This is a genomic window from Hyphobacterium vulgare, assembly GCF_042643335.1.
In the GTDB taxonomy this organism is placed as follows: domain Bacteria; phylum Pseudomonadota; class Alphaproteobacteria; order Caulobacterales; family Maricaulaceae; genus Hyphobacterium; species Hyphobacterium vulgare.
In genome coordinates this window covers 20,377-74,710 of sequence record NZ_JBHRSV010000016.1, presented here as the reverse complement: position 1 = coordinate 74,710, position 54,334 = coordinate 20,377, and the positions used below count along the sequence as shown (strand labels likewise).

Annotated in this window: 56 protein-coding genes (1 of these 56 cut by a window edge); 28 read left to right on the top strand and 28 right to left on the bottom strand. The window is 65.8% G+C overall.

All coding sequences use genetic code 11. From position 1 onward, the window contains the following. The 5 genes from ACFOOR_RS08490 to ACFOOR_RS08470 form a co-directional block, all read right to left on the bottom strand. On the bottom strand, positions 1 to 372 hold the beginning of the coding sequence (locus tag ACFOOR_RS08490) for a ParA family protein (RefSeq protein WP_343164461.1). Its footprint begins 471 nt before the window's first position; 372 of the gene's 843 nt are visible here — the first part of the coding sequence; it begins with the start codon at positions 370 to 372; its stop codon lies beyond the left edge, outside the window. Next, entirely contained in the window at positions 365 to 985 is a 621-nt protein-coding gene (gene rsmG / locus ACFOOR_RS08485) for a 16S rRNA (guanine(527)-N(7))-methyltransferase RsmG (protein WP_343164460.1), read from the bottom strand. The genes ACFOOR_RS08490 and rsmG overlap by 8 nt, the downstream gene beginning before the upstream one ends. Positions 986 to 989: 4 nt before the next feature. Then, entirely contained in the window at positions 990 to 2,858 is a 1,869-nt protein-coding gene (mnmG, locus tag ACFOOR_RS08480) for a tRNA uridine-5-carboxymethylaminomethyl(34) synthesis enzyme MnmG (RefSeq protein ID WP_343164459.1), read from the bottom strand. Positions 2,859 to 2,969: 111 nt separating this feature from the next. Then, a complete protein-coding gene (gene mnmE, locus ACFOOR_RS08475) occupies positions 2,970 to 4,289 on the bottom strand; it encodes a tRNA uridine-5-carboxymethylaminomethyl(34) synthesis GTPase MnmE (RefSeq protein WP_343164458.1) in 1,320 nt (439 codons plus the stop codon). 14 nt (positions 4,290 to 4,303) lie between these two features. Next, on the bottom strand, positions 4,304 to 4,552 hold the full coding sequence (locus ACFOOR_RS08470) for a DUF6489 family protein (RefSeq protein WP_343164457.1): 249 nt from the start codon (positions 4,550 to 4,552) through the stop codon (positions 4,304 to 4,306). A gap of 67 nt (positions 4,553 to 4,619) precedes the next feature. Here ACFOOR_RS08470 and ACFOOR_RS08465 point away from each other — a divergent pair, with 67 nt between their 5' ends. From ACFOOR_RS08465 to ACFOOR_RS08455, 3 genes are read left to right on the top strand one after another with little or no spacing between them, the layout of a single operon-like run. After that, positions 4,620 to 5,321 (top strand): dienelactone hydrolase family protein, encoded by a 702-nt coding sequence (locus tag ACFOOR_RS08465; RefSeq protein ID WP_343164456.1) that lies wholly within the window; start codon positions 4,620 to 4,622, stop codon positions 5,319 to 5,321. Between the two features lie 4 nt (positions 5,322 to 5,325). Then, entirely contained in the window at positions 5,326 to 6,240 is a 915-nt protein-coding gene (locus ACFOOR_RS08460) for a glycerophosphodiester phosphodiesterase family protein (RefSeq protein ID WP_343164455.1), read from the top strand. After that, the gene (locus ACFOOR_RS08455; protein WP_343164454.1) at positions 6,237 to 6,866 is read left to right on the top strand and encodes a hypothetical protein; all 630 of its coding nucleotides are present in this window, start codon (positions 6,237 to 6,239) and stop codon (positions 6,864 to 6,866) included. The genes ACFOOR_RS08460 and ACFOOR_RS08455 overlap by 4 nt, the downstream gene beginning before the upstream one ends. Before the next feature lie 265 nt (positions 6,867 to 7,131). Here the strand turns inward: ACFOOR_RS08455 and ACFOOR_RS08450 are convergent, their stop codons facing one another. The 5 genes from ACFOOR_RS08450 to hemE all read right to left on the bottom strand — a co-directional run bounded on the left by ACFOOR_RS08450 (position 7,132) and on the right by hemE (position 11,941). Then, a complete protein-coding gene (locus ACFOOR_RS08450) occupies positions 7,132 to 7,752 on the bottom strand; it encodes a glutathione S-transferase family protein (protein ID WP_343164453.1) in 621 nt (206 codons plus the stop codon). An 83-nt stretch (positions 7,753 to 7,835) separates the two neighbouring features. After that, a complete protein-coding gene (gene rho / locus ACFOOR_RS08445) occupies positions 7,836 to 9,158 on the bottom strand; it encodes a transcription termination factor Rho (protein ID WP_343164452.1) in 1,323 nt (440 codons plus the stop codon). Between the two features lie 248 nt (positions 9,159 to 9,406). Further along, positions 9,407 to 9,862 carry a protoporphyrinogen oxidase HemJ gene (gene hemJ / locus ACFOOR_RS08440; protein ID WP_343164451.1) on the bottom strand — a complete coding sequence of 152 codons (456 nt, stop codon included), beginning with the start codon at positions 9,860 to 9,862 and terminating at the stop codon, positions 9,407 to 9,409. Next, positions 9,862 to 10,896: a ferrochelatase gene (hemH, locus tag ACFOOR_RS08435; RefSeq protein WP_343164450.1), complete on the bottom strand. Its 1,035-nt coding sequence runs from the start codon at positions 10,894 to 10,896 to the stop codon at positions 9,862 to 9,864. Before hemH ends, hemJ begins: the two co-directional genes overlap by 1 nt. Positions 10,897 to 10,906: 10 nt before the next feature. Continuing rightward, positions 10,907 to 11,941, bottom strand: coding sequence for a uroporphyrinogen decarboxylase (gene hemE / locus ACFOOR_RS08430; protein WP_343164449.1), 1,035 nt, complete (start codon positions 11,939 to 11,941; stop codon positions 10,907 to 10,909). 450 nt (positions 11,942 to 12,391) lie between these two features. Between hemE and ACFOOR_RS08425 the strand changes: the two genes are divergently transcribed. From ACFOOR_RS08425 to dnaQ, 5 genes are read left to right on the top strand one after another with little or no spacing between them, the layout of a single operon-like run. Then, positions 12,392 to 13,237: a pyruvate, water dikinase regulatory protein gene (locus ACFOOR_RS08425; RefSeq protein WP_343164448.1), complete on the top strand. Its 846-nt coding sequence runs from the start codon at positions 12,392 to 12,394 to the stop codon at positions 13,235 to 13,237. Next, positions 13,234 to 13,824, top strand: a complete 591-nt coding sequence (locus tag ACFOOR_RS08420) for a Maf family protein (protein WP_343164447.1) — start codon at positions 13,234 to 13,236, stop codon at positions 13,822 to 13,824. Before ACFOOR_RS08425 ends, ACFOOR_RS08420 begins: the two co-directional genes overlap by 4 nt. Beyond that, positions 13,821 to 14,666, top strand: a complete 846-nt coding sequence (locus tag ACFOOR_RS08415; RefSeq protein WP_343164446.1) for a shikimate dehydrogenase family protein — start codon at positions 13,821 to 13,823, stop codon at positions 14,664 to 14,666. Before ACFOOR_RS08420 ends, ACFOOR_RS08415 begins: the two co-directional genes overlap by 4 nt. Beyond that, the gene (gene coaE, locus ACFOOR_RS08410; RefSeq protein ID WP_343164445.1) at positions 14,663 to 15,271 is read left to right on the top strand and encodes a dephospho-CoA kinase; all 609 of its coding nucleotides are present in this window, start codon (positions 14,663 to 14,665) and stop codon (positions 15,269 to 15,271) included. The genes ACFOOR_RS08415 and coaE overlap by 4 nt, the downstream gene beginning before the upstream one ends. Before the next feature lie 3 nt (positions 15,272 to 15,274). Further along, positions 15,275 to 15,961, top strand: coding sequence for a DNA polymerase III subunit epsilon (gene dnaQ, locus ACFOOR_RS08405; protein ID WP_343164444.1), 687 nt, complete (start codon positions 15,275 to 15,277; stop codon positions 15,959 to 15,961). A 9-nt stretch (positions 15,962 to 15,970) separates the two neighbouring features. On the opposite strand, the gene secB is transcribed toward dnaQ, so the two are convergent. Further along, positions 15,971 to 16,489 (bottom strand): protein-export chaperone SecB, encoded by a 519-nt coding sequence (gene secB, locus ACFOOR_RS08400; RefSeq protein ID WP_343164443.1) that lies wholly within the window; start codon positions 16,487 to 16,489, stop codon positions 15,971 to 15,973. A 174-nt stretch (positions 16,490 to 16,663) separates the two neighbouring features. Here secB and ACFOOR_RS08395 point away from each other — a divergent pair, with 174 nt between their 5' ends. Genes ACFOOR_RS08395 through ACFOOR_RS08385 form a run of 3 tightly spaced genes read left to right on the top strand, consistent with a single transcriptional unit; the run spans position 16,664 to position 19,045 of the window. Beyond that, positions 16,664 to 17,287: a Tim44/TimA family putative adaptor protein gene (locus ACFOOR_RS08395; protein ID WP_343164442.1), complete on the top strand. Its 624-nt coding sequence runs from the start codon at positions 16,664 to 16,666 to the stop codon at positions 17,285 to 17,287. Then, on the top strand, positions 17,271 to 18,488 hold the full coding sequence (gene mltA, locus ACFOOR_RS08390) for a murein transglycosylase A (RefSeq protein ID WP_343164441.1): 1,218 nt from the start codon (positions 17,271 to 17,273) through the stop codon (positions 18,486 to 18,488). The genes ACFOOR_RS08395 and mltA overlap by 17 nt, the downstream gene beginning before the upstream one ends. After that, the gene (locus tag ACFOOR_RS08385; protein WP_343164440.1) at positions 18,485 to 19,045 is read left to right on the top strand and encodes a Smr/MutS family protein; all 561 of its coding nucleotides are present in this window, start codon (positions 18,485 to 18,487) and stop codon (positions 19,043 to 19,045) included. Before mltA ends, ACFOOR_RS08385 begins: the two co-directional genes overlap by 4 nt. 112 nt (positions 19,046 to 19,157) lie before the next feature. On the opposite strand, the gene hslU is transcribed toward ACFOOR_RS08385, so the two are convergent. Further along, positions 19,158 to 20,465: an ATP-dependent protease ATPase subunit HslU gene (gene hslU / locus ACFOOR_RS08380; RefSeq protein WP_343164439.1), complete on the bottom strand. Its 1,308-nt coding sequence runs from the start codon at positions 20,463 to 20,465 to the stop codon at positions 19,158 to 19,160. Positions 20,466 to 20,554: 89 nt separating this feature from the next. Between hslU and ACFOOR_RS08375 the strand changes: the two genes are divergently transcribed. Next, entirely contained in the window at positions 20,555 to 20,995 is a 441-nt protein-coding gene (locus ACFOOR_RS08375; RefSeq protein WP_343164438.1) for a VOC family protein, read from the top strand. On the opposite strand, the gene hslV is transcribed toward ACFOOR_RS08375, so the two are convergent. The 3 genes from hslV to ACFOOR_RS08360 form a co-directional block, all read right to left on the bottom strand. Beyond that, positions 20,992 to 21,546, bottom strand: a complete 555-nt coding sequence (gene hslV / locus ACFOOR_RS08370; protein ID WP_343164437.1) for an ATP-dependent protease subunit HslV — start codon at positions 21,544 to 21,546, stop codon at positions 20,992 to 20,994. The two genes, ACFOOR_RS08375 and hslV, sit on opposite strands and share 4 nt — an antisense overlap. Before the next feature lie 284 nt (positions 21,547 to 21,830). After that, positions 21,831 to 23,921 (bottom strand): putative bifunctional diguanylate cyclase/phosphodiesterase, encoded by a 2,091-nt coding sequence (locus ACFOOR_RS08365; RefSeq protein WP_343164436.1) that lies wholly within the window; start codon positions 23,919 to 23,921, stop codon positions 21,831 to 21,833. 259 nt (positions 23,922 to 24,180) lie between these two features. Next, the gene (locus ACFOOR_RS08360) at positions 24,181 to 25,182 is read right to left on the bottom strand and encodes an adenosine kinase (protein WP_343164435.1); all 1,002 of its coding nucleotides are present in this window, start codon (positions 25,180 to 25,182) and stop codon (positions 24,181 to 24,183) included. A gap of 175 nt (positions 25,183 to 25,357) precedes the next feature. Between ACFOOR_RS08360 and ACFOOR_RS08355 the strand changes: the two genes are divergently transcribed. The 3 genes from ACFOOR_RS08355 to ACFOOR_RS08345 all read left to right on the top strand — a co-directional run bounded on the left by ACFOOR_RS08355 (position 25,358) and on the right by ACFOOR_RS08345 (position 27,789). Next, the gene (locus tag ACFOOR_RS08355) at positions 25,358 to 26,245 is read left to right on the top strand and encodes an ATP-grasp domain-containing protein (RefSeq protein ID WP_343164434.1); all 888 of its coding nucleotides are present in this window, start codon (positions 25,358 to 25,360) and stop codon (positions 26,243 to 26,245) included. Between the two features lie 103 nt (positions 26,246 to 26,348). Continuing rightward, positions 26,349 to 27,257: a class I SAM-dependent methyltransferase gene (locus ACFOOR_RS08350; protein ID WP_343164433.1), complete on the top strand. Its 909-nt coding sequence runs from the start codon at positions 26,349 to 26,351 to the stop codon at positions 27,255 to 27,257. 46 nt (positions 27,258 to 27,303) lie between these two features. After that, positions 27,304 to 27,789 (top strand): DUF6438 domain-containing protein, encoded by a 486-nt coding sequence (locus tag ACFOOR_RS08345; protein ID WP_343164432.1) that lies wholly within the window; start codon positions 27,304 to 27,306, stop codon positions 27,787 to 27,789. 16 nt (positions 27,790 to 27,805) lie between these two features. Here ACFOOR_RS08345 and nth read toward each other — a convergent pair whose 3' ends face one another. Continuing rightward, positions 27,806 to 28,468 (bottom strand): endonuclease III, encoded by a 663-nt coding sequence (nth, locus tag ACFOOR_RS08340; RefSeq protein WP_343164431.1) that lies wholly within the window; start codon positions 28,466 to 28,468, stop codon positions 27,806 to 27,808. Positions 28,469 to 28,530: 62 nt separating this feature from the next. Continuing rightward, positions 28,531 to 29,157, bottom strand: coding sequence for a LysE family translocator (locus ACFOOR_RS08335; RefSeq protein WP_343164430.1), 627 nt, complete (start codon positions 29,155 to 29,157; stop codon positions 28,531 to 28,533). An 85-nt stretch (positions 29,158 to 29,242) separates the two neighbouring features. Between ACFOOR_RS08335 and ACFOOR_RS08330 the strand changes: the two genes are divergently transcribed. The 4 genes from ACFOOR_RS08330 (at position 29,243) to ACFOOR_RS08315 (ending at position 31,844) form a co-directional block, all read left to right on the top strand. After that, positions 29,243 to 29,797, top strand: a complete 555-nt coding sequence (locus tag ACFOOR_RS08330) for a DUF2244 domain-containing protein (RefSeq protein WP_343164429.1) — start codon at positions 29,243 to 29,245, stop codon at positions 29,795 to 29,797. After that, a complete protein-coding gene (locus tag ACFOOR_RS08325) occupies positions 29,794 to 30,645 on the top strand; it encodes a bifunctional helix-turn-helix domain-containing protein/methylated-DNA--[protein]-cysteine S-methyltransferase (protein ID WP_343164428.1) in 852 nt (283 codons plus the stop codon). The genes ACFOOR_RS08330 and ACFOOR_RS08325 overlap by 4 nt, the downstream gene beginning before the upstream one ends. Positions 30,646 to 30,816: 171 nt before the next feature. Next, the gene (locus ACFOOR_RS08320) at positions 30,817 to 31,350 is read left to right on the top strand and encodes a hypothetical protein (RefSeq protein WP_343164427.1); all 534 of its coding nucleotides are present in this window, start codon (positions 30,817 to 30,819) and stop codon (positions 31,348 to 31,350) included. 29 nt (positions 31,351 to 31,379) lie between these two features. Then, complete coding sequence (locus tag ACFOOR_RS08315; RefSeq protein WP_343164426.1) at positions 31,380 to 31,844, top strand: VOC family protein; 465 nt, start codon at positions 31,380 to 31,382, stop codon at positions 31,842 to 31,844. Here the strand turns inward: ACFOOR_RS08315 and ACFOOR_RS08310 are convergent, their stop codons facing one another. The 3 genes from ACFOOR_RS08310 to ACFOOR_RS08300 form a co-directional block, all read right to left on the bottom strand. After that, positions 31,845 to 32,474, bottom strand: a complete 630-nt coding sequence (locus ACFOOR_RS08310) for a helix-turn-helix transcriptional regulator (RefSeq protein WP_343164425.1) — start codon at positions 32,472 to 32,474, stop codon at positions 31,845 to 31,847. Positions 32,475 to 32,562: 88 nt separating this feature from the next. Then, on the bottom strand, positions 32,563 to 33,372 hold the full coding sequence (dapB, locus tag ACFOOR_RS08305) for a 4-hydroxy-tetrahydrodipicolinate reductase (protein ID WP_343164424.1): 810 nt from the start codon (positions 33,370 to 33,372) through the stop codon (positions 32,563 to 32,565). A 96-nt stretch (positions 33,373 to 33,468) separates the two neighbouring features. Then, entirely contained in the window at positions 33,469 to 36,177 is a 2,709-nt protein-coding gene (locus ACFOOR_RS08300) for a DUF2339 domain-containing protein (RefSeq protein WP_343164423.1), read from the bottom strand. Between the two features lie 238 nt (positions 36,178 to 36,415). Here ACFOOR_RS08300 and ACFOOR_RS08295 point away from each other — a divergent pair, with 238 nt between their 5' ends. After that, entirely contained in the window at positions 36,416 to 37,006 is a 591-nt protein-coding gene (locus ACFOOR_RS08295) for a TetR/AcrR family transcriptional regulator (protein ID WP_343164422.1), read from the top strand. A gap of 73 nt (positions 37,007 to 37,079) precedes the next feature. Here ACFOOR_RS08295 and dnaJ read toward each other — a convergent pair whose 3' ends face one another. Together dnaJ and dnaK are read right to left on the bottom strand one after the other, a co-directional pair. Further along, positions 37,080 to 38,264 carry a molecular chaperone DnaJ gene (gene dnaJ / locus ACFOOR_RS08290; RefSeq protein WP_343164421.1) on the bottom strand — a complete coding sequence of 395 codons (1,185 nt, stop codon included), beginning with the start codon at positions 38,262 to 38,264 and terminating at the stop codon, positions 37,080 to 37,082. Positions 38,265 to 38,332: 68 nt separating this feature from the next. After that, entirely contained in the window at positions 38,333 to 40,249 is a 1,917-nt protein-coding gene (gene dnaK / locus ACFOOR_RS08285) for a molecular chaperone DnaK (RefSeq protein ID WP_343164629.1), read from the bottom strand. Between the two features lie 261 nt (positions 40,250 to 40,510). Between dnaK and ACFOOR_RS08280 the strand changes: the two genes are divergently transcribed. From ACFOOR_RS08280 to ACFOOR_RS08250, 7 genes are all read left to right on the top strand, one after another. Beyond that, positions 40,511 to 41,146, top strand: coding sequence for an alpha-ketoglutarate-dependent dioxygenase AlkB (locus tag ACFOOR_RS08280; RefSeq protein WP_343164420.1), 636 nt, complete (start codon positions 40,511 to 40,513; stop codon positions 41,144 to 41,146). A 116-nt stretch (positions 41,147 to 41,262) separates the two neighbouring features. Continuing rightward, the gene (locus ACFOOR_RS08275) at positions 41,263 to 41,613 is read left to right on the top strand and encodes a glycine zipper domain-containing protein (protein WP_343164419.1); all 351 of its coding nucleotides are present in this window, start codon (positions 41,263 to 41,265) and stop codon (positions 41,611 to 41,613) included. 97 nt (positions 41,614 to 41,710) lie between these two features. After that, a complete protein-coding gene (locus ACFOOR_RS08270) occupies positions 41,711 to 42,811 on the top strand; it encodes a DUF5700 domain-containing putative Zn-dependent protease (protein WP_343164418.1) in 1,101 nt (366 codons plus the stop codon). A 48-nt stretch (positions 42,812 to 42,859) separates the two neighbouring features. Next, positions 42,860 to 43,420, top strand: a complete 561-nt coding sequence (locus ACFOOR_RS08265; RefSeq protein ID WP_343164417.1) for an SH3 domain-containing protein — start codon at positions 42,860 to 42,862, stop codon at positions 43,418 to 43,420. Between the two features lie 71 nt (positions 43,421 to 43,491). Beyond that, a complete protein-coding gene (gene fabA, locus ACFOOR_RS08260) occupies positions 43,492 to 44,028 on the top strand; it encodes a bifunctional 3-hydroxydecanoyl-ACP dehydratase/trans-2-decenoyl-ACP isomerase (protein WP_236956544.1) in 537 nt (178 codons plus the stop codon). A 36-nt stretch (positions 44,029 to 44,064) separates the two neighbouring features. Beyond that, positions 44,065 to 45,279, top strand: a complete 1,215-nt coding sequence (gene fabB / locus ACFOOR_RS08255; RefSeq protein WP_343164416.1) for a beta-ketoacyl-ACP synthase I — start codon at positions 44,065 to 44,067, stop codon at positions 45,277 to 45,279. Positions 45,280 to 45,299: 20 nt separating this feature from the next. Beyond that, entirely contained in the window at positions 45,300 to 46,121 is an 822-nt protein-coding gene (locus tag ACFOOR_RS08250) for an enoyl-ACP reductase FabI (protein ID WP_343164415.1), read from the top strand. Between the two features lie 5 nt (positions 46,122 to 46,126). On the opposite strand, the gene ACFOOR_RS08245 is transcribed toward ACFOOR_RS08250, so the two are convergent. After that, a complete protein-coding gene (locus tag ACFOOR_RS08245; RefSeq protein ID WP_343164414.1) occupies positions 46,127 to 47,023 on the bottom strand; it encodes a hypothetical protein in 897 nt (298 codons plus the stop codon). Positions 47,024 to 47,220: 197 nt separating this feature from the next. Between ACFOOR_RS08245 and ACFOOR_RS08240 the strand changes: the two genes are divergently transcribed. Next, complete coding sequence (locus tag ACFOOR_RS08240; protein ID WP_343164413.1) at positions 47,221 to 47,703, top strand: hypothetical protein; 483 nt, start codon at positions 47,221 to 47,223, stop codon at positions 47,701 to 47,703. A gap of 57 nt (positions 47,704 to 47,760) precedes the next feature. Here the strand turns inward: ACFOOR_RS08240 and ACFOOR_RS08235 are convergent, their stop codons facing one another. The 5 genes from ACFOOR_RS08235 to rbfA all read right to left on the bottom strand — a co-directional run bounded on the left by ACFOOR_RS08235 (position 47,761) and on the right by rbfA (position 54,249). Next, positions 47,761 to 50,214 (bottom strand): S9 family peptidase, encoded by a 2,454-nt coding sequence (locus tag ACFOOR_RS08235; protein ID WP_343164412.1) that lies wholly within the window; start codon positions 50,212 to 50,214, stop codon positions 47,761 to 47,763. 165 nt (positions 50,215 to 50,379) lie between these two features. Then, positions 50,380 to 52,515, bottom strand: coding sequence for a polyribonucleotide nucleotidyltransferase (pnp, locus tag ACFOOR_RS08230; RefSeq protein WP_343164411.1), 2,136 nt, complete (start codon positions 52,513 to 52,515; stop codon positions 50,380 to 50,382). 53 nt (positions 52,516 to 52,568) lie between these two features. Beyond that, positions 52,569 to 52,838 carry a 30S ribosomal protein S15 gene (rpsO, locus tag ACFOOR_RS08225; protein ID WP_343164410.1) on the bottom strand — a complete coding sequence of 90 codons (270 nt, stop codon included), beginning with the start codon at positions 52,836 to 52,838 and terminating at the stop codon, positions 52,569 to 52,571. A gap of 26 nt (positions 52,839 to 52,864) precedes the next feature. Beyond that, positions 52,865 to 53,830, bottom strand: coding sequence for a tRNA pseudouridine(55) synthase TruB (truB, locus tag ACFOOR_RS08220; protein WP_343164409.1), 966 nt, complete (start codon positions 53,828 to 53,830; stop codon positions 52,865 to 52,867). After that, complete coding sequence (gene rbfA, locus ACFOOR_RS08215; RefSeq protein ID WP_343164408.1) at positions 53,830 to 54,249, bottom strand: 30S ribosome-binding factor RbfA; 420 nt, start codon at positions 54,247 to 54,249, stop codon at positions 53,830 to 53,832. Before rbfA ends, truB begins: the two co-directional genes overlap by 1 nt. Positions 54,250 to 54,334: the final 85 nt, after the last annotated feature.

The following is a 54,334-nucleotide window of genomic DNA, read 5'->3' as shown; positions in this document are numbered from 1 at the left end:
GCGGAACCGCTCGATGGCATGGCGCAGCCGGTAGGAGCGGCGCGGCGCGTTGGCGAGTTCGAGCTCCGCGCCCGACAGATCGGGATCGGAGGGGGCAAGGCTGAGGCCGGGAATCGTGGTCGCCGTCAGCGCCTCGCTCAGAGGCCGTTCTCCGACGAGAACGTCATAGGTCGTCGACACGCGCTGCGCCGGCGGCACGCCCAGTCCTGTGGACGCGTTGCCCTGAGGGTCGAGGTCGAGCAGCACGACCTTCTGTCCGATCGCGGCGAGGGCGGTGCCGAGATTGATCGCGGTCGTGGTCTTGCCGACGCCGCCCTTCTGGTTGGCGACGGCGATGACTTTCGGAGAGGACGTCCGCATCGTTTCAGGCATGGGCCAACTCCGTGATCTCGAGGATCGTACCGCCACCCCCGGTCAGGCTGTCGTGCAACCGGGATTTGAACCGCCACGCCTTGCGCGCCTCGGCGATTTCATCCTGATGCTTCGCCCCCTTCAGGAACAGTCCCTTTCCGCCCTTTTTCAACAGCGGATGCGCGTATGCGAGAAGTTTCGGCAGCGCCGCCATCGCCCGGGCGGTCACGACATCGAAGCCGGGGCCGGGATCGAGGCTTTCCGCCCGCACCGGCGCGACCCGCGCCGGTGCGCCGGTGGCCTTGACCACTTCGGTCAGAAAGGCGGCCTTCTTGCCGATCGATTCGACCAGGACGACTTCGCCGCCACTCCCCTCCTGCATGGCGAAGGCGACGGCGAGGCCGGGAAAGCCCGCGCCCGATCCGAGATCCGCCCAGCGCCCCGTGGCGGGAAGAATCTGTGTCACCTGCCAGGAGTCGAGCGCGTGACGATGCCAGAAGTCGTTCAGCGTCGCGCGGCCCACCAGATTGGTGTGGCGGCTCCAGTCGGCCAGGAGTTGGCGCCAGGTCTCGTAACGCTCCAGTGTTTCACGTGAAACACCCGTCCGTGCGGCGAAGGCCTCGCGCGTCAGCATGCGCTCAGCCAGCCTTGCGCCGGGCGGACTTGATGTGGGCGAGCAAGGCCGTAAGCGCGCCTGGCGTGACCCCCTCGATGCGGCTGGCCGCCCCCAGGGTCGGCGGACGCGCCGCGACCAGTTTCTCGCGCACCTCGTTGGACAGGCCTCCGATGGCACCATAGTCGAGATCGGGCGGCAGGCGGATGCCCTCGTCCCGACGGAAGGCGAGAATGTCGGCCTCCTGCCGGTCAAGATAGCTGGCGTAGAGCGCCTCGATGGCAATCTGCTCACTGACATCCGGAGTCACGGAGGAGAGCTCCCCGGGCCACACACGCTCGATGTCGGCCCACTCGATCCCGGGATAGGAGAGAAGATCCAGCATCGACCGGCGCCGCCCATCGGCATTGACCCTGATCCCGCTCTTCTGCGCCTCCGGAGGAGTCAGGGTGAGTCGGGACGCCAGATCACGTACAGAGTCCAGAAGAGTCATCTTCCGCGCGAACACAGCAGATCGTACCGAACCGCAGGCTCCCAGCGACATGGCGAGAGGAGTCAGCCGCTGATCCGCATTATCCGCGCGCAGGGTGAGGCGGTATTCAGCGCGGCTGGTGAACATGCGATAGGGCTCACTGACACCTCGAGTCACGAGGTCGTCGATGAGGACGCCGATATAGCCTTCGGACCGGCTGACGGTGACCGGATCGGTGCGCCCACCGGCGCGCTGCGCCGCATTGAGGCCCGCCATCAGACCCTGCGCCGCGGCTTCCTCATATCCGGTTGTGCCGTTGATCTGCCCGGCGAGCCAGAGGCCCGGAACGGCCCGGACTTCCAGGCCCGGCGTCAATTCCCGCGGATCGACATAGTCGTATTCGATCGCATAGCCGTAACGCACCACCTCGACGTTTTCGAGCCCGGCCAGGGTGCGCAAAAAGGCGTCCTGGACCTCGGCGGGCAGGGAGGTGGAAATGCCGTTGGGATAGACGACGGGATCATCGAGCCCTTCGGGCTCCAGGAAGACCTGGTGAGAGTCCTTGTCCGCGAAACGATGGATCTTGTCCTCGATCGACGGGCAGTAACGCGGCCCGCGGCCGGATATCGCACCGCCATAGACAGCCGAACGATGGATGTTGTCCGCGATGATGGCGTGGGTCCGCGCATTGGTATGGGTGATGCCGCAGGCGATCTGCGGCACGGTGATCGTTTCCGTCAGGAAGGAGAAGGGGTAGGGCGTTTCGTCCGCGGGCTGCATGTCGAGCCCCGACCAGTCGATCGTGCGGCCGTCGAGGCGGGCCGGCGTGCCGGTCTTGAGCCGGCCCATTCTCAGCCCGGCGGCGTACAGCCGGTCCGACAGGCCGATCGCCGGGGCTTCACCGACGCGGCCAGCCGGGATGCGCTCCTCGCCGCGGTGAATCATGCCCTTGAGGAAGGTGCCGGTCGTCAGCACGACGGCACCGCAGCGCCATTCGCGCCCGTCGCCGGACAACACTCCGGCGACGCGGCCGCTGGCATCGAGAACCAGGTCCTCGATGGCGGCTTCCTCGATCGTCAGATTTTGCGTTGCCGCGAGCTCCGCCTGCATCGCCTGACGATAGAGCTTGCGGTCGCTTTGGGTCCGCGGTCCGCGTACGGCCGGGCCCTTGGAGCGGTTGAGCAGGCGGAACTGGATCCCCGACGTGTCGGCGATCCGGCCCATGATGCCGTCCATGGCGTCGATCTCGCGCACGAGGTGGCCCTTGCCCAGCCCGCCGATCGCGGGGTTGCAGGACATCTCGCCAATCGTCGCCGCCTTGTGGGTCAGGAGCAGGGTGCGGGCACCGGCGCGCGCCGACGCCGCCGCGGCCTCACAGCCGGCGTGTCCGCCTCCGATCACGATGACATCCCACTGCGTCATGGTTTGGGCCTCGGCCGCTCCGGGAATGGCATCAACCGGGCGGGAGGCGCTGCATAAGGGTTTCGCGCGCGCGAGTCGAGGCCCGTGCCGCGTGATGTTTCACGTGAAACATCACTTGCCGATGCAGAACTGGCTGAATACCAGGTCGAGCACATCCTCGACATCGATCCGTCCGGTCAGGCTCTCCATCGCCCTGACGGCGAGGCGGACATCCTCACCAGCCAGCTCCGGAGCCCGCGTCAGCATGTGCCGGCCGCGCGCCAGTGCGTCACGCCCCTCGGTCACGGCGCGCCGGTGCCGGACACGGGACAGGGCGGGCGTCTCCCGCGCCGAAAGCCGGGTGCGGACCTCGGCCTCGATCCAGGCTTCCACTGCCTCCAGGCCATCTCCGGTCCTTGCGGACATGGCGAGGACCGGGCAGGGGAATTCGCGGTCTCGGGGTGCCGCCAGGTCGATCTTGTTCAACAGGGCGAGGTCGCCTTCGCGCAATGGAAGGCGACATTCCTGATTCCTGCTGACATCGCCGGCATCGATAACCCCGATGCGGATATCGGCCTCCTCGGCGCGGGCCAGCGCCCTCCTGATTCCTTCTGACTCGATGGTCTCGGCCGTTTCGCGCAAACCCGCCGTGTCAGCGAGAGTCACGGGAAAGCCCGCCACGACCAGGCGCACTTCGACGATATCCCGCGTGGTGCCGGGAATGTCGGTCACGATGGCCGCCTCGCGCCGGGCGAGCCGGTTGAGCAGCGACGACTTGCCCGCATTGGGGGCGCCGATGATGGCGATCGACAGGCCTTCGCGAACGCGTTCGCCGCGGCGCGCATCATCGAGGTGGGCGTCCATCTCCGAAATCAGCGCCTCGATCGGCAGTCCGGCCGTCGCGGCGAGCGCGTCCGGCACGTCCGACTCATCGGGGAAGTCGATCTCGCCCTCGATCGCGGCGAGAATGGCGATCAGGCGTTCACGCCAGTTCTCATAGAGGTCCTTCAGGGCGCCGGACATCTGGGCAAGGGCCTGGAGGCGCTGGCCCTCCGTCTCGGCATCGATCAGGTCGGCCAGGCCCTCGGCCTCGGTCAGATCCATCTTGCCGTGCTCGAAAGCACGGCGGGTGAATTCGCCTGGTTCGGCCGGACGGCCGCCCAGCGCGGTGAAGGCCGCGATCATTGCCTCGATGATGGCCGGGCCGCCATGGACGTGGAATTCGGCCACATCCTCGCCGGTGAAGCTGTCCGGCCCGGGAAACCACAGGACCAGGGCGCGGTCGATTGCATGGCCGGCATGGCGCAGCGTGCGCAACGCGGCGGCGCGCGGCGCGGGACGCGCACCGGCCAGCGCGTCGAGCGTTGGCCCGGCGTCCGGGCCGCTGACACGCAACACGGCCACGCCAGAGCGTCCCGGCGGGGTTGAAAGGGCGAAAACCGTTTCTGTCACAATAGCTTAATGGGTCAGGACTTGCCCGTACCCCCGCTGCCGCCCGACGCCTGGCGCATCAGGGCCATGAACTGGTCCTGCATCTGACCGCCATAGCTCATCCAGCTTTTCATCAGCGCTTCGGGCTCGAGCGCCGACATGTTCTCGCCCATGCGCTTCGACATTTCCGCAACGAGCTGGTCGTTGAGCGGCGTGACGTCCGGCAGGCCGAAGAAGGCGCGGGCCTCCACCGGCGTGCATTCGATATCGATCTTGACCTGCATGCTTGCCTTCCCTGAACCTCGCCCGACCTTAGGACGGGGCGACGCGGGTGAACAGAGGAGCCAGAGTATGGGCCACATGATCGAAATCGAAACTCCCGACGGTGCATTCGGCACCTACCGGGCCGAGCCGATGCATGAAGACCGGCGGCCGGCTGTCATCGTGCTGCAGGAAATCTTCGGGGTGAATGCGGTGATGCGCGGGGTGTGCGACGATCTCGCGGCAAAGGGATTTCTCGCTGTCTGCCCCGACCTGTTCTGGCGACTCGAACCCGGCGTCGACCTGACCGACAGGTCGGAGGCCGAGTGGCAGAACGCGTTCGACCTGATGAACCGGTTCGACCCCGATACCGGCGTGATCGACATTCAGCGGACGATCGACCATGTGCGCGGTGACACGCGCTGCAACGGCCATGTCGGGGCGGTCGGCTATTGTCTCGGGGGCCTGCTCGCCTTCCTGACCGCCTGCCGGACCGATGCCGAAGCGAGCGTGGGCTATTACGGCGTGAACATTGCGAGTTTCGCCGGCGAGGCGAAGACGATCCGCGGTCAGCTGATGCTGCACATTGCCGGCAAGGACCAGTATGTTGACGCCGCAGCGCAGGCGAAGGTGCACAGCGCGCTCGACCCCCTGCCGAATGTGACGCTGCACGATTATCCCGAGCGCGACCATGCTTTCGCCCGGATCGGCGGCGAGCATTATGACGAGGCCGATGCCTCGACCGCCAATGCCCGGACGCTGCATTTCCTGTCCGCCAACCTTCAGGCCTGACCCGATGACACATTTCGCCCGACCGGCCGCGATCACCCTGTGCCTGCTTCTCGCGGCTTGCGGCGGGGACGGCAGCGGGGACGGCACGCAACCGGCCGCCGGTGCATCTGCCGGCGCGCCGGCGCGCAACCAGACCGAAGTCGCCCGCCTGCTCGATTGCGCGCGGGTCGAAGGCGTGACCCTGATTTCCGCGCATCGCGGCGGGCCGGGGCCGGGCCGGCCGGAAAACTCGCTCGCGGCGATCCGCCATGCCGCCCAGGCCGGGGCCGCCTTTGCCGAGATCGACCTCGCCCGGACCGCCGAAGGAGCAATCGTGCTGATGCATGACGACACGCTCGAACGGACGACGACGGGGACCGGGACAGTGGCAGACACCTATCTCGGCGATCTTCGGCGTTACCGCCTCGTCGATCCGGACGGCAACGAGACCGGCGAGATCGTCCCGACGCTCGACGAGGCGTTCGCACTGGCGCTCGAGGCCGGAATTTTCCTGCAACTCGACCTCAAGGATGTCGCGCCGGAAGACGCGGCCCGCATCGCCAGCGATGTCGGCCAGGCCGGACGAAGCCTGATCATTGCCTATACGGTCGAGGATGGCCGCGCGGCTCGAAACGCCGTCGCCGGGATCGGCCTGTCGCTCGGGGTCGAGGATCCGGCGACACTCGAAGCCACGGGGATCGGCACGGACGGATTATTCGCCTGGCTGGGCGGGGGCGTACCGTCTGCGGCCCTCGATGACCGCTTCGCGGATATCGGTGTGGAAACCGGCGCGCACGCCTTCCGCGAGGAAGAAACGGGGCAGACCGACTATGCCGCCTGGCGCGCCGCCGGCGTCGAAGTGCTGGCGGTCGATGATGTCATCGCGGCTACCGGAGCACTCGGCGCGGTCCGGACGCATTGCCCGGAAATCTTCGAATGATCGGCGCGGCGCTCTTCCTCGCGGTGACGCCGCTGCCCGATGTGGGCGAATTGCTCGATTGCGCCCGGGACAACCGGGTGACGCTGGTGGCGTCTGCCGATCCGGTCGAGGGGGCCGCGTTCAAATCCGTCCGGTTTCTGGATGCCTACGGCTTTCTCGCCGAACTCGTCGCTGCGCAATCCGGCGACTATCTGCTGATCGTCTGGCCCGACGGCAGCGATCTCTCCGCCCTCGCCCGGCAGGTGGACTCGACCGGGATGGCCCGCCGTGTCCTGATCGCGGCCGCGAGTGAAGCCGAGGCCATGACCGTCCGGGAAACGGCACCCGAGGCCGGCCTCCTGATGACCGCAATCACCGATCATTACGAGGTGTTGTCGAGCGAGCTGAACCAGAACGCCATGGCCGCCTGGTTCGAGTACTTCCCCGACGCGCACATGGAATATTTCCTCGGCGGTCAGTGGATCGAGACGGTCATTCCGGACTTTCCGTTCGCGGAGACGATGTCGGCAGAAGATTTCGCGCTCGTCCGCCAGCAGCATATCGAGATCCTGATCACCGATCAGCCGGAAGCGGCGGTCGCTGTTCTGGGCCGGGCCGGAGATCATTGTCCGGCGGGGGGCGAATGAACCTTTCTTTCCCTTCTCCCTTTTTGAAGGGGAGAAGGTGCCCGAAGGGCGGATGAGGGGTTCTGCTGCGTGATTTGACGAAGAGTCCGCCCCCTCACCCGGCGCTTCGCGCCACCCCATCTCGCCGCGAAAGGCTCCACTGGAGCCTTTCGTCCTTCGGCTCGAAACCCCCAAATGGGGGCGAGGGGAAGTCTCCCGCTGCTCTGACCCGGTTTCGGATTCCCGCTTACGCGGGAACCCCATGCTGGTGGATTGAAGGCAGGAGCTAGTCCGCGCTCGCCTTCTTCCAGGCCTCGCGTTCGGTGGCGCGGGCGAAATAGGCCTTCACCGTGTCCGGCGCGGTGTCGAATTCCTTGATGAGCTTCAACAAAAGCAGCATGTAGACGACCGAGATGTCGGCGGCGGTGAAGCGCCCGGCGGCGAGCCAATCGCGATCCATCAGTCCGTATTCATCAATATATTTCAATAGTTTGGCGACTTCATGCCTGGCCCATTTCGCCAGCGCCGGATTGCGCTGGTCTTCCGGCAGCAGGAAGGTATGCGCGAGCAGGAGCGAGACCGGCATCGTCATGCCGCCCTCGCCGAAATGCAGAAATTGCAGATAGCGGCCGTAATCGGCTTCGTCCGGCTTCACCTCGATATCGGTCGGGCCATAGCGGCCGATCAGATACTGGATGATGGCGTTGGACTCGCTGATCGCGACGCCGTCGTCGGTCAGGGCCGGGAGTTTCTGGAGCGGATTGATCCGGGTGAATTCCTCGCCGCCGGGCGGGCGCTTCGTAAAATCGACGCGTTCGAGCCGGTAGGGCAAGCCCATCTCCTCCAACGCCCAGCGGACGCGGACCGAACGGGTGCGGGGGGCATGGTAGAGGACGAGATCGGACATGGCGCGCTCCGGCAAAAGAAAAGGCCGTCCGGACGCTAGCGTGTCCGGACGGCCTGATCGAGTGCCGAAATCGAATATCCCGATTACGTATTCATCGAGTCGAAGAAATCCGAATTCGTCTTGGTCTCGCGCAGCTTGCCGAGCAGGAATTCGATCGCGTCCTGGGCACCCATCGGGTTGAGGATGCGCCTGAGGACATAGGTCTTCTGCAGGTCGACCTTGTCGACAAGCAGCTCTTCCTTCCGGGTGCCGGACTTGATGATGTCGATGGCCGGGAAGACGCGCTTGTCGGCGACCTTGCGGTCGAGGATGAGCTCGGAATTGCCCGTGCCCTTGAACTCTTCGAAGATCACTTCGTCCATGCGCGAACCGGTATCGATCAGCGCGGTCGCGACGATGGTCAGCGAGCCGCCATTCTCGATATTCCGCGCCGCGCCGAAGAAGCGCTTCGGGCGTTGCAGGGCGTTGGCGTCGACACCGCCGGTCAGCACCTTGCCCGAGGACGGGACAACGGTGTTGTAGGCACGGCCGAGGCGGGTGATGGAGTCCAGAAGGATGACGACATCGCGGCCGTGTTCGACCAGGCGCTTGGCCTTCTCGATCACCATTTCCGCGACCTGGACGTGGCGCGTCGCCGGTTCGTCGAAGGTCGAGGAGATGACCTCACCCCTCACGGAGCGCTGCATGTCGGTCACTTCTTCGGGGCGCTCGTCGATCAGCAGCACGATCAGATAGCAATCCGGGTGGTTGGTCTCGATCGCGTGGGCGATGTTCTGCAACAGGACGGTCTTGCCGGTCCGCGGCGGGGCGACGATCAGCCCGCGCTGGCCCTTGCCGAGCGGAGCGACAATGTCGATCACGCGGCCGGAACGATCCTTCACCGTCGGATCGGGCAGCTCCATGTTGAAGCGCTGTTCCGGGTAGAGCGGCGTCAGATTGTCGAAATGGACCTTGTGACGCGCCTGTTCGGGATCGGTGAAGTTGATCGAGGAGATCTTGAGGAGCGCGAAATAGCGCTCGCCATCGCGGGGCGAACGGATCTCGCCCTCGACCGTGTCGCCGGTCCTGAGACCGAATTTCTTGATCTGGGCGGGGGAGACGTAGATGTCGTCCGGTCCGGCGAGATAGTTGGCTTCCGGCGAGCGCAGGAAGCCGAAACCGTCCTGCAGCACTTCCAGCGTGCCGCCGCCGTGGATTTCCACCTCGTGCTCGGCGAGCGCCTTGAGGATGGCAAACATCATCCCCTGCTTGCGCATGGTGGAGGCGTTCTCGATCTCGAGGGATTCGGCGAGGGAGAGCAGCTCGGTCGGCTTTTTCTCCTTCAGCTCCTGCAGCGTCATGCGCTGGACGCCCTTGAGGGATTCCGGGAGTTCGATCGGGGTATCGTCTTCGTAGTCGTCGGACATGGGAGGTCTTCGTCTGGGAAGGTGAACGGGGAGGCGGCGGCAGACACCGCGGGCAGGGCGTCACGACAGCGGCCGCGAACGGGCCGGTACGGTCGGGACGAAGCTTCGGTCTTATCGGGACAACGCGCCAGATCCTCTGGCGTTTCGTCCGGGAAGAAGGGAAACCTGCGCGGTGGACACCGCCGGTGTTACCGCGACGAGTCGCACGAGATGCCCGGCCCGTCAAGCGATACACTGCCGCACGCGCGTCAGAAGGGTTTCACCACCGCCAGGACGACGATCACGATCACGGCAAGGGCCGGGATCTCGTTCATGATGCGCCAGAATTTCTCGGTGCGGGGGCGTTCGCCCTTCGCGAACTTCTTCTGTGCGCCGGCATAGAAGCCGTGGACGCCCGACAGCGCGAGGACGAGGAGGAGTTTCACGTGAAACCAGCCTGACGTCCAAAGCGCGGTGTTGGCAGCAATCATCAGCGCGGCCAGAAGCCAGACCGCGACCATCGCCGGATTGATGATGATCTTCAGAAGGTTGTGCTCCTGAATGAGAAGCGCTGATTCAAGCTCGCCGCCCGGCTGGGCCTGGTGGTGATAGACGAAGAGGCGCGGTAGGTAGAGCATGCCCGCCATCCAGAAGATCACCGCGATGATGTGAAGCGCCTTCACGACCGAATAGACGGTCGATCCGGGCAGCATGAAATCGAGCATCAGGTAATCTCCGCGCGGCAGGGGCATTGGCCGAATCCGGCCGGGCAGAGGCGCTGACCGCCCGGGGGTTTCAACCCGGTGTCGCCTTGCAGCGCGGTTTTGACAAGTCCGGCGAGGCCGGACACGAAGTCCGGCGCAGTGCCCGCGGCCGGCACGCGGGTATAGCCCGCCGCGCCATGGCGATGGGCCAGTTCGGCATATTCGATGTCGAGCTCGACCAGGGTCTCGATATGTTCGGAGACGAAGGCGACCGGCGCGAGAAGGATGTGTTTTCCTTCACTGGCCGCAGCCTCGATCGTTTCGTCGGTCGACGGGGTGATCCATTTCAGCGGGCCGACGCGCGACTGGTAGCAGACCTGCCAGTCGGCGAACTCGGGCAGGCGGGCGGCAATGGCGGCGCAGCTGCGCTCCACCTGCCACTGATAGGGGTCGCCGTCCTTCACGATCTTTTCCGGCAGGCCATGGGCGGAAAAAAGCAGACGGACATTTTCGGGCTTGCCGGCCTTTTCCCAGCTTTCGCGGATCAGCTTCGCATAGGCCGCGATGAAGCCCGTCTCCTCGGGATAGCAGCAAATCGTGCGGGCCGGACCGCCCCCAGCCTTCGTCCACGCGGTGAGAGACGATCCCGTCGTCGTGGTCGAGAATTGCGGATAGAGCGGCAAAAGCACCGTCTCGCCCGGTGCAAAGGCCTTCACCGCCGCGACGGCTTCCTCCACGAAGGGATGCCAGTAGCGCATGGCGATGAAACAGCGAATCTCGTCGCCGGGAAGGGCGGCTTTCAGGGCTGATGTCAGCGCATCGCTCTGCTTCCGGGTTTCCGGGTAAAGCGGCGAGCCTCCGCCCATCAGCGCGTAATTCGCCCGGGCCGATTTCGCCCGTGTTGTGGAGATGAACCAGGCCAGCGCTTCGCGGATCGGTCCCGGCGCGCCGATGATGGCCGGATCCCGGAAGAGATTGCGCAGGAAGGGTTTTACATCCTCCTGTCCGTCCGGCCCGCCGAGATTGAACAGGACGATGGCAATGCGCCGGCCCATCTTGTGCTCCCTACTGCCTGATGGCCGCCATCAGGCGTTCGACATGGGCGACCGGCACTTCGGGCGTGATGCCGTGACCGAGATTGAAGATGTGCGGCCGCGATTGCCATGCCGAGATAATCCGCCTCGTCTCATTGTCCAGCGCGGGGCCTCCGGCCAGCAATGTCGCGGGATCAAGCTGGCCCTGGACCGCCATGCCGGCGGGCAGGACCGCATCGGCCCAGGCCGGATCGACGCCCTGGTCGAGCGCGACGGCGGTGACGCCGGTTTCGCGGGCATAACGCGGCAACATGGAGCCGCAGCTGCGGGCAAAACCGATGACCGGAACGGTCACGCCTTCGGCCCGCAACCCGTCGATGATCGCCCGGGTCGGACGCAGCACGGCACGTTCGAACAGCGGGGTGCTCATCCCCTCGGCCCAGGAATCGAAGAGCTTGAGGACTTCCGCGCCGGACTGCGCCTGCATGACGAGGTAGCGCACGGTCGCTTCGACCAGACGGTCCATCAGCGCGTCGAAGCGTTCCGGATGGGTCCAGGCCAGCGCGCGCGCCTTCATCCGGTCCTTCGATCCGCCACCCTCGATCATGTAGGTCGCGACCGTCCAGGGCGATCCGGCAAAGCCGATCAGCGTGGTTTCGGCCGGAAGCTGGCGCGACAGACGCGACACGGTCTCGCCGACCGGTCCGAGAATGCCTTCGACATCGCCGACCGTCATCGCGTCGATCTCTTCGGGGCGAAGCGGATCGAGTTGCGGACCTTCGCCGGCGACAAAGCGGACATCGCGGCCCAGCGCCATCGGCACGAGCAGGATGTCGGCAAACAGGATGGCGGCATCGAAGCCGAAACGGCGGATCGGTTGCAGCGTCACCTCGACGGCAAGATCCGGCGACAGGCAGAAATCGATGAAATTCCGCGCCCGGGACCGGACCTGACGGTATTCGTCGAGATAGCGGCCGGCCTGGCGCATCAGCCAGACCGGTGGCGGATCCCGGCGCTCGCCGGACAGAACCGCCAGGACGGATTTCGTGTTCATCGGATCGCTCATGCCCGTTTCCCTAGGCGTGCGGTTTTCCCCTGTCCATCGCGTGCTCCATTCTTCTTCATTCTTTCTGGATGAAAGAGAGTCGGAGTCGTTGGTCCGCCGGCAACTGGGAAAACTGCAGGTATGACCGGTTTCAACGCATGTCGGAAGTTTGCACAGGGGATAAGTCGTCGCACCCTGCCATTACCGGGGAGTGATCGATCCTGACAAATCGAGTCAGAGGCTTAGCCTGACATGCTGACACATCGAGTCAGGGCCGAAGCTGTGGACAAGCGTCGCCTGGCCGGGAAAGATCGGGAAGAATCCACAGTCTTTCCTGACTGTGGATAGTGCCGGGCGATACCACGAATTTATCCCTGCTGCGCCAGGATGGTGCCGGTGCGCCCGGAGTCTTGGGGAAGCCGCGCGGAGTTGTTAACACTTCGTCAACACTTTTGGAGGCCGCTCGGCTTCATGACCGATCCGATCGAGGCCGAACCGGCCAAACCCGTCCGCTTTCATCTACACCTCGTCTCCGACTCGACGGGCGAAACCCTGCTCGACGTGATGCGCGCCTCGATCGCGCAGTTCGATGGGGTCGAGCCCGAGGAGCATCTGTATGCCCTTGTCCGCTCGCCGCGCCAGATGGAGCGCGCGCTGAAGGAGATCGAGGCGGCGCCCGGCGTCGTCATGTTCACCCTTGTGGGAAGCGAGATGCGGCGCATGCTTGAAACCCGCTGCGCCGAGCTGGGTATTCCCGCCGTGGCGGTGCTCGACCCGATCCTGGCGACGCTGTCAGGCCATCTCGGCCTGCCGATGTCGAGCCGCGCCGGGGCGCAGCACGAGCTGGATGCGGAGTATCACCGCCGGATCGAGGCGCTGAACTACGCCATCGTCCACGATGACGGGCAGGGGCAGAATCTCGAAGGCGCGGATGTCGTCCTGTTCGGGGTCAGCCGGACATCGAAAACGCCGACCTGCATCTATCTCGCCCATCGCGGCGTGAAGGCGGCGAATATTCCGCTGGTGCCCGGCGCGCCGCTTCCCGACCGCATCCTGTCGCTGAAACGCCCGCTCGTGGTCGGCCTGACGGCGCAGCCGGAACGGATCGTCCAGATCCGGCGCAACCGTCTGCTGTCGCTCAACGAAGACCGCGATACGGAATATGTCGACGAGGATGCGGTGCGCGAGGAGATCGTCGAGGCGAAACGCCTGTTCGCTCGTCAGGGCTGGCCGGTGATCGACGTGTCGCGGCGCTCGGTCGAAGAAACCGCAGCCAAGATCATCAACCTCCTCACCGACCGGCGGGGGCAGGGATGACCGGTTTCATCCTCGCCTCGGGCAGTGCGATCCGCCGCCAGATCCTGACCGGAGCCGGCGTGCGCTTCGACACCGAATCCCCCGGTGTCGACGAGGATGCGCTGAAGGAAGAGATGATGCTGTCTCCGCCGGGAGAGGTCGCTCTGGCGCTGGCGCAGGCCAAGGCGCTGGCGGTCTCCGCGCGCCATCCGCAAGCGCTCGTGCTCGGTGCGGATCAGGTTCTGGCGATGAACGGCAAGGTGTTCGACAAGGCGAAGGATGACAGAGAGGCCCGCGAACGCCTCGTCTCCCTGCGCGGCCGGACCCACACGCTCGAGGGCGGGCTGGCCGCGGCCCGCGGCGGCAATCTGGTCTGGACGCATCGCTCCACAGCGACGCTGACCGTCCGCGACTTTTCCGATGTTTTCCTCGACTTCTACATGGAACGGGCAGGCGGCGAACTGACCGCCAGTGTCGGAGCCTATGCCTATGAAGGGCTGGGTGCCCAGATTTTCGACGCGGTCGAGGGCGACTACTACGCCATTCTCGGCCTGCCGCTCCTGCCCGTGCTCGACCTGCTCCGGCGCGAAGGCGTGGTGATGACATGACGCTGTCGGCTGCGACCCGGATTGCCGGCGTCGCCGGATCGCCGGTGACCCATTCGCTGTCACCGTTGCTGATGAATGCTTGGATCGCGGCGGCGCGAATCGATGCCCTGTATTGCGGCTTCCCGGTTGATCCGGCCCGCGCGGAGACGGCCTTCCGCGGGATCGTGCCGCTGGGCCTTGCCGGTCTCAACGTCACCGCGCCGCTGAAAGCCGCTGCGCTCAACGCGGCCGATACTGTCAATGTGACGGCGCGCAAGATCGGCGCCGCGAATGTGCTGGTCAGCGAAAACGGCTTCCTGCACGCCTACAACACCGATGCGCCCGGCTTCATCGAAGCCTGCGAGCGGCACGAGATCGACGTCCGCTCCGGCCCCGCCCTGGTGCTGGGTGCCGGAGGTGCCGCGCGGGCGATTGTTCACGGGCTCGTTTCCGCCGGGGCGCCGGAAATCCGTCTGGCAAACCGGTCGAAAGACGCGGCGCACAAGCTACGCGACGATCTCGCCCCGGGCGGCATTGTCTATGACTGGGAGCAGAGAAACCGGGCGCTGGGCGATGTCCGCCTCGTCGTCAACGCCACCACGCTGGGCATGGCAGGAAAGGGCGAGCTCGATCTCGACTGGTCGCACTGCGATGCGCGCACGGCGGCGTTCGACAGTATCTACGCCCCGTCACAGACCGGATTTCTTGCCGGGGCCAGGGCCGCGCGGCTGAAAACCGTCAATGGTCTCGCCATGCTGATCGGGCAGGCCCGGCCCGCCTTCGAACTCTTCTTCGGCCAGCGTCCACCCGACAGTGTCGATGCGGAAAGCCTGCTGACCGGCGTGCTCGAGGCCCGCCGATGAAGCTTATCGGGCTGACCGGGTCGATCGGCATGGGCAAGTCGACCACGGCGACAATGTTCGCCGAGGCGGGCGTACCGGTCTTCGATGCGGATGCTGCCGTACACACGCTCTATGCGCCGGGCGGCGATGCGGTTGCCGAGATCGAAGCCGCCTTTCCCGGGACAACAGGGCCGGAGGGTGTGGACCGGGCAAGGCTGTCCGCCGCCCTGGCGCGTGATCCGACGGGGTTCGAGAAGCTTGAAGCCATCGTTCACCCGCTGGTCGCGGCCGCGCGCGAAGCCTTCCTCGAAGAGGCGCGGGCGGACGGGCACTGGGCGGTGATCCTCGACATTCCGCTGTTGTTCGAAAGCGGTCGGGAAGACGCGTTCGACGTGCTGGTCGTAGTCAGCGCGCCCGAGGACGTGCAGCGGGAACGGGTGCTCGCGCGGCCCGGCATGACGGCGGAGAAGTTCGAGGCGATCAAGGCGCGCCAGACGCCTGATCACGAGAAGCGAGCTCGGGCCGATTTCGTCGTCGATACGTCGCAGGGCCTCGATCATGCGCGCGAGCAGGTCAGGCGCATCATTGCCGCCTTGAGGCCGGCGGCGAATGGCGGCAAGAACTAGGCCATGCGCGAAATCATTCTCGACACCGAAACCACTGGACTGGACTGCAATCTGGGTGACCGGATCACGGAAATCGGCTGCGTCGAGGTGGTCGACTGCATCCCGACCGGGCGGACCTTCCACACCTATGTGAATCCACAGCGCGACGTGCCGGAGATCGTCACCAAGATCACCGGGCTGACGGCGGAATTCCTCGCCGACAAGCCCTTGTTCGAGGACGTGGCCGAGAAATTCTGCGCCTTTGTCGGGGATGCGGTGATCGTGGCGCACAATGCGCCCTTCGACGCCGGCTTCGTGAACATGGAACTGACCCGCCTCGGCCGGGACACCTATCCGAACCAGAGGTTCAAGGACACGGTGCGCATCGCGCGGGAGAAATTCCCCGGTGCCCACGCCTCGCTCGACGCGCTGTGCAAACGGTTCAACATCTCGCTGGAGACACGCGACAAGCACGGCGCGCTGGTCGATGCGCTCCTGCTCGCCGAAGTCTATCTGGAGCTGAATGGCGGACGGACCCGCGCCCTCGATCTCGCCGGCGATGGCGGCAATGCCGGGGCGAAAGTCGCCTTCCCGGCAAGGCCACAACGCCCGTCACCACTGGCCTCGCGGATAAGGGAAGACGAGCGCGCCGCTCATATCGCCTTTCTCGAGACGCTGGGCGGCGAGCTGATCTGGAAGAAGCTCGGCTAGGACCGAGGCTTACGCATTGCCGGCCGGCGGATTGCCGCCGTCGCCCTGCTGGGCGGCGCGCTGGGCCATCTGCTGGCGATAGATGCCCGAGAAATCCACCGGTTCCAGCATCAGCGGCGGGAAGCCGCCATCGCGGGTCGTGTCGGCGAGGACCCGGCGGGCAAACGGGAAGAGCAGGCGCGGGCATTCGATCATCAGCACCGGATCGCGGGTGCGGTCGTCGAAATTGCGCAGTTCGAACAGGCCGGCATAGTCGAGCTCGACCAGGAAGATGCTGGCGTCATTGCGGGTCGCGGTGACGCGGAAGCGGATCGAGACTTCGTGCACGTCGTTTCCGGCACCGCGGGTCTTCACCTCGATGGCGACGTCGATCTTCGGCGGCTCGGTGGCGCGGAAGGCATCGGGCGCACCCGGATTCTCGAATGACAGGTCGCGGACATATTGAGCGACGACGCGCATTTGCGGCATCTGGGCGGCCTGCGGGTTGGCGCCGGGATTGGCACCGGGATTGGCGGGCGTGTCGGCCATGGGAAATCCCCCGGAAACGGTCTATGATGACAAGCGAAAGGAGGGCGCGCGGTAGCACGCGGCCCCAGCCGGGGCAAGCGTTGCCCTGACATGCGGGGCTGACGCCGAAGACGGCGCACCCTATATCACTGGCCAGACACCGGACCCGAGCGTTTCAAGGACAAGCATTCGACCATGGATGTTGTGACATTGCTCATCGCCGCCGGCGCGGCCCTGTTCTTCGCCATCCGCCTCTATCAGGTGCTGGGGCGGCGTACCGGGCATACGCCCGAACCGCAGCCCGCCCCGGCCAGTGACGGACCGAAAGCCGCCGATTCCGAAGCGCCGATGGCCCCGGCCTTTTCCGGCCCGGCCGGCAATGGACTGACCGCCATCGCCGAGGCCGATCCGCGGTTCGACCCGGTCGAATTCGTCGCCGGTGCGCGCGCGGCCTATACCCTCATCGTCGAGGCCTTCGCCAGGGGCGAGAAGGAAACCCTGCGCCCGCTGCTCTCGGACAAGGTCTATGCGCGTTATGCCGAGGCGATCGATGCCCGGCTCGCGAAGGACGAAGTCACCACGACCGAGATCGACCGCATCGCCGAAGCCCAGATCACCGGCGCGGACCTCGCCGGCAAGACGGCGCGGGTGAAGGTGCATTTCCAGGCGGATATCGCGACCGAAACCCGCGACAAGGACGGCCAGCTCGTCTCCGGCGACCTCGCCAACAAGATCGACGCCGACGAGATCTGGACATTCGAGCGCCCGATCGACAGCCGCGATCCGAACTGGGTTCTGGCCGGTGTCCGGACGAATTAGGGCCGCATTATCGGGTCTTGCCTTTCTGGCGGCGTGTTCACCGGACAGTCCGGCTCCGCCGCCGGATGCGCCCCCTGTCCCGGACGAACCGCCTGCCGAAACCGCCATTCATTATGCGCCGACCGGCTGGGACAATGTCTCCGGCTGGACCGGGACCGATCCGCGCCCGGCGCTGGGCGCCTTCTCCCGCTCCTGCGCGCGGCTGGCCCTCAGGCCCGACGACGCGGTGATGAATCCCCGGGTTGTAGCGACCGGATCGGCCGGCGACTGGCGTGCCGCCTGCACGATTGCAAACCATGATTTCGCCGACGCCGATGCCGCCCGCGCCGCTATTGAAGGTGTGTTCACCCCGGTGCGCGTGACGGCACCGGACGCGGAAACCGGCATGCTCACCGGCTATTATGAACCCGAAGTCGAGGTCCGCCGGCAGCGGGAGGGCGAGTTCACGCAACCGCTTCGCGCCCGGCCGGACGATCTCCTGATCGCCGATCTCGGTGCATTCGAGCCCGATCTGGCGGGGCGGCGCATCGTCGGGCGGGCCTCGGAACGAAGCTTCGTGCCCTACCGGACTCGCGGCGAGATCGAGGCGGAAGAGGCGGGCGAACCGCTGGCCTGGGGGCGGCCGATCGACGTCTTCTTCCTGCAGATCCAGGGCTCGGGCCGGGTCGTCTATCCCGACGGGGCGCAGGCGCGCGCGGCCTTCGCGGCGCATAATGGCAGGCCGTATAATTCGATCGGACGGGTGTTGATCGAGCGCGGCGAAATGGAATTGTCTGATGCCTCGAAGGACGGGATCGAAGCCTGGCTCAACGACGCCGGACCCGAAGCGGCGCGCGACTTGTTCAATCAGAATCCGCGCTATGCCTTCTTCGCGCTCGAACCGCTGACCGATCCCGAACTGGGGCCGCGCGGGGCAGAGGGCGTACCGCTGACGCCGATGGCGTCGATCGCGGCCGATCCGGCCTTCCACGCCTTCGGCACGCCGGTTTTCCTGTCGGCTGACCTGCCGGGAGAGCCGGGCTGGCAGGGCCTCGTCGTGGTTCAGGATACGGGCGGGGCGATCACCGGGCCGATGCGCGGTGACCTGTTCTACGGCTGGGGCGAGACCGCCGAGCGCCGCGCCGGATCGCAGCGCTCGCAAGGCGAATGGGTCATCCTGCTGCCGCACGATCTCGCTGCCCGCCTGACCCAGGCGTCATGAGCAAGACGGGAAAGTCCGGGCGCGATCTGAGGCCGGAGGAGCGCGCGATCTGGCGCAAGGTCGCGCGAACGGCGCGTCCGCTCAATCCCGGCCAGTCCGGCCCCACGCGTGAACATTTCGCCGGGCTTCTGGACGGCAAGGCGCGGGAGGCGGCGATCCGCGTTCCGGCGGCCAAACCGCTCGATCCGCCGAAAACTCCGCCCGCCGACCGCTCGGCGGAAAAGCGGCTGCGGCGCGGGCGGGTCGAGATCGAGGCGCGGATCGATCTTCACGGCCTGACGCAGGAGCGGGCGCGGGCGCTGCTCGGACGGTTTCTTCACTCGGCGAAGGCGCGCGGGCTGACGACGGTGCTGGTGATCACCGGCAAGGGCGTGAGCGTGCCCTGGCGCGAGCGCTCCGAGGAGGAGGCTCCGCCGGGCGTGCTCCGGCGGAAACTGCCGGAATGGCTCGCCGAGCCGGAATTGCGGCACCTGGTGTCAGGCTATGCCCCGGCCCACCGCCGCCATGGCGGGGAGGGGGCGTTCTACGTGACGATGCGATTTCCGCGGGACGGGTGAAGGCTTCGGTCTCGTCTGATGACCCTGGGGTCCCCATGAAAATGGGGACCTGAAGCTTGCACCCGGTTTCGGATTCCCGCATTCGCGGGAACCCCATGTTCAATCCGGCGGCCTAAAGAATAAACTTCGACAGATCGGCGTTCTTCGCCAGATCGCCGACCTGTTCGCGCACGTAATCGGCGTCGATCCGGATCGTCTCGCCGGTCTTGTCCGAGGCGGTGTAGCTGATCTCCTCGACGAGCTTCTCCATGATGGTCTGGAGGCGGCGGGCGCCGATATTCTCCACGCTCGCATTCACCTCTGCCGCCGCGTCGGCGATCGCCTCGATGGCGTCGTCGGAGAAGTCGAGCGTCACCTCCTCGGTCGCCATGAGGGCGGTGTATTGCCGGATCAGGCTGGCATGCGGCTCGGTCAGGATGCGGCGGAAATCGTCGCGGGTCAGGGCGCGCAGCTCGACCCGGATCGGCAGGCGGCCCTGCAATTCCGGAAGCAAGTCGGACGGTTTGGCGACGTGGAAGGCGCCGGACGCGATAAACAGGATGTGGTCGGTCTTGATCGGCCCGTGCTTGGTGGCGACCGTCGTGCCCTCGATCAACGGGAGGAGGTCGCGCTGCACGCCTTCGCGGCTGACATCGGCGCCGCGCACGTCGGAGCGGGCGGTGATCTTGTCAATCTCGTCGAGGAAGACGATGCCGTCATTCTCCGCCAGCTTGATCGCCTCGGCCGTGATCGCTGCATCGTCGATCAGCTTGTCGGCCTCTTCCGCGATCAGCGGTTCATAGGCCTGCTTGACCGTGGTGCGCACGCTTTTGGACTTCTTGCCGAATCCCTTGCCGAGCAGGTCGGAGAGGTTGAGCACGCCGGCGCCTCCGGGCATGCCTGGAATGTCGAGCGTCTGCAGCGGCGAGCCGGTGTCGGCCAGCTGGACCTCGATCTCCTTGTCATCCAGTTCGCCGGCGCGCAGCTTCCTGCGGAAACTGTCGCGCGTGCCGGCCTGGGCGTTCTGGCCGACGAGGGCGTCGAGCACGCGCTCCTCGGCTGCGGCATGGGCCTTGGCGTGGACGTCCTCGCGCTTCTGTTCGCGCACCATGGCGATCGCGACCTCGACGAGATCACGGGCGATCTGGTCGACATCGCGGCCGACATAGCCGACCTCGGTGAATTTGGTCGCCTCGACCTTGATGAAGGGCGCACCGGCGAGCTTTGCGAGGCGGCGGGAGATCTCGGTCTTGCCGACGCCGGTCGGTCCGATCATCAGGATATTCTTCGGCGTGATCTCGTCACGCAACTCCTCGTCCGCGACCCGGCGGCGGCGCCAGCGATTGCGCAGCGCGATGGCGACGGCGCGCTTGGCGTCTTTCTGGCCGATGATGTGGCGGTCGAGTTCGGAAACAATCTCGCGGGGAGAGAAATCACTCATGGAAGAAATGTATCCAACAGGCTATCGGAAGTTTGCCCGACCCATTTAGGAGGGGATAACGGGCCTGACCAGTGCCGGAGGGTGCCGCAATGACAGAGCGTCCGCGTTTCCACCTCGCCTTTCCCGTCCACGATCTCGAAGCCGCACGCGGTTTCTATGGCGGCATTCTCGGCTGTCCCGAGGGCCGCGAGGATCCCGGCCACTGGATCGATTTCGACCTCTATGGCCACCAGATCGTGGCGCATTTTGCGCCGGAAGAATGCGGCGGGGCGGTCACCAATGACGTCGATTCGAAGAAAATTCCGGTCAAGCATTTCGGCCTCATCCTCGACTGGGCCGAATGGGAGGCCCTGGCGCAAAGGCTGAAGGGTGCGAACGTGCCCTTCCTGGTCGATCCCTATGTCCGTTTTGCCGGAAAGCCGGGCGAGCAGGGCACGTTCTTCGTGATCGATCCGTCCGGCAATGCGCTGGAATTCAAGAGTTTCCGCGAGGAGCGGATGATTTTCGAGAAGACGCTCCAGGCGCACTAATCGCCCAGGCTCTCCACCACGAGATTGCCATTGGTGTAGACGCAGATATCCGCCGCGATCGCCATGGCGGCGCGGGCGATCTTTTCCGGATCGTCCTCATAGGCGTTGAGCGCGCGGGCAGCCGACAGGGCGTAATTGCCGCCGGACCCGACCGCGACGATGCCGTCTTCGGGCTCGAGCACATCACCGGCCCCGGTGATCAGGAAGGTGGTCTCCGCGTCGCCGACGATCAACATGGCGTCGAGGCGGCGCAGATAGCGGTCGGTGCGCCAGTCCTTGGCGAGCTCGACGCAGGCGCGGGCGAGCTGGCCGGAGAATTGTTCAAGCTTGGCTTCGAGGCGTTCGAACAGGGCGAAGGCATCGGCGGTGGCTCCGGCGAAGCCGGCGATGACCTTGCCGCCGGCGAGGCGGCGGACCTTGCGGGCGTTGGATTTCATCACGGTCGGGCCGACCGAGACCTGGCCGTCGCCGGCGAGCACGAAACGCCCGCCCTTGCGCACGCCGAGAATGGTGGTGCCGCGCCAGCCGGGTTTTGAGTCGTTCTCAGTCATCATGGAAATGCGCCCGTTCGTGAGTGATTGCGGACGCCAGATGTGGACCGGGGGCACGGGGCGTTCAAGGGTCTCTATTGGGTTCTCCCTCGCTCCGCTCGGTCGATCCTCGCTAAAGCTGCGGGCGGGCAGTCGCCCTTGCGAACCCTTCGGGTTCGAAACCGGTTCTCCCTCGCCTCCGCTCGGTCGATCCTCGCTAAAGCTGCGGGCGGGCAGTCGCCCCCCGCGAACCCTTCGGGTTCGGGGCAGAGCGTCCTTCTCCGGGACGTTTGACCGAGAGGTGATCAGGCCGTACGGCGCGCGCCCATGGGCTGGTTCATGAAGGCCTCGAATTCGTCGGCCGGGATCGGCCGCGAGAACAGGAAGCCTTGGGCCAGGGTCGCGCCCTCCTCGCGCAGAAGCGCGAGCTGTTCGGCGGTTTCCACGCCTTCCGCGACCGTCTTCAGCTTCAGTGCCTTGGCCATCGCCAGGATGGTCTCGACCACGATGCGGGCGTGCTTGTCCTCGGCCACGCCGCGCACGAAGCTCTGGTCGATCTTGAACACGTCGAAAGGCATGCGCGTCAGGTATGACAGCGAGGAATGCCCGGTGCCGAAATCGTCGATCGCGAAGGACACACCGCGGTCACGCAGCGGCTGGACCTGTTCGATCACCCGTTCGGGATCCTTCATCGCGATGGATTCGGTCAGTTCGATCTCGAGCAGGTGCGGGTCGAGACCGCACTGTTCGAGCGTTTCCATCACCGACAGGGCAAAGCTCTCGCGTTCGAACTGCATCGCCGAGACATTGACCGCGATCGGTACATTCATGCCCTGGCGCGCCCATTCGGCAGCCTGTTTGCAGGAGGCCTTCATCACCCAGTCGCCGATTTCGCCGATCAGGCCGCATTCCTCGGCCGCGCCGATGAAGGCGCCCGGCGACAGCAGGCCGGCGGTCGGGTGCAGCCAGCGCACAAGGGCCTCCGCGCCGCGGACCTCACCGGTCTCGATGCAGATCTTCGGCTGGTAGAAGACGACGAGCTGGTCTTCCTTGACCGCTTCACGCAGCTCGTTTTCCAGCACCAGGCGCTCGAAGGCGGACTGGTTCATGCTGGGTTCGAAGAACTGGACCGCATTGCCGCCGGAGCGCTTGGCGTGGGCCATGGCGAGGTCGGCGTGACGCAGCAGGGTTTCCGGATCCGCCCCGTCTTCCGGGAACATGGCCACGCCGACCGATGCGCCGAGGAAGACCTGGTGACCGGACACTTCGAACGGACGGCGGATCGCGCCGATGATCTGCTGGCCGATGCGTGCGGCGTCGGCCTCATTGTCGATCTGCGGCAGCATCAGGGTGAATTCGTCGCCGCCAAGACGCGCCACCAGCGAGGGCTCACCCTCGGAGCCGTTGGCGAGGTCGCAAGCGCGCGCCGTTTCGCGCAGACGCCGGGCGACCATTTCCAGAAGGCGGTCGCCCTCACCGATGCCGAGCGAGTCGTTGACGCGCTTGAACCGGTCGAGATCGAGGAAGAGGACGGCCCCGCGGGTATTGTCCTCGACTGCACGGCGCGCGACCCGCTCGACTTCCTTGCGGAAGCGTTCGCGGTTCGGCAGCTCGGTCACCATGTCGACATAAGCGAGGCGGTGAATGCGTTTCAGGTTGGCGTCGATGCGCGCCAGCATGCGGTTGAAGGCGTTGGCGAGCACTTCAAGCTCGTCACCGGTCTTCACCTCGATGCGCACGTCGAGCGATTTGGTGGAGGCCTGGCGCGCGGCTTCGGTCAGCTGTGCGATCGGGCGCATGGCGCGTCCGATGGCGATCGCCGCGATGGGCAGGACCAGTCCGAGCGCGAAGATCGACAGGAAGAAGTGACGGCGAGCCGTATCGGCGGCCGCGGCGCGCAATTCGTCGAGCGGGGAAATGATGTAGACCGCCCCGGCGAGACGCCCGGCGCTGGTGTAGACCGGCGTCGCAACGTGGACCGTATCGTCGCGGCGTTCCAGGCGCATTTCGCCCGCGCCCAGCGCCATGACGATCAACGGATCGGCGGCCAGCGAAGCATGCTGGGCGATATTCGTGTCGGTCTGGACGATCACGCGGCGGCGAATGTCGGTGATGAAGGCCTCGGACACGTCCGGGCGCTCGATCATGCGCTCGACCCGGCGGGTCATCAATTCCTCATCGAGGTCGATGATGTCGTCGGACACGTTGAGGGCGAGGATCTGGCCCAGCATGCCGGCGCGTTCGATCAGGCGCTCTTCGAGGTCCTGGCGCGCGGCATGGTTCTCCATCAGCACGAGCAGAGCGGTGGCGAAGGCCAGAAGTAGCCCTACCAGCAGGGTGAATTTCATCACCAGCGACCGCATGCAGCGCGCCACGACGTTACGGATCGGCGCCATCAGAGCGTCCTTCCTGCACGGCGGGAGGTGCGCGCTTCGCTCGCGCAAATCGCGGCGATCGCGTGTCTTTGAGAGACCGGATTCATTCGTTCCACCACCCGTAATTATCCATTCGGATGGCGGACACTCGCAGAAATGCCTTGAAACGCGGTTAAGGCGGCGATCAGGTTTCGTTAACGGGGGTCGGGAAAATTGTCCGACGCCCGTTCACTTTAGCGCAATGCCTTCATGCCGCGCCTATGGTTGACGCGACACCGCCCTAGCTCAGGCGAGCATTCTTCCGGCCGGCCAGATCGGCCAGGCTGGTTTCCGGCCGGGCGCCGAAATGGGAAATCACCTCGCCGGCCGCGATCACGCCGAGACGGCCGCAATCGGCCAGCGGCAGGTCGCGCGCCATGCCCAGGAGGAAGCCCGCTGCAAAGAGGTCGCCGGCGCCGGTCGTATCGACGACTTTCTCGACCTTGTCCGCCGGCACTTCCGCGGTTTCATCACCCCGCACGATAACCGCGCCCTTTTCCGAACGCGTCACGGCGGTAACCTTCGTTTCGGCGCGCGCGCGTGACAGCGCCTCGTTGAAATCCTCCGTTTCGAACAGGGATTTCAGCTCCGCCTCGTTCGCCATCAGGATATCGATGTGATTGCGCACCAGGTGGCGGAAGCTTGACCGGTGTCGGTCGACGCAGAATGTGTCGGACAGGGTCAGCGCCGTGCGGCGGCCGGCGGCTTCGGCCAGCTCGGCGGCGCGCACGAAGGCGCGCTTCGCATCGTCTCGGTCGAACAGATAGCCTTCCATGAAGGTGATGTTCGCGGCGGCGATCTTCTCCGCGTCGACATCGTCTTCGGAGAAGAAGACCGAGGCGCCGAGGAAGGTGCACATGGAACGCTGGGCGTCCGGCGTGACATTGATCAGGCAGCGCGCGGTGGCGGGGCCGAACTTCAGCGGCAGGGTGGCATAATCGACACCCGCGGCATTGAGGTCATGGGTGAAGATCTCGCCCAGCGCGTCGTCGGCGACCTTGCCGACATAGGCACCGTGGCCGCCGAGTGACGCCACACCGGCCAGGGTGTTGGCGGCGGATCCGCCAGACACTTCGCGGCCCGGAGCCATTTTCGAATAGAGATCGCGGGCGCGGCCCTCGTCGATCAGCGTCATGCCGCCCTTCTCGATGCCGTTGTCGGTGAGGAAGGCGTCGTCGCAGGGGGCGATGACGTCGACGATGGCATTGCCGACACCGAGAATGTCGTAGCGCAGATCAGCCATGGAATACTCCGCAGGATCAGTATGAGGGCCGCCGCCGGGGCGACCGCTTGGAAGGTTCGCGGGTGCTTTACGGGAGCGCGCCCTCGCGCGCAAGGCGAGGGCGGGCCCCCGGCCAGGGGCCATCCTGCACGCTGGTGGCTTGCGCCCCGCCGACGGGAGGGCTAATCGCCGCGGCATGATCCGAATCGCCTTTCTCACCGCAAGCTGCATGATCGAAGGTACGCCGGGCGCGCGCAGCGACGCCTGGGAGCACACGCTCGAATTCGCGGCCATCCGTCCGGCGTGCGAGGCAGCCGGAATCGAACTGGTCGAGGCGATCTGGGACGATCCCGGCTTCGATCCGGCGGCGTTCGACGCGATCGTCGTCGGAACCTGCTGGGATTACATGCAGCAGCCCGAGACCTTCCTCGCCGCGCTCGACCGGTTCGCAGCGGTACAGCCAGTGCTCAATCCCATCGAGACGATCCGCTGGAATACCGACAAGGGCTATCTCGCCGAGCTCGAGACAGGGGGCATCCCCACGATACCGACCCTGTGGGCGGACCGCGCCGATGCCGCTGCCGTGGCGCGCGCCTTCGCCGCCTTTCCCGAGAGCGACCGTCTGGTGATCAAGCCGCGCGTTGGCGGCGGAGCCTGGCGCCAGGCGCGGGTGTCGCGCGGCGAAGCCCTGCCGCCGGCTGACGAAATGCCGCCCGGCGCCTGCCTGATCCAGCCCTTCCTCGGTGCCGCCGAACGCGAGGGCGAAACCACGCTGCTGTTCTTCGACCGGGTGTTCTCGCATGCGCTGGTGAAACGCCCGAAGCCGGGCGACTATCGCACCCAGTCGATGTACGGGGCGACCGAAGCCGCCGTCGAACCCGACGGTGAAGCGCTGCAGACCGCCGCCGCGGCGCTTGACGCGGTGGAGGGCGAGCTTCTCTACGCGCGGGTCGATCTGATGCGCCGGGACGACGGGCGATACGCCGTCATGGAACTCGAACTCATCGAGCCGTATTATTATCCCGAGCAGGGGCCCGAACTCGGACGCCTCTTCGCGGCCGGGCTGAAGCGCCTGGCGGGATAATCTTTCCCGATTGCCTTGTCAGGGCCGTACGGGATTGTTAGGCCACACGCGCCCGCGCCCCTCGCGGGCTTCGAAGAAGCGAATAGTGCGGAGGCTTCCCTCGATGGATGAAGCCGGAACGCGTCCTGACCGGACCAAACTCGACGACACGGGCAAGGCTGTCTTCACCCAGATCTACGACCGGCCGGACCCGCGGGATTATTATCTCACGCTCGGGCGGCACAATTACCTGATCCCGGATGCCGCCGCGCCGGTCTTCCAGTCGGTGTATGCCGCCTATCGCCAGGTCCGGCACGCCAACCGGCTGCACATCACCGATATCGGCTGTTCCTACGGGATCAATGCGGCGCTGCACAAATACGGGCTGTCGATGTCGCAGCTGCTGGCGCGCTATGCCGCCAAGGATGCCGCCGGGATCAGCTCTGCCGCCCTTGAAGAGGACGACAAGCGCTTCTTCCGCTCGCTCGAACCGGTGGACGATCTTGTCTTCTACGGGCTCGACGTGGCGGCGAACGCCATTCGCTACGGCATTGCGACACGGGTTCTCGATGACGGGTCGGCACGAAATCTCGAAGAGGCGCCGCTGAACCCGGACGAGGCGCGTCCGCTGGGCGCGACCGACATCATCATCTCCACCGGTGCGGTGGGTTATGTCACCGAGACGACGTTCAAGCGCGTCATCGACGCCTGCGGCAAGGAAAAGCCGTGGATGGCGCTATTCGTCCTGCGCCAGTTCGACGCCGGCGATATCGCGCGGGCCCTGGAGTCCGAGGGGTATGTCTGCGAGGCGCTCGAAAGCGCGCTCTTCCCGCAGCGGCGCTTCACCGACGCGAATGAGCAACGCGAGGCGCTGGCCCGGCTCGCCGAAATCGGCCGCAAGCCCACCCCGGTCGAGGAAGCGGGATGGTATGCCGCCGATTTCGTGCTGATGCGTCCGGAAGCCGATGCGAAGAAACTGCCTCTGGCGCAGATGATGCCGGCCTCCCGCCTGCCCACGGCGAGCTATATTTAGGCCGCAATCCGGGGCAGAGTGTGCCGGGCAGACAGGAGTGACCCCGATGCGAGCCTTTCTGATCGCCGTTGCGGCTTTCGCCATCGCCAGCTGTGCGACCACGACCGACTCCGGCGGAAGCGGGGAGGTGCGCTCGATCACGATGGAGGACGAGCCCTGCTTCGGCTTCTGCCCGGTCTACCGGATCACGCTGACGCCGGGGGACGCATACGTCCTCGACGGGCAGCGGCACACGGCCACGCAGGGGATCAGCGAAGGCCAGCTTCAGACCGGCGCTTTCGCGGCCGCCGTGCAGGCGCTGGAAACCGCGAATTTCCGGTCGCTGCCGGAAGACCTGACCTACAACAACCCCGCTGCCTGCCCCGGCCCCCAGATCTCGGACATGCCCCATACCCGGGTAACGGTCGAATATTCCAACGGCACGCATTCCGTGCACCATTATCACGGCTGTTCGAGCCCGGACATGCGCGGCTTGCGCGAAACCCTGCGCGGGCTGGTCGAATACGACACGCGGATCCGCCCGCAGAACTGACACGAAGCGCCGGCCCTCAGGCCGGCGTTTTCGCGTCGAAGCGGCACAGATCGGCGATGGCGCAATTCGGGCAGTCGGGCTTTCGCGCCTTGCAGACATAGCGTCCGTGCAGGATCAGCCAGTGGTGGGCGCCCTTCATGAAGTCTGCGGGCGTGATCGCCTCGAGGCGTTTTTCCACCTCCAGCGGGGTCTTGCCCGGCGCCAGGCCGGTGCGGTTGGACACGCGGAAGATATGGGTGTCGACGGCGATGGTCGGTTCGCCGAAGGCCTCGTTCAACACGACATTGGCGGTCTTGCGGCCGACGCCGGGCAGGGATTCCAGCGCCTCGCGCGACTTCGGCACCTCGCCGCCAAATTCCTCGATGATCCGCTTCGACAGGGCGTGGACATTCTTCGCCTTGTTCCTGAAAAGCCCGATCGTCTTGATACGCTCGCGGATTCCGTCCTCGCCGAGCGCGACCATCTTCTCCGGCGTGTCGGCGGCGGCGAACAGGCCCTTCGTCGCCTTGTTCACCCCGACATCGGTGGCCTGCGCCGACAGGGCGACGGCGACGACGAGGGTGAAGGGGCTGGTATAGTCCAGCTCGGTGCGCGGATCGGGGCGGATTTCGGACAGCCGGGCATAGAGGTCGGCGGCTTCTTCCGTGGTGAAGGGCGGGATTGTCTTCGGTTTCGGCATGGGCAAGGGATTAGCGGCGCGGGACCGGGCCGTCATCCCGTTTCTTGCGTCACGGCCGGTGGTCAGGCTGCGGGCCGGGCGGTCTCGAAGAACAGCCAGACGGCAATCAGGACCAGAAGTGCCGACAGGATGCGCCGCAGGATCATCAGGCGCCGCCTGTCGCTGACCAGCGATTGCGCTTGGGCGGCGGCGAAGACGATGGCCGTGTGAATCATCGTGGCAATGATCACTGACAGCACGGTGAGTGCGGCCGCCTGAAGCGGCAGGCTGCGCGCCGGGTCGATGAATTCCGGCAGGACGGCGACATAGAAGAGCGCGGCCTTGGGATTGAGCGCGTTGATCAGAAAGCCGCGCGAGAAATGCTTCAGCGACCCGTCGGGCAGTTTCGCGGGCGAGGATTCGCCGGCCTCGCGCCAGCCTTCCCACGCCAGGTAGAGCAGAAACAGCGCGCCGCCCCAGCGCAGGACTTCGTAAAGAGCGGGCGCTGCGGTGATGAGCGCCGCGAGACCCAAGCCGGCGGCGGCGCCGATGACCAGCAGGCCGAGCGCGATCCCGGCGACGGCGGACAGACCCGCCTTGCGCCCCGACCCGGCCGAGAGCACGGCGATCCACGCCATGTTGGGCCCCGGCGTCACTTCGATGACGAGGACGGCGAGGGCAAAGCCGAAGAGGCCGGAGAGGTCGGGCATGAATTGAAGCTAGACCGGGCCGGGTGAAATCGTCACCTGCCAAAAACGCGCACCCGCCTATATCCTGCCGGCGATGACAACGGTCGTGGAAACCTGGCCCGCCGAGGCCGAGCCGCCGCCCCCGCCCGAGGGCGAATTGTTTCTCGACGCGGTTCTGGCGCCCAACCGGTCGCTTCCCAGCCCCGGCTTTGTGGCGCTGATGGCGACACTGATTGGCGTCAGCTTCGTGGCCGGGATCGTCTTCTTCGTGATCGGGGCGTGGCCGGTGCCGTTCTTTTTCGGCATCGATGTCGTCCTGGTCTGGCTGGCGTTCAGGATCAGCTACCGCGACGGGCGGCGGCGCGAACTGATCCGGATCGATCGCCGCCACGTCCTGGTGCATCGCCGCCATCCAAACGGACAGGTGCGCCATTATGTGATGCCGACCGCCTGGGTCCGCGCACAGGTGGCCGACCGCGGCGAACATCATGTGCAGTTCTCGCTCGGTGTGCGGGGACGGTCGCTGGTGCTGGGCAGCTTCCTGTCGCCGCCCGAGCGCGAGGACCTCGCCGATGCCGTGGCACGGGCGCTGACCCGCGCGAAAGCGCCGCAAGAAGCGGGTGGCGCGCCGGTCCAGGCCGGGGCAAGGTCGCCATCATGACGACCGCAACCCTCCATTCCTACGATGTCGAAGCCGCCGCGCGGGACTATCCGCGCGTCACCGAGGCGCTCAACTATCTCGGCGATCGCTGGCAGGAACATCCCGATCTCGCCGAGGCTGCGCGCGCGGCGGGATTGTCGCCGCACCATTTCCAGCGCGTCTTCACCCGCTGGGTCGGTGTCTCCCCGAAACGCTATGTTGGCGCGCTGGCCCATGGCGCGGCCCGCGACGCCATCGACGATGGTGCCAGCGTGCTCGACGCCGCCTTCGAGGCTGGCCTGTCCGGGCCGGGGCGATTGCACGACCTTTTCATCGCGCACGAGGCGATCACGCCGGGCGATGCCAAGCGCAAGGGGGAGGGGCTGGAGTTTACCTGGGGCGTTGCGCCGACGCCGTTCGGCGACGGCGTCTTCCTGATTGCGCCGCGCGGGCTTTCCGCGCTGGCCTTCACCGACGGGCGGAGCGAGACCGGGTTCGAGGATCTGCATGCGCGCTATCCGGCCGCGTCCTATCTCCGCGACGATCATGAGGCGCGGGCCTGGGCGACGCGCATCTTCGAGCGTGCGGGCGAACGCATTCCGCTCGCCCTTTACGGCACACAATGGCAGCGCCAGGTGTGGCGGGCGCTGTTGTCCATTCCGCCCGGCGCGACCACGACCTACAAGGCGATCGCCGAACAGGTCTGCACCGCCAAGGCGTCGCGCGCCGTCGGCGCGGCGGTCGGGGCCAATCCGGTCAGCTTCCTGATCCCGTGCCACCGGGTGCTGGCGTCGGACGGCCGGCTGACCGGTTATCACTGGGGCGTGGAACGCAAGCGCGCCATGCTGACCTGGGAAGCGGCGGGGTAGCGCTTGGCCTTCCCCCTCTCCCCCCGGGGTAGAGGGCCGGGGTGAGGGGTGACTTGAAGAAAACCCCTCATCCGGCCTTCGGCCACCTTCTCCCCCGAGGGGAGAAGGGGGTGACAGCCCGTTCCGCACTCAAGGGATGAAAGCGGCGCGAAAACGCCCTAGATAGGGGCGATGCCGAACATCTTCCTGATCGCCCTGTCCATCGCCCTCATCACCGCCGGTCTTCTGATCCTGCGCTGGGCGCTGGCGCGCGTCGCCCTCCTGAAGGATGCCGGGGAGGAATATGACGCCCGCCGTATCGACCGTCCGGGAACCGTCGCCGGTGTCGGACGGGAAGATTTCGTCCGCATCTATGTCTCGGCCAACGAGCCGCGCTGGGCGCTTTATGCCGCCGGGGCGCTGCTCGGTGCGGTCGTCCTGACCTTTCCGGGCCTGTTCCTGCTCAACACGATCTGGGAGGGGGTGCGCGCCGCGACCGGGGCGTCGGACGTGTTCGCGCCTGGCTATTATCCCTGGATGTTCTTCATGGCCTTCGGCCTCGTCGGCACCTGGGCGGTGTCCGGCATGATTGCGTCGAGCCTCTATTACCGCCGCGCGCCGGAAGGCTTCGAGGCGGCAATGATGCGCGCGCGGGGCACGCCGATCGAGGAGGTCGAGATCAAGCGCCGCCGTCCGAAATGGGCGCGCCGCGCCCGTCCTGACTGATTGTCCCGAACACCGAAGCGAGGTTCTTCATGCGCTATCTTCACACCATGTTGCGGATCTCCGACGTGGACGAATCGCTGCGCTTCTTCTGCCAGGGTCTGGGGCTGAAGGAAGTGCGCCGGATGGACAGCGAGAAGGGGCGGTTCACGCTGATCTTCCTGGCCAGTCCGCGCGACATCCAGCGCGGCGGGTTTCACATCGACGGCACCAGCGTGCCGGACGGCCTGCCCTGCATCGAGCTGACCCATAACTGGGACCCCGAGGACTATACGGGCGGGCGGAATTTCGGCCATCTCGCCTACCGGGTGCAGGACATCTATGCGATCTGCGCGCATCTGAAGGGCATGGGCTATACCATCCACCGGCCGCCGCGCGACGGGCGGATGGCCTTCGTGAAAAGTCCGGACGGGATCTCGATCGAATTCCTGCAATCGGGTGACGCGCTTGCGCCGCAGGAACCCTGGGCGTCGATGGAGAATACGGGGAGCTGGTGATCAGCGCCCGGTGTTCGCCGCCGTCACCGTCAGGCGCTTGATGCGTTCGGCGCGCAGCGGGCGCGGCCCAGCTTCGGTCAGAAGCGTCAGGATGACGGCATCGCCAAGCGTGGTCAGCGCGCTGGGGCGGCCCTCGATCTTCATCTCGCTCTCGTCGAGTTCGACATAGTCGATCCGCAAGGTGCGGCCGGCGGCGATGGCGCGTTCGAGCGCGCCCAGCACCGCCGGGACGGGTTTCAGCTCGCCGGGCTCCGGCAGGACGGGTTCGGCGGCGAGGCGCTGGACCCGGTCATCGCCCAGCACGGCGGACAGGGCGGCGAGCGAGCGCGCGGCGGTCTGCGCGCCTTCCTCCTTGGCGACCAGGGAGAGAATCCGCGCGCCGCGCCACAGGGTTTCGGCCTGACGCCAGGTCAGCGCCGGCATGGGCGGTCCGTCGCCCGGCGCGAGGACATAGCCCAGGCCGGCCTCGCCCTCGATCGGGATGCCGGACTCGATGAGTTTCGACATGTCCCGGTAGATCGTCCGCTCCGACACCGAAAAACGCTCGGCCAGCGCCTTGGCGGTCAGCGCGCCCGGGGCGGCTTCCTTCAGGGCGCGGACAAGGTCGACGAGGCGTTTGGAGCGGCTCATTTGAGGTCCTTCGGGGTATGAATGTCTTCTTCGCCCCGCAGGCGTGCGGCGTCAATGTCGGGCGTGGTCAAAGCGCTGTCGGGAGATGTCAGCCGGAGACGATATCGCGCATGGAATAAAGCCCTGGCGGCTTTCCGGCGAGCCAGCGCGCGGCATCGATGGCGCCGCGGGCGAAGACCCTGCGGTCATGCGCGACATGGCTGAGCGTGATGGTTTCGTAGTCGGACAGGAATTTCACGTCGTGTTCGCCGATCACCGCGCCGCCACGCACCGAAGCGACCCCGATCGTCCCAGGCGGGCGATAGCCGGTCTGACCACTGCGACCCATCATGGCGACCTGGTCGAAGGCCTGACTGCGGGCTTCGGCGATGGCTTCGCCCATCATCAGGGCAGTGCCGGACGGGGCGTCAGTCTTGGCGCGATGATGGGTTTCGACGATTTCGGCATCCCAGCGGTGCAGCGGCAGCGCGGCAGCGGCCTGGCGGACGAGATCCTCGAGAATGGCCACACCGAGCGAGAAGTTCCGGGCGGCGAGGATCGGCATACGCTCCGAGGCCGCCTTGAGGCGTTCCAACTGTTCGGCGTCGAGGCCGGTCACGCCGGTCACCATCGCGATCCCGCCCATGGCCGCGAGGCGTTCGGCCGCGGCAACCGTGGCGTCCGGCACGGAGACGTCGATCACGACGTGGGCGCCCTTGGCGCCCTCCTCAAGCCGCACGACGGCGCTCACGCCGGAAAAGCCCGTCCCGGCGAACACGCCAATGTCAGTGCCCGCGAACTCGGAATCCGAGCGAACGATCCCGCCATGCAGATTGCAGCGCCGGTCGAGCGCGATCTCGCCGACAATGGCGTGTCCCATCCGGCCCGAGACGCCGAGAATGGCAATGTTCACAGCCATGGGCCGACTCCCTTCGCATCACATTTGGCGAGCTTTGTAGCGATCCTGTGAAGGAATGGAAAACGGGGCCGCTGTCAGTCCCTGACCTCGCCGGGGTCAGTCCGGACCCGCCCTCTCCCGCGCGGCCATCGGGCCGATGACGCGCTGATAGAGGATGCCGATACCCACGAGCGCCGCGCCCAGCCCGATGAAGGAAAAGGCACGCCACACGCCGTCGAGGCCCGACAGGTCGAAGAGGAAGACTTTCAGCGTCGCCAGCGTCAGCCCGGCAAGCCCGGCATAGCGCGCCTCCGGCATGCGCCGCCACGCGCCGATCAGCAGGAGAGCCGTGGCATATCCCACGGTAACCGCGGAATAGGCCCAACTTTCTCCGGGCAGGACGGGGGCGGTGTTCATCTGTGCGCCGTGTGCCGTCCATCGGATAATGAGGATCGCCGCCTGATACAAGGCGGCCGCGCCAACGAGACCGATCGCCGTGCTCCATTTGCGGTATCCCTGCCGGCGCAGTGCGATGGCGTGGGCAATAAGGAAAACGGGGGGAAGGGCGTAAGCCAGAAGCACGCCGGCCAGCATGTCCGACCGGTCGGTCCCCCAACCCCACCAGGCATTGACGATCAGCGTCAGGACAAGCAGCCCAAGCGCCACTCCGGTCAGCGTCGTCCCTTCGATCAGGCGCGGCGCGATCCGGAGTCTGGGGCCGAGCCGCCAGCGCAGCGCGGCAGCCGTCGCCGCCCAACTTGAAATGTGAAGACCAAACTCCCGGAAGCCGGCGATGTCGCCGTCCAGGTCACCGGCATTCAGCGCGTGCCGGATCTGCATGAAGACGAGGCCGATACCGAGGATGAGCGCGCCGCCGGTCAGCGACTGGACCGGCCAGCTGTCCGGATCGTCTCCGCCGGCGCGCAGCTCGCGCGCGGCCTGCCACAGGGCCAGCGCGGACAGGCCATAGCCCACCAGCAGCGTGTTCAGGATCGGCCAGGGGCCGACATCGTAGTTGAAGGCCTCGCCCAGCACGGTCAGGCGGAAGACGGCGAGCGCGCCGAAGACCAGCGCCGCGCCTTTCAGGGCGGGCAGGCCGAGCTTGCGCCACAGCCAGGCGGCCGCGAGTGCCTCGAGCGCGAAGGCGGCGCTCATCCAGACCTGATCGAGGGCGAACCCGGCCGCGAGACCGGCACTGCCCGCACAGGCCAGCGCGTAGACCGCGATCGCGCCGGGCTGACGTTCGCGGCCCTCGCCCTTCAGGAGGCCATGGGCTGCGCCCGCGAGAAGGCCGGTCAGAGCGAGCGCAGCCAGTCCCCAGAGGCCCGATTGCGGTTCGCCGGCCAGCCGGTACCAGGCGGCGGCGAGAATCAGGACAGGCGTCATCGCCCCGGCCATCGCCATCGGCGTCCTCACGCGGAGGCGGGCCAGCGCGAACCGCCCGAACAGGCCGAACACCGAGGCCGCGATCAGGCAGGCGGGCAGGAAGTCCGGGATAGCCGGGCGGCTTCCAAAGGGGGCGAAGGCGCGATCGAGCTCAACCCCGCTATCGACGATGAAGGACAGGCTTTGCGGCCAGGCGAGGATGACGAGGGCGGTCGCGATGCCCGCGGCCGGGGCCAATCCGGCGAAGCCTTCCTTCCGCCAGGGCGCGATCAGCGCGATGAGGGCGGTTGCCGCGAACCCGGCCAGCGTGACCGGGGAATGCCCGTCCGCATCGGCCAGCATGACGGCCAGGCCCAGCGCGGCAAAGCCGCCGAACCAGGCGCCGATCAGCCCGGCCGGGAAGGGGAACCAATCCTTGAGCTTGCGGTCGACCGGCGGAGGATCGTCCGCATCGCGCCAGCCGAAAGCGAGCGCTGCGGCGAGGAAGGCCGGCAGATAGGCGGACAGCGCCCAGGCCTGATCGGAGCGGAAGGCAAGGACAAGCCAGACCAGCGGCCACAGCGCGCCGCCGGCGACCGCGATCCAGCCCGCCCAGGTCCAGCGCGCGACCCGGGCCACGGCAAGCGCCGCCGCTGCCACCGCGAAGACATAGGTGAAGAGGCCCGCCGCGTTCGGGTCGTCCGACCCGATCAGCAGCGGCACGGCAAACGCCCCGGCGATGCCGAAGGCGGCGATGATGCCGCCATGCAGGAGGGCGAGGGCCAGTGCGCCCGCAGCCACCAGAGCCAGCAGGGCGAAAGCGAGGAGCGGAGGCAGGAAGCCGTAAAGCGCGAAGGCGGCCCAGATCGCGGCATAGAGCGTGATCAGGCCCGCGCCGGTCGTCGCGGCGGGCGCGGCACTCTTGCCCGGCAGGGGCAGGCGGGCGGGGTGACGGCGGAGCCATTCGCCTGCGCCGATCATGGCAAAACCGGCGAGCAGGGCCGCGCCGATGCGCATGGCCGGACCGAACAGGCCGATATCGACGGCGGCCTTCACAAGGAAGGCCCCGCCGAGCGCGAGCGCGGCCGCGCCGACCCAGACCAGCCAATTGCCGGTCAGGCTGGCTTCGATTCCGGACAGGGGGCGGGCCGACGGCGTGGCCGGTCGGGGTTCTGCGACCGGTTCGGGCTGTATCGGTGGCGGAGAGTCTTCCGTATCGCGAGGCACGGCCGATTCCGCCCGGTCTGCGGACGGAGTCGATTCGGGTACGGAGTGTTGCGGAGCCGCCTCCGCCGGGGCCGGCGTTTTCACCGCGGGGTAGGCCAGAGCGTCCAGCCGGGCGCGAAGCCCGGCGATCTCGCGCTGCATCGATCCGGTTCGCGCAAACGCGATCCAGCCGAGAATGGCGCCGATCAGCATCAGGCCGAACGCACCGAGTATCAGGATGGCCAAGGCTTCCAACCGCGCCTCCTCCCGTCCCGCCGGAGACTAGGCGGGCCGGATGCGGCGCCTCAAGCAAAAAGACGGCAAGTGAATTCACTTCACCGAAGGGCGGCCCACTCCTGGCCGGGCATTGGTTCGACCCGGTCCGGCAATGGGTATGACTCGCCCCGCTCCCGAAATTCGAATAATAATACTGTTCGGAATTGGCAGTTGACCCTGTCGAAGGAAAAACAGGGACTTAACCGGATGTCATGAGATGGCGATTCAGGGCGCTCCGGTCATACCGCCGCGGCAGACGCGCAGCCGGCGCACGTATGACCGGCTGATCGCAGTGATCACGGCCGCCGCCGCCGATGGCAGCCTCGCAACCCTCACCCTGCCGCAACTGGCGAAGCGGGCCGGTGTGTCCACCGGGGCCTTCTATGGCCGGTTCGCGGGAAAGGCCGCGGCGGTCGATGCGGTTCTGCAGCGGCAGCAGGCGGCGCTGCTTTCGCGATTGTCGCTGCTGGGTGCGCAGGCGCGGCCGACCCGGGATGTGCGCGGCTGGATCGAACAGGTGGCGCGGGCGATGGACGGGTTCGAACGCGGGGTCTGTCCGCTTGTCCGTGTGCTGATCGGTGAGGGCGGCGCACTGCCGGATCCTGTCTCGGCTGATCCGGGGCTGCGCCGCGAAGCCGGCCTGCTGTTGTCCGAATGGGGCGTGGTTCGCGCCGATCGCGCCGAGGCCCGGGCCGGATTCGTCCTGACCCTGATCGGGTCGGTGACGCGCGACGCCGCGCTGCACGGACGCAAGCCGGATCTGAAGGAGATCGAGACCGCGGCGCTCTGGTATCTCAGCGCGCCCTAGGCAAAGCGGGAATATTTTTGGTGGTCGCGTTCGCGAAACGGAAAACCGGTACCCACTTTTCCTGCGAACGCTCCTAAACGTTCGGGCGGCCGTCATCGCTGGTGAGGTCGTCCCAGAAGCGTTTGGCCTTGCCGACGAAGCTTTCCGAGTCCGGATTGCAATTGCCGCCCGAGAGCTCACAGAACTCGCGGAGCAATTCCTTCTGCCGGTCGGAGAGATTGCGCGGGGTTTCCACGAACAGCTCGACGATCAGATCGCCGCGCGGACCGCTGCGCAGGCGGGGCATGCCCTTGCCCTTCAGCTTCATGCGCTTGTTGGTCTGGGAGCCGGCCGGGACTTTCAACTCGACCTTGCCGCCATCGACCACGGGCACGCAGACATTGCCGCCGAGCGCGGCGGTGACCATCGGCACGGTGGCACGGCAGTAAAGGTTCGGACCGTCCCGCTCGAACAGGTCGTGATGGGCAATGTGGACGAAGATGTAGAGATCGCCGCGCGGCCCGCCCTGGGGACCGGCTTCGCCCTCGCCGGCGAGGCGGATGCGCATGCCGTCCTCGACGCCGGCGGGGATTTCGACGTTCAGCGTGCGGGTCTTGCGGACCCGGCCGACGCCGTCGCACTCGGTGCAGGGCGTCGCGACATATTTGCCCTGGCCGCCGCATTGCGGACAGGTCTGGCGGATGCGGAACATGCCGTTGCCGCCGGTGATCACGCCCTGGCCATGGCATTGCGGACAGGTCTCGAGCGAGGTGCCCGGTTCCGCGCCATTGCCTTCGCAGCGTTCGCAGGTGACAGCGGTGGGGACGCGCACCGTCTCCGACTTGCCGGCGAAGGCGTCCTGCAGGGAGATTTCGAGGTCAAAACGCAGGTCCGAGCCCCGTGCCGGTCCGCGGCGGCCGCGCGGGCCTCCGCGCATGCCGGCGCCGAAGACGTCGCCGAACATCTGTTCGAAAATGTCGGAGAAATCGGCCGCGCTGGCGCCGCCGCCGAACGGACCCTGACCACCGCCACCGAACGGTCCTTGGCCGCCTTCGAAGGCGGCATGGCCCATGCGGTCATAGGCAGCGCGCTTCTGGTCGTCGGACAGGACGGAATAGGCCTCGCCGACTTCCTTGAACTTCGCCTCGGCCTCGGCGTCACCCGGATTGCGGTCCGGGTGGTATTGCATGGCGAGCTTGCGGTAGGCGCTCTTGATCGCCGCCGCGTCCGCGCCCCTTTGCAGGCCGAGTACTTCGTAATAGTCGCGTTTCGAGGCCATGACCCGCCCTTGTTGCGATGCGAAGGGCCGGGCGACCCATCAGGCCGCCCGGCACTCGTTTCGCGGGATTACGCGCTCTTCTTGTCGTCGCCGTCGACTTCGGAATATTCCGCGTCGACCACGTCGTCATCGGACGACGCGCTGCCGTCAGAGCCGCCCTCATCGGAGCCGCCTTCGGCCTGCTGCGCGGCATACATCGCCTCGCCCAGCTTCATGGCGGCCTGCATCAGGGCCTGGGTCTTCTGCTGGATGGTTTCGACATCGTCGCCATCCTTGACCTCTTTCAGCTCGCTGAGCGCCGTCTCGATCGCGGACTTCTCATCCGCGCCGACCTTGCCGCCGAACTCTTCAAGCTGCTTTTCGGTCTGGTGGATCAGGGCCTCGGCGCCGTTGCGGGCCTCGACCAGTTCACGGCGCTTCTTGTCCGCCTCGGCATTAGCCTCGGCGTCCTTGACCATGTTGTTGATCTCGTCGTCCGACAGACCACCCGACGCCTGGATGCGGATCGCCTGCTCCTTGCCGGTCGCCTTGTCCTTGGCCGACACGTTGACGATGCCGTTGGCGTCGATGTCGAAGGTGACCTCGATTTGCGGCACGCCGCGCGGTGCGGGCGGAATGCCCATCAGATCGAACTGGCCGAGCAGCTTGTTGTCCGCCGCCATCTGACGCTCACCCTGGCTGACCTTGATGGTCACAGCCGACTGGTTGTCGTCAGCGGTGGAGAAGGTCTGTGACTTGCGCGTCGGGATGGTGGTGTTGCGGTCGATCAGGCGCGTGAACACGCCGCCCAGCGTCTCGATGCCCAGCGACAGCGGGGTCACGTCGAGCAGCAGCACATCCTTCACATCACCCTGCAGCACGCCGGCCTGGATGGCCGCGCCCATGGCGACGACCTCGTCCGGATTGACGCCCTTGTGCGGTTCGCGGCCGAAGAATTTCTTCACCGTCTCCTGCACTTTCGGCATGCGGGTCATGCCGCCGACGAGGATGACCTCGTCGATGTCGGAAGCCGACAGGCCGGCATCCTTCAGCGCCTTCTTGCACGGCTCGACCGTGCGCTGGACGAGATCGTCCACCAGCGCTTCGAGCTTGGCGCGCGACAGCTTCATGGTCAGGTGTTTCGGACCCGAGGCGTCGGCGGTGATGAAGGGCAGGTTCACCTCGTAGGAGGCGGCCGAGGACAATTCCTTCTTGGCCTTTTCCGCTTCTTCCTTCAGGCGCTGGAGCGCGAGCTTGTCGGAGCGGAGATCGATGCCGTTCTCCTTCTTGAACTCATCGGCGAGGTAATCGACGATCTTCAGGTCGAAATCCTCACCGCCGAGGAAGGTGTCGCCATTGGTCGACTTCACCTCGAACACGCCGTCGCCGATTTCCAGAACCGAGACGTCGAACGTGCCGCCGCCGAGGTCGTAGACGGCGATCGTCTTGTTCTCGCCCTTGTCGAGGCCATAGGCGAGCGCGGCCGCGGTCGGCTCGTTGATGATGCGCAGGACTTCGAGCCCGGCGATCTTGCCGGCGTCCTTGGTCGCCTGACGCTGGGCGTCATCGAAATAGGCCGGAACGGTGATCACGGCCTGGGTGACGGTCTCGCCGAGATAGGCCTCGGCGGTTTCCTTCATCTTGGTGAGAATGAAGGCGGAGATTTCCGACGGCGCGTAGGTCTTGTCGCGGCCCTCGACCCAGGCATCGCCATTGTCGGCCTTGACGATCTTGTAGGGCACCATGGCGGCGTCCTTCTTGACCGTCGGGTCACCGAATTTGCGGCCGATCAGGCGCTTGATCGCGAAAAAGGTCTGTTCGGGGTTGGTCACCGCCTGGCGGCGGGCCGGCTGGCCGATCAGGCGCTCGCCGTCCTTGGTGAAGGCGACGACGGACGGGGTCGTCCGCGCACCTTCGGAATTCTCGATGACCTTCGGTTGCCCGCCTTCCATGACGGCGACACAGGAATTGGTCGTGCCGAGGTCGATGCCGATCACCTTGCTCATAAGCTCACTCACTCCCGTTCTTCTTGGGCAGGGTTTCATGGAGAGGACGCGGCCCGGAGCGCCGCCGCCGTCGCTGAAAACCCCCCGGTTTCAGGCGTTTGGCCTGGACTGTTCAAACTGGTTCGCACCGGAAGCCCGGTTCGGCAGGGGATTTAGGGAGGGCGCGTGATCCCCGCAAGGGGCGTGGGGATATTGGCTGCGGTGACGGGTGCAGCACATTCCGGGTGGAAGTGACGCGGGCCTCACGCCATTTTCCGCCTGATGAACCCGCGACCTGCCTTCACGCCGCCCGATGGCTTCCGCTTCCTGCCCGGCTATTTCGACCGCGGTGAGCAGGAAGCCCTGATCGCGGCGGTGTTCGCCGCGGCAGAGGCGGGCGCGCCTTTCTTCCAGCCGGCCATGCCGCGGACCGGCCAGCCCCTGTCCGTCACGATGACGAATTTCGGCCCGCTCGGCTGGGTGACGGACCGGGCGAAAGGCTATCGCTACGAGCCGGCCCATCCGGAGACGGGCCAGAACTGGCCGGCGATGCCGGACGCGCTGATGACGCTCTGGAATGCGGTCGCGAACTATCCCGCGCCGCCCGAGGCCTGTCTCGTCAACTGGTACCGGGAAGGCAGCCGGATGGGGCTGCATGTCGATTTCGACGAGGAAGCGACGGACGCAGCGGTCGTCTCCGTTTCGCTCGGCGACAAGGCACGGTTTCGCATCGGCGGGCCGGAACGGAAGGGGCCGACCGCCTCGGTGGTGCTGAGCTCAGGCGATGTCGTGGTGCTCGGCGAGGCGGCAAGGCGCAGCTATCACGGCGTCGACCGGATCTATCCCGGCACATCGACGCTGGTGCCGGGCGGCGGGCGGATCAATCTGACAATGCGGCGGGTGACGCTCCCCAGCTAGTTCTGCGCCGACATGCCGCGCAAGATTTGCCACAATCGCGCGCCACCATGAGATGTGATTCGACCCGCCAGACCTTTTTCCGGCGGCGCTCTCTCGACCCGTGAAAGGATCGTGTCATGAAAAAGCTTTTGATCGCACTGACCGCCCTGCCGCTGATGGCGTGTACCCAGACCGGCAATGTGGAGCGCGGCGCGCTGACCGGTGCGGCGCTGGGTGCTGCCGCCGGGGCCATTATCGGCAACAATACCGGTTCCGGCGACGCCGAGACCGGGGCGATCATCGGCGGCGTGATCGGCGCGGCCGGCGGGGCCTATGCCGGGTGCCGGGCCGATGGCGGCTGCCGCTGGAACCAGAACAATCCGCAGCATTCCGAGCAGTACTGGGACCCGCAGGCGCGGCAATACTATTATTTCAATCGCCAGGACGGCTGCACCTATTGGGTGAACGGTCAGTTCCGCGGCTGCTGATCCTTCCCTGGATGTTGCAGATAAAGATTTCGTGAGACCGGTGTTTCTCCTTCTCCGGCGGGATATCTTCCGCGCCGGGAAGGAGAAAGGACACTCCATGAAATCCCTTCTGACCGCAGCGCTCGCTGCGGGCCTGACGGCGGCGAGCGCGTCCGCCGAGGACTTTCCGTGCGGCGATTTCACCATCGGTTTCGACTTTACCGCGCTCGACGCGCTGACCCCGATCCTGCGCGGCGAGGGCGGCGAGGCGGATGTCGAAGCGGCACTGGAGCTGCCGTCCGTGCAGGCCATCGTGCGCAAGCAGACGCAGGTACACGAGGACCGGTCCACGACCGGGCGCCTGCGTGAGGAGTTGATCGCGTGGCAGGCCGGGAGTGAGGCGGAGATCGAGGATCCGGTCTATCCCTTCCCGGATGATGAAACGCTTGATGCGATGGAGGCGTCGCTGACGCCGCTGCGCGCCGATCCGGACGCGCTGATGGCTCCGGCGTGCGAACGACTGGCGGCCTATGTGCCCGCCGGGTATGACACGCCGTTGCAGAGCGTTTTCGTGATGGGGGTGAATTCAGCCGGTTTCGCCTTTGGCGACCCGGTCCTCTATATCGGCTTTCACCGCATGCATGACGATCTGCCCGCGCTGGAACTGGTGCTCGTTCACGAGCTCTATCACGGCGCGCAAGGCGCGATGCGGCCAGTTCCCGAGGGTCTGGAAGAGGCCTTGAGCGAGACCGACTGGCGGGCGCTGGAATATCTCAATTACGGCTATCTCGAAGGCAGTGCGACCTGGGTTGCCAACCCGGCAGACTTCGAGGGCGACGGGGAAATGCTGGCCTATTTTCAGGACAGGCTGGAGCGCGGTGTCGGCGAGCGCGCCAACCTCTTCACCCTGTTCGAAGCCTCGCTCTATCAGTTGGCCAATGACCCCACGACCGATCCGCGGCGGCATTATTTCGCCGGCTTCACCGGGGATGAGCGCAACTACAATGTCGGATACATCATCGCCCGCGAGATCGAAGCCCATTACGGGCGCGAGCGGCTGGCCGGGGTGATGCGCGAATCGCCGACGGCCTTCTACCGGCTCTATGCCGAGGCAGAGGGCCGGAGCGGGCCTGCGCTGAGCGCGAGCTTCATCGCCATTCTCGACCGGCTGGATGCGGCGATTGCGGAAACCGGGATTGATCCGGTGCCCGACCCATAGGCGGTTCCGTTTACCGCGAATTCACCATGGCGCGCCCACAAATCCTCCATGGGGCTGAACCGACTGATACCGATCCTGCTGGCGGCGCTGGTGCTTTGCGCGCCGGTGGCCGCGCAGGACGCGCCGACGCCGTCGGGCTTTCCTGTGCCGCGCTTCGTGTCGCTGAAGGCGGGGGTGGCCAATGGCCGCGCCGGACCGGAACAGGCGCATCCCATCGTGTGGCGCTATGTGCGTGCGGGCCTGCCGATGGAAGTGATCGCGGAAACCGCCGACTGGCGCCGCGTGCGCGACCCCGATGGCGAGGTCACCTGGATGCATCGCAGCCTGTTGTCGGCCCGCCGGTCGGTGATCGCACTGAACGAGACGGCGCTGCTGGTGCGCCCTGCAGACGGCGCGCCGGTCGAGGCCGTCGCCGATGCCGGGGCGGTGATGTGGCTGGAGCGTTGCCGCGACGGCTGGTGCCGGATCGAGGCACAGGGCCATCGTGGCTGGGCCGATGTTTCAACCTTATGGGGTATTTACGACAGCGAGCGGGGCGGGCCGGCTGCCGCAGCGCAGCGCAACCCCGCCTTGAGCGCCTCCTCCCCCCATGATACCGCTCCGGGCTGACACATATTGACCGCCGGGATGCCGGGCCTTCGGGCCTGACTTCAAGTGTTCCGGCCCCGACCGGACACGGTATGACCGAAAGACTTCATTCGCTTGGTATCGACGACCTGATGCGCTCTGCCCGCGGCGAGTTGCACGGCCCTGAAAACGGCAAGCTGCCGGCCCCTCCCATGCTGATGTTCGACCGCATCACCTCCATCACGGAGGAGGGCGGTGCGCACGGCAAGGGCCAGGCTGTCGCCGAACTCGACATCCACCCGGACCTCTGGTTCTTCCAGTGCCACTTCCTGGGCGATCCCGTCATGCCGGGCTGTCTCGGCCTCGACGCGATGTGGCAATTGCTGGGCTTCTGGCTCGTCTGGCGCGGCATGCCCGGGCGCGGCCGCGCGCTGGGCGTCGGCGAGGTGAAGTTCACCGGCCAGGTGACGCCGGACATCAAGACGGTGCGCTACGAGGTCGATCTCAGCCGGGTCATCGACCGGCGCCTGAAAATGGGCATTGGCGAAGGCAAGGTGTTTGCCGACGACAAGCTGATCTACACGGCCAGCGATTTGCGCGTCGGCCTGTTTTCCGCAGACCAGATGAAAGCGGACGGTGCCGGCGCCTGACCGGCGGACCGGACCGAAACTCAAGAGGAGCTAGGCATGCGTCGTGTCGTGGTGACGGGTCTCGGCGTGATTTCCCCCATCGGCAACACTGCCGGGGAGGTCACGCAATCCCTGAAGGACGGCCGCAGCGGAATCCGCCACATGGAGGATTTCGCCCGTCTGAACTTCAAATGCCATGTCGGGGCCAAGCCGGACATCGATCCGGCCGAACATGTCGACAAGCGCGTCTACCGCTTCATGGGCGAGGGCGCGGGCTGGAACTACATGGCGATGCAGCAGGCGATCGCCGATGCCGGGCTGGAAGACACCACCGTCTCCAATCCGCGCACGGGCATCATCATGGGGTCGGGCGGCCCCTCGGCCGGCACGATCATCGATGCCGCCGACATCACGCGGGAAAAGGGTCCGCGCCGGATCGGACCGTTCGCGGTTCCCAAGGCGATGAGCTCGACCGCCTCGGCGACGCTGGCCACCCCGTTCAAGATTCTCGGCGTGAACTACTCGATCACCTCGGCCTGCACGACCTCGCTGCACTGCGTCGGCGCGGCGGCGGAGCAGATCCAGTGGGGCAAGCAGGACGTCATGTTCGCTGGCGGCTGCGAGGAGAATCACTGGGGTCTCTACAACCTCTTTGATGCCATGGGCGCGATGTCGACCAAGTATAATGACACGCCGCAGCAGGCCTCCCGCCCCTTCGACAAGGACCGCGACGGTTTCGTCGGCGGCGGCGGCGCGGGCGTGCTGGTGCTCGAGGAATACGAGGCGGCGAAGAAGCGCGGCGCGAAAATCTATGCCGAAATCACCGGCTATGGCGCGACCTCGGACGGCTATGACATGGTCGCCCCCTCGGGCGAGGGCGCGATCCGCTCGATGAAGCTGGCGCTCGAAACCGTGAAGGCCGCGCCGGACTATCTCAATCCGCACGCCACGGCGACGCCGGTCGGCGACATCGCGGAAATGAAGGCGGTGAAAGAGGTGTTCGGCGGCAATGCGCCGATGATTTCCGGCACCAAGGCGATGACCGGCCATGCGCTGGGCGCCGCCGGCGTGCACGAGGCGATCTACACGCTGCTGATGATGCAGCACGGCTTTGTCGCGCCGTCGATCAACTGTTTCGAGATGGATCCGGAGATCGCGGAACTGGATCTGCCGATCGTGACGGAAACGCGCGATGCGGCGATCAACACCGCCATGTCCAATTCCTTCGGCTTCGGCGGGACGAACGGCACCGTCGTCTTCTCCAAGGTCTAGAGCACAAGCGAGGCACAGCAATGACCGACCCGGTATTCCCCAAGGGCGATCTGATGAAGGGCAAGCGCGGGCTTGTCATGGGTGTCGCCAACAAGAATTCGATCGCCTGGGGCATCGCCCAGCAGCTCGCCGCGCAGGGCGCGGAGCTGGCCTTCTCCTACCAGGGCGAGGCGCTGGAGCGCCGGGTGCGTCCGCTGGTGGAGAGCCTCGGCGGCGAACCCTTCATGCTGTCGGCCGACGTGACGGACGATGCCTCGATGGATGCCTGCTTCGCGGCGATCGAGAAAAAGTGGGGCAAGATGGACTTTCTGGTCCACGCCATCGCCTTCGCCGGCAAGGACGAGCTGGTCGGCTCTTTCACCGAGAATACCACGCGAGAGGGCTGGCGCCGGGCGATGGAAATCTCCGCCTTCTCCTTCGTCGATGCGGGCAAGCGGGCCTCGCGCCTGATGCCCGATGGCGGATCGATGATCACGCTGACCTATCTCGGGTCGGAGCGGGTCGTGCCGTCCTACAATGTGATGGGCGTGGCCAAGGCCGCGCTCGAGGCCTCCACGCGCTACATGGCGCGCGATCTCGGCCCGTCGGGCATCCGCGTCAACGCGCTGTCGGCCGGGCCGATGCGGACGCTGGCCATGGCCGGCATCACCGGCGGCAAGGCGCTGATGCGCACCGGCCGCGAATGGTCGATGATGAAGGAAGACACGCGCATGGAAGGCGTTGCTGGCGCGGCGCTCTACCTGCTGTCCGATCTCGGACATTCCTGCACGGGTGAAACGCTTCACGTCGATGCCGGCTTCCACGCCGTCGCCGTGCCCTCGATGGAGGGGGATGAGGAGTAGGTGCTCTACAAAGGCAACTTAAGAGGTGGGGCCGCGTGTACGGCATCATGCACTTTGACGATCTTATGATCTATCTGCTGCCAAAGTTCTAGGCCGGGCAATTTCTGTTCACTAACAATCAAGTCAACAATCAGTCCATCTCCTTGCGCGAAGTAGATTTCGCGCGATTCTAGTTTGTCAAAAAAACTTTCGTCGATGATTGGAGCACTAATCTTTTGCCCATTCCAAACGAATTGCCATTTACGATGTCCGCGCTCAAATACCGCTTTGATAACACCGACCATTTCTCGCTTTAGAGTACGGGTTCGTTTGGCATCTTCGGTTTCGGTCAATCTTGAGGGAGGACGCGTAATGCGCGCAAGATCGTTGCGAGGAATTTCTATAGGCGCAGGCTGATTAATATCGTCCGATAGAGCGAAGTATTGAACTTCTTCATCTGCCTGAACGGAGGCGACGAACTTCCTGATCGGCTCTTCTAATTCTTCGGCGTCTGCTGCTTCATTATACTTTTCATACACGTCGCGAGGCATCACCACCCGATCATCGCCTCGCTCAATCACTACAAAGTTATCAGTGATTGTTACTATCTCCCCATCAAAATACCGGTCATAAATGATTGCTGAAATGAGCGCCAACGCGACGCCTCCAAGCAATTTACGGCCAGCAAGAAGCGTCTCTTTTCGCTTTTCTCGAACCAGCGCTCGAAATGTCCCTGGTGCAATTGCTTCGATATAAAGTTCGAAGTCGTATTCCGGCGACGCCAATCGAGCAGCCGCGCGAGCGGCGTTCTCAAATTCTTCAAGAGCGGTGGCAAATGTCGTTGTAGAGATCGAGTGGGCAGGTGTTCCAAAATGAAGAACCAACCCACGTTGATCCAGATTTCTTAGATCGAGTTCCCGCATACGATCCCCCTCGCGGTCGTACTATCAGTTTGTATAACTCACCTAGAATAGCAAGAAGTCCAGATGGATCGCACCGCGGGAGTATTTTCTTTTTGGCCGCCTGGTGCCACCATCGATTTTCGTCTGACAGCATGGTGTAGCAGCCATGCCAATCGTGGTACCGCCCCCGGGTCGCGGCGGTATCGGGAAGGGTTGGGATGAAAGCACACCGCATTGCCGTGCTCGGTTTGTTGACCGCGGGCCTGTCGGCGTGCGGCGACACCTACCGGGCATCGGTCTGGGATGCGGAGGTGATGTTCAGGCACCACCGTGATGCCTATCAGATCGTCGTTGATCGCGTGATGGAGGCGCCGACAGAGGACCACCGCGGATATGAGCGCGGCGACCGGATCTTCGACGGGATACCACTCAGCGCGGGGTTTGAAACGGTCAGTTTCTCAGACGACGGAAACACGCGCTCAGTCCGGATCGGCCTTTATTCATACGGAATGGCGGTCAGCGGCCGCATTGTCGGTCTTGCCTACTATGTTGAGGGCGATCCTGCAGGCGAATCCGGAGCGGACGTTCGCGTCTTTGAAGACTGTCAGGCGCTCGAAGCTGCCTACGAAAGCGACGAACTCATCAGGGTTGGCTACTGCCGCCTTGCCGAGAACTGGTTCGCCTTCCGCTATTCTTTCTGAAAGCAAAAAGCCCCGGCGTTTCCACCGGGGCTTCTGGTTTCCTGCGGCTGTGAACGGCTACTGCGCGCCGTCTGAAGCCTCTTCCGCGTCGTCAGAGGCCATCGGGTCTTCTTCCGGCCTGACATAGCGGTCGAGCCAGTCGAAGCTCTCCGCCAGCGTGTGCAGCACGCTCTCGCGCCCGCGATAGCCGTGGCTCTCGTAAGGCAGCATGACGAGGCGGACCGTGCCGGCATTGCCCTTCACCGCCGCGAACATGCGTTCGGACTGCAGCGGGAAGGTGCCGGAATTGTTGTCCATTTCGCCGTGGATCAGCAGCAGCGGCTCGTTGATCTGGTCGGCGTGCATGAAGGGCGAGAGGTTGTAATAGACCTCCGGCGCTTCCCAATAGGTCCGCCGTTCGGCCTGGAAGCCAAAGGGCGTCAGCGTGCGGTTATAGGCGCCCGACCGGGCAATGCCGGCGCGGAAGATGTCGGAATGGGCCAGCAGGTTCGCGGTCATGAAGGCGCCATAGGAATGGCCCGCCACGGCGACGCGTTCGCCGTCGCCGAAGCCGCGCCGGACGCTCTCGTCAACGATCGCCTCGGCGGACATGACCAGCTGGTCGATGAAGCTGTCATTCACCGTCTGCGGGTCAGAGCCGACGATCGGCATGGTCGCGTCTTCCATCAGGGCATAGCCCTGGGTCAGGAAGAAGCGCGGGCTGGTCCCGGCAATGCGCGAGAATTCATACGGGCTGCCGCGCACCTGACCGGCGGTCGCCGCGTCATTGTATTCCAGCGGATAGGCCCAGACGACGACCGGCACACGGTCGCCATCCTGATAGCCGACCGGCAGATAGACGGTCGAGGACAGCATGACGCCGTCTTCCCGCTCGAAGGTGATCAGCTCCCGGCGAATGTCGTTCAGTTGCGGGTGCGGGTTTTCGAAATCGGTCAGCTGGATCACATCGCTGCCCCGATGCAGGCGGACATTCGGCGGCGTGACCGGGTCTTCCCAGCTGGTCAGGAAGGCGGAGCCGTCCATCTCGATGAGGCCGATGACAGATTCCAGAGTCTCCCCGGAATTGCGCCAGATCTCCTCGGTCTCGAAGCTGTCGAAGCTGACCCGGCTGAGGAAGGGGCGATTGCCCTCCGGCGTCGCGCCGTCGCCGGTCATGTAAATATAGCCGTCGGTGACGGCGACGACCGAGCGGCCGAATGCATTGCGCGCCGTCACCGGCGAACCCGGATCGGCATAGCTGTCCTGGATGTTGCGCTCCTCGGCGAGCCGCGGCGCGACCGAAGGGTCGGCGAAATCGACCAGCCAGCGGCGGATCACGCGGGTGTCGCGGTCATATTCCGTGGCGAATCCGGTCTGGCCCACTTCGGTGAACTGGGTGCCGTAATAACGGTCTTCGGTGCGCAGGATTTCCACCGGTTCTGCGGTGAAGGGAGCGGTCTGCGCCCAGACGCTGTCGCGCTGGGCGGCCTCGACGCGCGGGTCGCCGCCATCGAGCGCTTCGGCCCAGGTCAGGCGGGCGGGATGGGAGGCCTGCCAGGAAATGCTCCGGCGGCCACGGATCACGCCGCCGATCGGCACATAGTCGGCGACGGGCTGGCGCGCGATCGTGGAGACTTCCTCGCCGTCCATGTCGAGAACATAGGTGCGGTCCGGGAAGGACGACCACGGCACGTCATAGGAGAAGGGCCGTTCCATCTCGCCGACGAGTATGTATTCGCCGTTCGGCGAGGGGTCGGAGGCATAGATGAAGCCGGGCTCGCCGATCATCTCCGCGTCGCCGGTGCCGGCATCGACGAGGGCGAGCTGGCTGGTCGCGAGCCAGGCGAAGAGTTCGGCATCGGCCGGACCGGTCAGCAGGTCCTGATAGGTGCGCACCTGCGCCTCGACGCCGGAGGCTTCCTGCGTCACCGGGCCGACGGGCACGCGCGGGCGTTCGGGCAGCGGGCCGCGGCCGTCCGGCGTCAGGTGGACGAGCAGGTGTTCGCCGTCCGGCATCCAGGAGATGGGAGAGAAGACCGCATTGATGCCGGAGGCGACGAGTTCGCGGGCGGTGGCGGTCTCGATATCCGCGACCCAGAGGCTGAGCGCGTCGCCGCGGGTCAGGACGAAGGCGATCCCGGTGCCATCGGGGGACCAGACGGTGTTGGACACGCCGCTGTCGGCGGGCAGGGCGATGGGGCGTTCTTCCTGCGTGTCGAGGTCGATCACGCTGAGACCGACGACCGAGCGCGGGCCGTGGCGGCCATTGGTCGCCGCGTCGAGGCGCAGGCCGGCGAGGCGTTCCATCGGGCGGGCGAGTTCGGAGACCGGCGGGAGCGCCTCGCGGTGCATCAGCAGCACCACATCGCGGTTCGGCGACAGCGAGGGAAAGGGCGGGAGCGGGGCGTCGACGATGTCAACGACCTCCTGTGGTGGCAGGCGATAGGCCTCCTGCGCGGCGGCCGTTGCGGTCAGACCCATTGCGAGGCCGATCGCGGCCAAGACCCGTGCGAACCTGTTGCGTGCGTGCATGGCGCGCCTCTCCTTTTCCATCGGCGCAGAAGATAGAGCGGGATTCGCGGCGCGACATTAAAAAGCGGACAGGTCCGGATATCGGCGAAGGCTCAAAGCAAAAAGCCCCGGATGTTTCCATCCGGGGCTTTCGGGTTCGATCAAGGGACCGATGGGGAGAGAGGATTATTCCTCTTCTTCCTCGCCGACCTTGGTCTTTTCCTGGCCGGTTTCCTGATCGACTTCCTTCATCGACAGGCGGACCTTGCCGCGATCGTCGAAGCCGAGAAGCTTCACATAGACTTCCTGGCCTTCGGACACGACGTCCTTGGGATGGCTGACGCGTTCTTCGCGCATCTGCGACACGTGGACGAGACCGTCCTTCGGGCCGAAGAAGTTCACGAAGGCGCCGAAATCCATGACCTTGACGACCTTGCCCTTGTAGATCTCGCCTTCTTCCGGCTCGGCCGTGAGGCCGCGGATCCAGGCAATCGCCGCGCGGATGGACTCGCCATTCGCGGAGGCAACCTTGATCACGCCGTCATCATTGACGTCGACCTTGGCACCGGTTTCCTCGACGATCTGGCGGATCACCTTGCCGCCCGAACCGATCACGTCGCGGATCTTGTCGACCGGGATGGTGATCGTCTCGATGCGCGGCGCGTGCTCGGCGAGATCACCGCGCGAGGTGTTCAGCGCCTTGTTCATCTCCTCGAGGATGTGCATGCGGCCGCCCTTGGCCTGGTCGAGGGCGGTCTTCATGATGTCCTCGGTGATGCCGGCGATCTTGATGTCCATCTGCAGCGAGGTGACGCCCGCTTCGGTCCCGGCCACCTTGAAGTCCATGTCGCCGAGGTGATCCTCGTCACCCAGGATGTCGGACAGGACGGCAATGCCTTCCGGGTCCTTGATCAGGCCCATGGCGATGCCGGACACCGGACGCGCGATCGGCACGCCCGCATCCATCAACGCGAGGGACGAGCCGCATACCGTCGCCATGGAGGACGAACCGTTGGACTCGGTGATCTCGGAGACGAGACGGATGGTGTAGGGGAAGTCTTCCGCGCTCGGCAGAACCGCGCGCACCGCCCGCCAGGCCAGCTTGCCGTGGCCGATTTCGCGGCGGCCCGGAGCCAGTCGGAAGGAGGTCTCACCGACGGAATAGGGCGGGAAGTTGTAGTGGAGCATGAAGCGCTCCTTGTACGTTCCCGTCAGCGCGTCGATGAATTGCTCGTCCTCACCGGTGCCGAGCGTGGTGACCACGAGGGCCTGCGTCTCGCCGCGGGTGAAGAGCGACGAACCGTGCGTGCGCGGCAGGATGCCGGCCTCGGCCACGATCTGGCGAACCTGATCGAGCGAACGGCCGTCGATGCGCTTGCCGGTCTTGATGATGCCGCCGCGGACGATGGAGGCTTCCACCGCCTTGAAGGCATCCTTCAGCACCGTGCCGTCGATCCCGTCGGGACGGTCCTCGGTCACACCCAGCTCCGCCACCGCCTTGTCGCGCGCAGCGCCGACAGCGGCGTAGCGTTCGGTCTTGTCGGTGATGGTGTAGGCCTTTTCCAAATCCTTGCCGACGAGCTTGCGGATCCGGGCCTCGACGTCGGAATGGTCTTCCGGGGCGAAGTCCCAGGGCTCTTTCGCACCCTTCTCGGCGAGGCGGATGATCATGTCGATCACCGGCTGGAATTCCCGGTGGCCGAACATGACGGCACCGAGCATGACGTCCTCGGACAATTCCCTGGCCTCGGATTCCACCATCATCACCGCATCGCCGGTACCGGCGACCACGAGATCCAGTTCCGATTCCGGCACCTGGTCATCGGTCGGGTTGAGGATGAATTCGCCGTCCTTGTAACCGACGCGCGCGGCGCCGATCGGGCCCATGAAGGGCAGGCCGGACAGGGTGAGGGCCGCGGAGGCGCCGATCATGCCGACGATGTCCGGGTCGTTCTCGAGGTCATGCGACAGCACAGTCACCATGACCTGGACCTCGTTCTTGAAGCCCTTCGGGAAGAGCGGACGAACGGGGCGGTCGATCAGTCGGGAGGTCAGCGTTTCCTTTTCGGTCGGCCGGCCTTCGCGCTTGAAGAAGCCGCCGGGGATCTTGCCCGCGGCGAAATACTTCTCCTGGTAATTGACGGTCAGCGGGAAGAAATCGGCTCCCGGCTTGACGTTCTTGACGCCGACGGCGGTCGCGAGGACCGTGGTTTCGCCATAGGTGGCGAGCACTGCGCCATCGGCCTGACGGGCCATGCGCCCGGTTTCGAGGGTGAGCGTGCGACCGCCCCACTCGATGCTTTCCTTGTGAATCTCAAACATATCTTGCGTACAGAATTCCCGTTTCGTCTGAAGGGGTGGACGCTACGCGGCGACTAGCGGCGCAGGCCCAGCTTTTCGATGAGGCTCGCATAGCGGCCATGATCCTTCGCCTTCAGATAGTCGAGAAGGCGGCGGCGCTGCGAGACGAGCTTCAGAAGGCCCCGGCGGGAATGATTGTCCTTCTTGTGGGTTTTGAAGTGTTCGGTGAGGTTGGCGATCCGCTCGGTCAGGATTGCGACCTGAACTTCCGGCGAACCGGTATCACCCGACTTCTGGCCATGTTCGGAAATGAGCGCACTCTTGCGCTCTTGCGTAATCGACATCGGTCATTCCTTTCTCAGTGCGGGCGTCAGGCCCGTTTCGGTGTCAGATTGAAGACCCTGACCGGCTGGAATTTGCCGGCGCGGGCTTCGCCAATGGCGGCCGCCGTTTCGCCCCACATCGCCACGGCGAGTTTCGAGGCGTCCTTGCCAGCGATCTCACGAGGGCGCCGCTGCGCACGCAATTCCTGCGCTTGCCGCGGAAGGAGGACGATCGGGCGTCCCTGCTTCAAATTGAAGACCTCGTCCTCGGTCACGGCCAGGGCCGGGATGTCGTCCAGCGCGGTCTCGACCGGGAAAAGGGCTTCCAAAGCGCGGCCCTTATGGGCCATTTCCGTCAATTCGTCCAGCGATACCGCAGCGTCGATCGCGAAGCCGCCAACGCGGATCCGGCGCAGCGCCGCAACATGCCCCTCCGCCCCTACCGCAGCAGCGATATCGCGCACCATGGAACGGACATAGGCGCCCTTGCCGCTGCGCATTTCGAACACGGCGAGATCGGCCGTCGGGGCGTCCAGAAGCTTGAGTTCGTGGATCGTGACGGGGCGGGCGTCGAGCTCGACGGTTTCGCCCGCGCGGGCGAGGTCATAGGCGCGCTCGCCATCGACCTTGATGGCGGAATAGGCCGGTGGGATCTGGTCGATCTCGCCGACGAAGCGATCGAGGACGGCCTCGATCTCGGTCCTGGACGGGCGGACACCGCTTTCCGCGGTCACCTCGCCCTCGGCGTCGAGCGTGTCGGTGCTTTCACCCCACTTCACGGTGAAGCGGTAGGTCTTTTCACCCTCCTGGGCGAAGGGGACGGTCTTGGTTGCCTCGCCGAGCGCGACCGGCAACAGGCCGGTGGCGAGCGGGTCGAGCGTGCCGGCATGGCCCGCCTTCTTCGCGTCAAACAGGCGGCGAACGGCGGTGACGGCCTGGGTCGAGGTCATGTCCGCGGGCTTGTCGAGGATGATCCAGCCGTCGACGTCCTGGCCCTTCTTGCGGCGGCCCATCAGACGTTATCGCCTTCGTCGTGATCGGGATCGTTATCGAGGTCTCTGGCGACTTCCGGCCGGGCGAGGATCTCGTCCACCTTCTCGGCGGCGTCATAGCGGTCGTCGGCGTGGAAACGCAGGTCAGGCGTGAATTTCATGTCGATCTCGCGACCCAACTTGGCGCGCAGGAAACTCGCTGCGCGGTTAAGGCCCTTGACCATCGGCGCGGCGTCGGTGTGGCCGAGCGGCGCGACATAGACATTGGCGTGCTTCAGGTCAGGCGACATGCGCACTTCGGTGACGGTGACGATCACGCCCGTCAGGGCCGGGTCGCGCAATTCCTCGCGCTGGAGAAGGCCGGCAATGGCATGGCGGATCAGCTCGCCCGCGCGCAGCTGGCGCTGCGTCGGGCCTTTTTCGGAGGCGTGGCGGGACATGGTTCTTCTTCTTTCTTCGGCCCGGCCGGCACGGGGATCGAACCCGTCCGGTCTTCGAAGGAGGCGCGTCCTAACGCGTGCAGGC

Bases quoted from the DNA above. Each gene is read 5' to 3' on its own strand.
- ACFOOR_RS08360 (WP_343164435.1), bottom strand. From the start codon at position 25,182: ATGGCTGATCTGCGCTACGACATTCTCGGTGTCGGCAATGCCATCGTC.
- ACFOOR_RS08325 (WP_343164428.1), top strand. From the start codon at position 29,794: ATGACGACCGCAACCCTCCATTCCTACGATGTCGAAGCCGCCGCGCGG.
- ACFOOR_RS08385 (WP_343164440.1), top strand. From the start codon at position 18,485: ATGAGCAAGACGGGAAAGTCCGGGCGCGATCTGAGGCCGGAGGAGCGC.
- ACFOOR_RS08345 (WP_343164432.1), top strand. From the start codon at position 27,304: ATGCGAGCCTTTCTGATCGCCGTTGCGGCTTTCGCCATCGCCAGCTGT.
- rpsO (WP_343164410.1), bottom strand. From the start codon at position 52,838: ATGTCGATTACGCAAGAGCGCAAGAGTGCGCTCATTTCCGAACATGGC.
- ACFOOR_RS08275 (WP_343164419.1), top strand. From the start codon at position 41,263: ATGAAAAAGCTTTTGATCGCACTGACCGCCCTGCCGCTGATGGCGTGT.
- rho (WP_343164452.1), bottom strand. From the start codon at position 9,158: ATGTCCGACGACTACGAAGACGATACCCCGATCGAACTCCCGGAATCC.
- ACFOOR_RS08365 (WP_343164436.1), bottom strand. From the start codon at position 23,921: ATGGCGCCGATCCGTAACGTCGTGGCGCGCTGCATGCGGTCGCTGGTG.
- ACFOOR_RS08420 (WP_343164447.1), top strand. From the start codon at position 13,234: ATGACCGGTTTCATCCTCGCCTCGGGCAGTGCGATCCGCCGCCAGATC.
- ACFOOR_RS08320 (WP_343164427.1), top strand. From the start codon at position 30,817: ATGCCGAACATCTTCCTGATCGCCCTGTCCATCGCCCTCATCACCGCC.
- fabB (WP_343164416.1), top strand. From the start codon at position 44,065: ATGCGTCGTGTCGTGGTGACGGGTCTCGGCGTGATTTCCCCCATCGGC.
- mnmG (WP_343164459.1), bottom strand. From the start codon at position 2,858: ATGACGCAGTGGGATGTCATCGTGATCGGAGGCGGACACGCCGGCTGT.
- ACFOOR_RS08310 (WP_343164425.1), bottom strand. From the start codon at position 32,474: ATGAGCCGCTCCAAACGCCTCGTCGACCTTGTCCGCGCCCTGAAGGAA.
- dapB (WP_343164424.1), bottom strand. From the start codon at position 33,372: ATGGCTGTGAACATTGCCATTCTCGGCGTCTCGGGCCGGATGGGACAC.
- ACFOOR_RS08315 (WP_343164426.1), top strand. From the start codon at position 31,380: ATGCGCTATCTTCACACCATGTTGCGGATCTCCGACGTGGACGAATCG.
- pnp (WP_343164411.1), bottom strand. From the start codon at position 52,515: ATGTTTGAGATTCACAAGGAAAGCATCGAGTGGGGCGGTCGCACGCTC.
- fabA (WP_236956544.1), top strand. From the start codon at position 43,492: ATGACCGAAAGACTTCATTCGCTTGGTATCGACGACCTGATGCGCTCT.
- ACFOOR_RS08470 (WP_343164457.1), bottom strand. From the start codon at position 4,552: ATGCAGGTCAAGATCGATATCGAATGCACGCCGGTGGAGGCCCGCGCC.
- hemJ (WP_343164451.1), bottom strand. From the start codon at position 9,862: ATGCTCGATTTCATGCTGCCCGGATCGACCGTCTATTCGGTCGTGAAG.
- ACFOOR_RS08270 (WP_343164418.1), top strand. From the start codon at position 41,711: ATGAAATCCCTTCTGACCGCAGCGCTCGCTGCGGGCCTGACGGCGGCG.
- hslU (WP_343164439.1), bottom strand. From the start codon at position 20,465: ATGAGTGATTTCTCTCCCCGCGAGATTGTTTCCGAACTCGACCGCCAC.
- dnaK (WP_343164629.1), bottom strand. From the start codon at position 40,249: ATGAGCAAGGTGATCGGCATCGACCTCGGCACGACCAATTCCTGTGTC.
- ACFOOR_RS08295 (WP_343164422.1), top strand. From the start codon at position 36,416: ATGGCGATTCAGGGCGCTCCGGTCATACCGCCGCGGCAGACGCGCAGC.
- ACFOOR_RS08250 (WP_343164415.1), top strand. From the start codon at position 45,300: ATGACCGACCCGGTATTCCCCAAGGGCGATCTGATGAAGGGCAAGCGC.
- ACFOOR_RS08395 (WP_343164442.1), top strand. From the start codon at position 16,664: ATGGATGTTGTGACATTGCTCATCGCCGCCGGCGCGGCCCTGTTCTTC.
- ACFOOR_RS08350 (WP_343164433.1), top strand. From the start codon at position 26,349: ATGGATGAAGCCGGAACGCGTCCTGACCGGACCAAACTCGACGACACG.
- dnaQ (WP_343164444.1), top strand. From the start codon at position 15,275: ATGCGCGAAATCATTCTCGACACCGAAACCACTGGACTGGACTGCAAT.
- ACFOOR_RS08240 (WP_343164413.1), top strand. From the start codon at position 47,221: ATGAAAGCACACCGCATTGCCGTGCTCGGTTTGTTGACCGCGGGCCTG.
- ACFOOR_RS08335 (WP_343164430.1), bottom strand. From the start codon at position 29,157: ATGCCCGACCTCTCCGGCCTCTTCGGCTTTGCCCTCGCCGTCCTCGTC.
- rsmG (WP_343164460.1), bottom strand. From the start codon at position 985: ATGCTGACGCGCGAGGCCTTCGCCGCACGGACGGGTGTTTCACGTGAA.
- ACFOOR_RS08460 (WP_343164455.1), top strand. From the start codon at position 5,326: ATGACACATTTCGCCCGACCGGCCGCGATCACCCTGTGCCTGCTTCTC.
- coaE (WP_343164445.1), top strand. From the start codon at position 14,663: ATGAAGCTTATCGGGCTGACCGGGTCGATCGGCATGGGCAAGTCGACC.
- rbfA (WP_343164408.1), bottom strand. From the start codon at position 54,249: ATGTCCCGCCACGCCTCCGAAAAAGGCCCGACGCAGCGCCAGCTGCGC.
- hslV (WP_343164437.1), bottom strand. From the start codon at position 21,546: ATGACTGAGAACGACTCAAAACCCGGCTGGCGCGGCACCACCATTCTC.
- ACFOOR_RS08425 (WP_343164448.1), top strand. From the start codon at position 12,392: ATGACCGATCCGATCGAGGCCGAACCGGCCAAACCCGTCCGCTTTCAT.
- ACFOOR_RS08280 (WP_343164420.1), top strand. From the start codon at position 40,511: ATGAACCCGCGACCTGCCTTCACGCCGCCCGATGGCTTCCGCTTCCTG.
- hemH (WP_343164450.1), bottom strand. From the start codon at position 10,896: ATGGGCCGGCGCATTGCCATCGTCCTGTTCAATCTCGGCGGGCCGGAC.
- nth (WP_343164431.1), bottom strand. From the start codon at position 28,468: ATGCCGAAACCGAAGACAATCCCGCCCTTCACCACGGAAGAAGCCGCC.
- ACFOOR_RS08465 (WP_343164456.1), top strand. From the start codon at position 4,620: ATGGGCCACATGATCGAAATCGAAACTCCCGACGGTGCATTCGGCACC.
- ACFOOR_RS08375 (WP_343164438.1), top strand. From the start codon at position 20,555: ATGACAGAGCGTCCGCGTTTCCACCTCGCCTTTCCCGTCCACGATCTC.
- secB (WP_343164443.1), bottom strand. From the start codon at position 16,489: ATGGCCGACACGCCCGCCAATCCCGGTGCCAATCCCGGCGCCAACCCG.
- dnaJ (WP_343164421.1), bottom strand. From the start codon at position 38,264: ATGGCCTCGAAACGCGACTATTACGAAGTACTCGGCCTGCAAAGGGGC.
- ACFOOR_RS08235 (WP_343164412.1), bottom strand. From the start codon at position 50,214: ATGCACGCACGCAACAGGTTCGCACGGGTCTTGGCCGCGATCGGCCTC.
- ACFOOR_RS08265 (WP_343164417.1), top strand. From the start codon at position 42,860: ATGGGGCTGAACCGACTGATACCGATCCTGCTGGCGGCGCTGGTGCTT.
- ACFOOR_RS08455 (WP_343164454.1), top strand. From the start codon at position 6,237: ATGATCGGCGCGGCGCTCTTCCTCGCGGTGACGCCGCTGCCCGATGTG.
- ACFOOR_RS08415 (WP_343164446.1), top strand. From the start codon at position 13,821: ATGACGCTGTCGGCTGCGACCCGGATTGCCGGCGTCGCCGGATCGCCG.
- hemE (WP_343164449.1), bottom strand. From the start codon at position 11,941: ATGAGCGATCCGATGAACACGAAATCCGTCCTGGCGGTTCTGTCCGGC.
- truB (WP_343164409.1), bottom strand. From the start codon at position 53,830: ATGGGCCGCCGCAAGAAGGGCCAGGACGTCGACGGCTGGATCATCCTC.
- ACFOOR_RS08450 (WP_343164453.1), bottom strand. From the start codon at position 7,752: ATGTCCGATCTCGTCCTCTACCATGCCCCCCGCACCCGTTCGGTCCGC.
- ACFOOR_RS08355 (WP_343164434.1), top strand. From the start codon at position 25,358: ATGATCCGAATCGCCTTTCTCACCGCAAGCTGCATGATCGAAGGTACG.
- ACFOOR_RS08245 (WP_343164414.1), bottom strand. From the start codon at position 47,023: ATGCGGGAACTCGATCTAAGAAATCTGGATCAACGTGGGTTGGTTCTT.